Source organism: Rhizobium sp. R634, from assembly GCF_002211305.1.
GTDB lineage: Bacteria > Pseudomonadota > Alphaproteobacteria > Rhizobiales > Rhizobiaceae > Rhizobium.
In genome coordinates, this window is the sequence record NZ_LOKW01000004.1 from 1 (window position 1) to 57,671 (window position 57,671).

General features: G+C 61.7%; 49 protein-coding genes and 2 pseudogenes (1 of these 51 running past the window's edge). 28 read left to right on the top strand and 23 right to left on the bottom strand.

The window, feature by feature from the left end; all coding sequences use genetic code 11:
• The coding region (locus ATY77_RS33055) for a hypothetical protein (RefSeq protein ID WP_210199543.1) at positions 1-216 on the bottom strand (216 nt) is incomplete at its 3' end.
• A 118-nt stretch (positions 217-334) separates the two neighbouring features.
• Between ATY77_RS33055 and ATY77_RS07025 the strand changes: the two genes are divergently transcribed.
• From ATY77_RS07025 to ATY77_RS07055, 7 genes are all read left to right on the top strand, one after another.
• A complete protein-coding gene (locus ATY77_RS07025) occupies positions 335-1,876 on the top strand; it encodes a UbiA family prenyltransferase (protein WP_088686707.1) in 1,542 nt (513 codons plus the stop codon).
• Between the two features lie 9 nt (positions 1,877-1,885).
• Positions 1,886-2,317 carry a GtrA family protein gene (locus ATY77_RS07030; protein WP_088686708.1) on the top strand — a complete coding sequence of 144 codons (432 nt, stop codon included), beginning with the start codon at positions 1,886-1,888 and terminating at the stop codon, positions 2,315-2,317.
• Positions 2,318-2,324: 7 nt separating this feature from the next.
• Positions 2,325-3,647, top strand: coding sequence for an FAD-binding oxidoreductase (locus tag ATY77_RS07035; protein WP_088686709.1), 1,323 nt, complete (start codon positions 2,325-2,327; stop codon positions 3,645-3,647).
• Positions 3,644-4,393 carry an SDR family oxidoreductase gene (locus ATY77_RS07040; RefSeq protein WP_088686710.1) on the top strand — a complete coding sequence of 250 codons (750 nt, stop codon included), beginning with the start codon at positions 3,644-3,646 and terminating at the stop codon, positions 4,391-4,393. The genes ATY77_RS07035 and ATY77_RS07040 overlap by 4 nt, the downstream gene beginning before the upstream one ends.
• Before the next feature lie 134 nt (positions 4,394-4,527).
• Positions 4,528-6,021, top strand: a complete 1,494-nt coding sequence (locus ATY77_RS07045; RefSeq protein WP_245314302.1) for a hypothetical protein — start codon at positions 4,528-4,530, stop codon at positions 6,019-6,021.
• A complete protein-coding gene (locus ATY77_RS07050; protein WP_088686712.1) occupies positions 6,018-7,631 on the top strand; it encodes a hypothetical protein in 1,614 nt (537 codons plus the stop codon). The genes ATY77_RS07045 and ATY77_RS07050 overlap by 4 nt, the downstream gene beginning before the upstream one ends.
• A gap of 381 nt (positions 7,632-8,012) precedes the next feature.
• The gene (locus ATY77_RS07055) at positions 8,013-8,567 is read left to right on the top strand and encodes a DUF1003 domain-containing protein (protein WP_190237592.1); all 555 of its coding nucleotides are present in this window, start codon (positions 8,013-8,015) and stop codon (positions 8,565-8,567) included.
• Positions 8,568-8,579: 12 nt separating this feature from the next.
• On the opposite strand, the gene ATY77_RS07060 is transcribed toward ATY77_RS07055, so the two are convergent.
• Positions 8,580-9,608, bottom strand: coding sequence for a Gfo/Idh/MocA family oxidoreductase (locus ATY77_RS07060; RefSeq protein WP_088686713.1), 1,029 nt, complete (start codon positions 9,606-9,608; stop codon positions 8,580-8,582).
• Entirely contained in the window at positions 9,605-10,591 is a 987-nt protein-coding gene (locus tag ATY77_RS07065) for a zinc-binding dehydrogenase (protein WP_088686714.1), read from the bottom strand. Before ATY77_RS07065 ends, ATY77_RS07060 begins: the two co-directional genes overlap by 4 nt.
• Positions 10,592-10,606: 15 nt before the next feature.
• Between ATY77_RS07065 and ATY77_RS32770 the strand changes: the two genes are divergently transcribed.
• Genes ATY77_RS32770 through ATY77_RS07110 form a run of 10 tightly spaced genes read left to right on the top strand, consistent with a single transcriptional unit; the run spans position 10,607 to position 21,093 of the window.
• Positions 10,607-10,774, top strand: coding sequence for a hypothetical protein (locus tag ATY77_RS32770; RefSeq protein WP_190237593.1), 168 nt, complete (start codon positions 10,607-10,609; stop codon positions 10,772-10,774).
• Positions 10,771-11,874: an NAD-dependent epimerase/dehydratase family protein gene (locus ATY77_RS07070; RefSeq protein WP_088686715.1), complete on the top strand. Its 1,104-nt coding sequence runs from the start codon at positions 10,771-10,773 to the stop codon at positions 11,872-11,874. The genes ATY77_RS32770 and ATY77_RS07070 overlap by 4 nt, the downstream gene beginning before the upstream one ends.
• Positions 11,871-13,913, top strand: a complete 2,043-nt coding sequence (locus ATY77_RS07075; protein ID WP_088686716.1) for an NAD-dependent epimerase/dehydratase family protein — start codon at positions 11,871-11,873, stop codon at positions 13,911-13,913. The genes ATY77_RS07070 and ATY77_RS07075 overlap by 4 nt, the downstream gene beginning before the upstream one ends.
• Positions 13,910-15,022: a glycosyltransferase family 4 protein gene (locus ATY77_RS07080; RefSeq protein WP_088686717.1), complete on the top strand. Its 1,113-nt coding sequence runs from the start codon at positions 13,910-13,912 to the stop codon at positions 15,020-15,022. Before ATY77_RS07075 ends, ATY77_RS07080 begins: the two co-directional genes overlap by 4 nt.
• Before the next feature lie 2 nt (positions 15,023-15,024).
• Positions 15,025-16,155 carry a glycosyltransferase gene (locus ATY77_RS07085; RefSeq protein ID WP_088686718.1) on the top strand — a complete coding sequence of 377 codons (1,131 nt, stop codon included), beginning with the start codon at positions 15,025-15,027 and terminating at the stop codon, positions 16,153-16,155.
• Entirely contained in the window at positions 16,152-17,243 is a 1,092-nt protein-coding gene (locus ATY77_RS07090; RefSeq protein WP_088686719.1) for a glycosyltransferase, read from the top strand. Before ATY77_RS07085 ends, ATY77_RS07090 begins: the two co-directional genes overlap by 4 nt.
• Positions 17,240-18,340, top strand: a complete 1,101-nt coding sequence (locus tag ATY77_RS07095) for a glycosyltransferase (RefSeq protein ID WP_088686720.1) — start codon at positions 17,240-17,242, stop codon at positions 18,338-18,340. Before ATY77_RS07090 ends, ATY77_RS07095 begins: the two co-directional genes overlap by 4 nt.
• A 12-nt stretch (positions 18,341-18,352) precedes the next feature.
• Positions 18,353-19,399, top strand: a complete 1,047-nt coding sequence (locus ATY77_RS07100; protein ID WP_088686721.1) for a UDP-glucuronic acid decarboxylase family protein — start codon at positions 18,353-18,355, stop codon at positions 19,397-19,399.
• Between the two features lie 19 nt (positions 19,400-19,418).
• On the top strand, positions 19,419-20,153 hold the full coding sequence (locus ATY77_RS07105; protein ID WP_088686722.1) for a TIGR04290 family methyltransferase: 735 nt from the start codon (positions 19,419-19,421) through the stop codon (positions 20,151-20,153).
• A gap of 25 nt (positions 20,154-20,178) precedes the next feature.
• Positions 20,179-21,093 (top strand): cytochrome c, encoded by a 915-nt coding sequence (locus ATY77_RS07110; RefSeq protein WP_088686723.1) that lies wholly within the window; start codon positions 20,179-20,181, stop codon positions 21,091-21,093.
• Here ATY77_RS07110 and ATY77_RS07115 read toward each other — a convergent pair whose 3' ends face one another.
• The 7 genes from ATY77_RS07115 to ATY77_RS07145 are packed head-to-tail and all read right to left on the bottom strand — an operon-like array spanning position 21,094 to position 29,057.
• On the bottom strand, positions 21,094-21,516 hold the full coding sequence (locus ATY77_RS07115; protein ID WP_088678251.1) for a c-type cytochrome: 423 nt from the start codon (positions 21,514-21,516) through the stop codon (positions 21,094-21,096). It abuts the gene before it with no gap.
• Positions 21,491-22,387 carry a cytochrome c oxidase assembly protein gene (locus ATY77_RS07120; RefSeq protein ID WP_088686724.1) on the bottom strand — a complete coding sequence of 299 codons (897 nt, stop codon included), beginning with the start codon at positions 22,385-22,387 and terminating at the stop codon, positions 21,491-21,493. Before ATY77_RS07120 ends, ATY77_RS07115 begins: the two co-directional genes overlap by 26 nt.
• The gene (locus tag ATY77_RS07125; RefSeq protein ID WP_088686725.1) at positions 22,384-22,986 is read right to left on the bottom strand and encodes a cytochrome c oxidase subunit 3; all 603 of its coding nucleotides are present in this window, start codon (positions 22,984-22,986) and stop codon (positions 22,384-22,386) included. The genes ATY77_RS07120 and ATY77_RS07125 overlap by 4 nt, the downstream gene beginning before the upstream one ends.
• Positions 22,983-24,896: a cytochrome c oxidase subunit I gene (gene ctaD / locus ATY77_RS07130; protein WP_088686726.1), complete on the bottom strand. Its 1,914-nt coding sequence runs from the start codon at positions 24,894-24,896 to the stop codon at positions 22,983-22,985. The genes ATY77_RS07125 and ctaD overlap by 4 nt, the downstream gene beginning before the upstream one ends.
• Positions 24,893-25,891: a cytochrome c oxidase subunit II gene (gene coxB, locus ATY77_RS07135; RefSeq protein WP_088686727.1), complete on the bottom strand. Its 999-nt coding sequence runs from the start codon at positions 25,889-25,891 to the stop codon at positions 24,893-24,895. The genes ctaD and coxB overlap by 4 nt, the downstream gene beginning before the upstream one ends.
• Positions 25,888-26,640, bottom strand: a complete 753-nt coding sequence (locus tag ATY77_RS33125; protein ID WP_245314303.1) for a c-type cytochrome — start codon at positions 26,638-26,640, stop codon at positions 25,888-25,890. Before ATY77_RS33125 ends, coxB begins: the two co-directional genes overlap by 4 nt.
• Positions 26,641-26,654: 14 nt before the next feature.
• A complete protein-coding gene (locus ATY77_RS07145; RefSeq protein WP_088686729.1) occupies positions 26,655-29,057 on the bottom strand; it encodes an FdhF/YdeP family oxidoreductase in 2,403 nt (800 codons plus the stop codon).
• Positions 29,058-29,472: 415 nt separating this feature from the next.
• On the opposite strand from ATY77_RS07145, the pseudogene ATY77_RS07150 reads away from it, so the two are divergent.
• Positions 29,473-30,473: pseudogene (locus ATY77_RS07150) on the top strand (IS30 family transposase).
• A 184-nt stretch (positions 30,474-30,657) separates the two neighbouring features.
• Positions 30,658-32,084 (top strand): annotated as a pseudogene (locus ATY77_RS07155) (ISNCY family transposase).
• 468 nt (positions 32,085-32,552) lie between these two features.
• On the opposite strand, the gene ATY77_RS07160 reads toward ATY77_RS07155, so the two are convergent.
• On the bottom strand, positions 32,553-34,514 hold the full coding sequence (locus tag ATY77_RS07160) for an elongation factor G (protein WP_088686730.1): 1,962 nt from the start codon (positions 34,512-34,514) through the stop codon (positions 32,553-32,555).
• Positions 34,515-34,734: 220 nt separating this feature from the next.
• Between ATY77_RS07160 and ATY77_RS07165 the strand changes: the two genes are divergently transcribed.
• Positions 34,735-35,070 (top strand): WGR domain-containing protein, encoded by a 336-nt coding sequence (locus tag ATY77_RS07165; RefSeq protein ID WP_245314304.1) that lies wholly within the window; start codon positions 34,735-34,737, stop codon positions 35,068-35,070.
• Positions 35,071-35,438: 368 nt separating this feature from the next.
• Here the strand turns inward: ATY77_RS07165 and aqpZ are convergent, their stop codons facing one another.
• Positions 35,439-36,164, bottom strand: coding sequence for an aquaporin Z (gene aqpZ / locus ATY77_RS07175; RefSeq protein WP_088686732.1), 726 nt, complete (start codon positions 36,162-36,164; stop codon positions 35,439-35,441).
• Positions 36,165-36,273: 109 nt separating this feature from the next.
• A complete protein-coding gene (locus tag ATY77_RS07180; protein ID WP_088686733.1) occupies positions 36,274-36,966 on the bottom strand; it encodes a GntR family transcriptional regulator in 693 nt (230 codons plus the stop codon).
• Positions 36,967-37,109: 143 nt separating this feature from the next.
• Here ATY77_RS07180 and ATY77_RS07185 point away from each other — a divergent pair, with 143 nt between their 5' ends.
• The 6 genes from ATY77_RS07185 (at position 37,110) to ATY77_RS07210 (ending at position 42,939) form a co-directional block, all read left to right on the top strand.
• A complete protein-coding gene (locus ATY77_RS07185; protein WP_088686734.1) occupies positions 37,110-38,114 on the top strand; it encodes an ABC transporter substrate-binding protein in 1,005 nt (334 codons plus the stop codon).
• Between the two features lie 58 nt (positions 38,115-38,172).
• A complete protein-coding gene (locus ATY77_RS07190; RefSeq protein WP_088686735.1) occupies positions 38,173-38,991 on the top strand; it encodes an ABC transporter ATP-binding protein in 819 nt (272 codons plus the stop codon).
• A gap of 4 nt (positions 38,992-38,995) precedes the next feature.
• Positions 38,996-39,865 (top strand): ABC transporter permease, encoded by an 870-nt coding sequence (locus ATY77_RS07195; protein ID WP_088686736.1) that lies wholly within the window; start codon positions 38,996-38,998, stop codon positions 39,863-39,865.
• Positions 39,866-39,903: 38 nt separating this feature from the next.
• The gene (gene araD / locus ATY77_RS07200) at positions 39,904-41,640 is read left to right on the top strand and encodes an L-arabinonate dehydratase (RefSeq protein WP_088686737.1); all 1,737 of its coding nucleotides are present in this window, start codon (positions 39,904-39,906) and stop codon (positions 41,638-41,640) included.
• A gap of 13 nt (positions 41,641-41,653) precedes the next feature.
• Positions 41,654-42,379: a ribonuclease activity regulator RraA gene (locus ATY77_RS07205; protein WP_088686738.1), complete on the top strand. Its 726-nt coding sequence runs from the start codon at positions 41,654-41,656 to the stop codon at positions 42,377-42,379.
• Positions 42,380-42,453: 74 nt separating this feature from the next.
• Positions 42,454-42,939, top strand: coding sequence for a YidB family protein (locus ATY77_RS07210; RefSeq protein ID WP_088686739.1), 486 nt, complete (start codon positions 42,454-42,456; stop codon positions 42,937-42,939).
• 59 nt (positions 42,940-42,998) lie between these two features.
• On the opposite strand, the gene ATY77_RS07215 is transcribed toward ATY77_RS07210, so the two are convergent.
• The 9 genes from ATY77_RS07215 to ATY77_RS07255 all read right to left on the bottom strand — a co-directional run bounded on the left by ATY77_RS07215 (position 42,999) and on the right by ATY77_RS07255 (position 54,443).
• Positions 42,999-44,618, bottom strand: coding sequence for a GMC family oxidoreductase (locus tag ATY77_RS07215; RefSeq protein WP_088686740.1), 1,620 nt, complete (start codon positions 44,616-44,618; stop codon positions 42,999-43,001).
• A 2-nt stretch (positions 44,619-44,620) separates the two neighbouring features.
• Positions 44,621-46,150, bottom strand: coding sequence for an FGGY-family carbohydrate kinase (locus tag ATY77_RS07220; RefSeq protein WP_088686741.1), 1,530 nt, complete (start codon positions 46,148-46,150; stop codon positions 44,621-44,623).
• An 86-nt stretch (positions 46,151-46,236) separates the two neighbouring features.
• Positions 46,237-47,079, bottom strand: coding sequence for a class I fructose-bisphosphate aldolase (locus tag ATY77_RS07225; protein WP_088686742.1), 843 nt, complete (start codon positions 47,077-47,079; stop codon positions 46,237-46,239).
• Positions 47,052-48,800, bottom strand: coding sequence for a glycerol-3-phosphate dehydrogenase/oxidase (locus ATY77_RS07230; RefSeq protein WP_190237594.1), 1,749 nt, complete (start codon positions 48,798-48,800; stop codon positions 47,052-47,054). Before ATY77_RS07230 ends, ATY77_RS07225 begins: the two co-directional genes overlap by 28 nt.
• 11 nt (positions 48,801-48,811) lie before the next feature.
• A complete protein-coding gene (locus ATY77_RS07235; RefSeq protein ID WP_088686743.1) occupies positions 48,812-49,807 on the bottom strand; it encodes an aldo/keto reductase in 996 nt (331 codons plus the stop codon).
• Positions 49,804-50,811 (bottom strand): sugar-binding transcriptional regulator, encoded by a 1,008-nt coding sequence (locus ATY77_RS07240; RefSeq protein ID WP_064685329.1) that lies wholly within the window; start codon positions 50,809-50,811, stop codon positions 49,804-49,806. The genes ATY77_RS07235 and ATY77_RS07240 overlap by 4 nt, the downstream gene beginning before the upstream one ends.
• 1 nt (position 50,812) lies before the next feature.
• Entirely contained in the window at positions 50,813-51,802 is a 990-nt protein-coding gene (locus ATY77_RS07245) for an ABC transporter permease (protein WP_190237595.1), read from the bottom strand.
• A gap of 22 nt (positions 51,803-51,824) precedes the next feature.
• A complete protein-coding gene (locus ATY77_RS07250) occupies positions 51,825-53,351 on the bottom strand; it encodes a sugar ABC transporter ATP-binding protein (protein ID WP_088686744.1) in 1,527 nt (508 codons plus the stop codon).
• Between the two features lie 63 nt (positions 53,352-53,414).
• The gene (locus ATY77_RS07255; protein ID WP_088686745.1) at positions 53,415-54,443 is read right to left on the bottom strand and encodes a substrate-binding domain-containing protein; all 1,029 of its coding nucleotides are present in this window, start codon (positions 54,441-54,443) and stop codon (positions 53,415-53,417) included.
• Between the two features lie 403 nt (positions 54,444-54,846).
• Between ATY77_RS07255 and ATY77_RS07260 the strand changes: the two genes are divergently transcribed.
• Positions 54,847-55,851 carry a hypothetical protein gene (locus ATY77_RS07260; protein WP_088686746.1) on the top strand — a complete coding sequence of 335 codons (1,005 nt, stop codon included), beginning with the start codon at positions 54,847-54,849 and terminating at the stop codon, positions 55,849-55,851.
• A 61-nt stretch (positions 55,852-55,912) separates the two neighbouring features.
• Here the strand turns inward: ATY77_RS07260 and ATY77_RS07265 are convergent, their stop codons facing one another.
• On the bottom strand, positions 55,913-56,791 hold the full coding sequence (locus ATY77_RS07265; protein WP_088686747.1) for an AraC family transcriptional regulator: 879 nt from the start codon (positions 56,789-56,791) through the stop codon (positions 55,913-55,915).
• 250 nt (positions 56,792-57,041) lie between these two features.
• On the opposite strand from ATY77_RS07265, the gene ATY77_RS07270 reads away from it, so the two are divergent.
• Positions 57,042-57,671 carry the 5' portion of an arabinose isomerase gene (locus ATY77_RS07270; protein WP_088686748.1) on the top strand. Its footprint extends 798 nt past the window's final position, so only the first 630 of its 1,428 coding nucleotides appear in the window; it begins with the start codon at positions 57,042-57,044; its stop codon lies off the right edge, out of view.

Consider the following 57,671-nt stretch of genomic DNA (forward strand, 5'->3'; position numbering starts at 1 on the left):
CGCGCCCAGAAGCAAAGCTAAATTCATCACATTTCTTGTCCCTTTACCTGATTCTTTGAACCATCGAACCGTCACGTCTTCGGTTTTGTTCCGGCCGTTCGCGCTTCGTTCGAAAAGGCATGTTGCGGTCAGGTCTGATAGACGGGGCGGTCGGGCCGTTATCTCGCCGTGCCGCGATACCAGTTTTCCGGGAGACGCCGACATGATCTCCGACAAAAGCAATCCTTAGGAGCATCAATAACGAAAGCCGGAGCGCTCGCGTGTTGATGATGGAACTAACCGCTTTGGCGGTGGTTCGGCGAGCTCCTGAGGTCTCCAGCACAGGGGAATTCCTTTGAACGAGCTGCATCATGAGTTCCTGCTGCGAAGCGATTTTTCGCCGATACCCCAGCAGGACGAGCGGCTTAAGCCAACGCCTGCGTCGCTGTCGGCGGTCGGTTGCGAAAATCTTGAGACGGCTCCGCCGCCTTGCCCATTGGTGGTCGATCTGGACGGCACCCTGGTGCGGTCGGATCTTCTGATCGAAACCGCCTTTTCCGAGCTCAGCCACCGGCCTTACTCGGCTGTGGATCTCGTCAGCGCCCTGTGCGGCGGGAAAGCCCGTCTGAAGCACCGCCTTTCCCAGCCCGTGGACTTCGATCCAGCTATCCTTCCTTACGACGAGGAAGTGTTGAAGGTGATCCGCACAGCAAGGGAGGAGGGACGGCCAATCTATCTTGCGTCGGCGAGCCATGAGCGTCTTGTTTCCGCGGTCGCCGAACATCTCGGCCTCTTCACCGGTTGGTTTGCGACCAGCGAAACGTCGAACTGCGCTGCCGATGTCAAAGCGGAAAAACTTGTTGCGGCGTTCGGCGAAGGCGGGTTCGACTATATCGGCAATGATGCGGCGGACCTTCCTGTTTGGCGTCATGCCGCCAAATCCTATGCCATACGAACATCCCACGCAGTCGCGCAAAAGCTCACACGACAGTGCACCAACGTCCAATATCTCTCGCACGACAAAGCGACCTGGCGGACCTGGGCGCGGCTGCTGCGTGTGCATCAGTACGTCAAGAACGGCCTGGTCTTTGTCCCGCTTCTGATAAACCAGCTGTTCGACGTCCACAGCATAGTCAGCGCCGGCCTGGCGTTCCTCGCATTCTCACTCTGTGCTTCCGGCGTCTATGTCCTCAATGATCTGGTGGATCTCCAGGACGACCGCGGCCATCGCACAAAATGCCGCAGGCCTCTCGCTTGCGGGGAGATTCCGCTCTCGGACGCTATTGCCGTAATCCCAATCCTCCTTCTCCTGTCGCTTGCCGTCGCCGTCATGGTGACGCCAGGATTCGTGCTTGTGTTGGCGGGGTATTTCGCCTTGACCACCGCCTATTCATTCTTTTTCAAGCGCAAGATGATCCTCGACGTTGTGGCACTCGCGTCTCTTTACACGACGCGAGTGATCGGAGGGGCCGCCGCGCTCTCGGTCTGGCCATCGCCTTGGCTGCTGGCCTTCATGATGAGCTGGTTCCTCTCGCTTGCGCTGGTCAAGCGATACACAGAGCTTATCGGACGTCGCACCGCGCGCCTGCCGGACTCGAAGGGCCGGGACTACCGGAAGGCCGACATCGGCATGGTGGGTGCCTTGGCCGCGGGAGCGGGGATGAACGCGCTGACGCTGTTCGCCCTTTACGCCGCAAGCGATAACGCGCAGGACATCTATGCCCGGCCGGGAATGTTATGGCTCGCGGGGCCGATACTCGCCTGCTGGATCGCGCGCATTCTCATGCTCGCCCATCGCGGACAAATGCACGATGATCCGGTTGTCTTTGCCATCAAGGACAAAGTCAGTCTCGCCACGCTGGGTGCAGCCAGCATATTCGTCATGGCCGCGATGTGAGGTGGCCACATGGTTCGGCAGTTCCGACAGCAAAGCAGTTCTAGCAGCGTCGCGGCCCGCTATGTCGCCTTCGCAGTGCTCTCTACCATCGCCAATTTCGCAGTGCAGGCGATCGTTCTGCAAATAGCGCCCTGGTCGAGCCTGATGCCATCGATCCTCGCCGGCACCGCCGCCGGCTTCGCCTTGAAATATGTTCTCGACAAGAAATGGATCTTTTTCGACCGTTACACCTCGCATAATGAGGAACTGTCGAAGGTGGTGCTGTACGGCCTGTTCAGCGTGCTGACGACGCTCATATTCTGGGGGTTCGAAATTGCCTTCTGGACAATCTGGAAGACGGAACTTGCCAAATACACCGGTGGAGCGATCGGATTGGCGATCGGCTATATCTCCAAATACACTCTCGACCGGAAATTCGTCTTCAAACCAGGGGAGGCGTGACGGACCAATGGAGGGGTGGGGACGCTATCCGCGCCATGAGAGCGAGGTAATGGACTGCCGATCGCCGGAGGCGCTTGGCGGGATTGTGGCATCGCGCGCGGGGCTGATCGCTCGCGGCAACGGCCGCTCCTACGGTGATGCTGCGATCGGCGAGCATTCCACCTTGATGTGCGCTGGATTGAACCGGATGAAAAGGTTCGATGCCACCGATCGCGTCCTCACCGTGGAGGGCGGCATCATGCTATCCGACGTCCTGCGCTCGCTGGTGCCGAGGGGCTATTTCCCGCCGGTGGTTCCCGGCACGAAGTTCGTCACGATCGGCGGCATGGTCGCATCGGACGTTCACGGCAAGAACCATCATCGCGATGGCGGTTTCGGCGATCACGTCAGCGAACTCAAATTGGTGGGCGCCGGCGGCGAGATCCTCACCTGCAGCCGCACGCAGAATGCGGAGCTTTTCGAAGCGACGGTCGGCGGGATGGGTCTCACAGGAATCATCGCCGAGGTCAGCTTTCCTATGCGGCCGATCGAAACGGGCTGGATCGCGCAGAAGACGACAGTCGCGGAGAACCTCGACAAAGCATTGGAGGCGCTGCGGCAATCGGAGGACGCCACCTATTCGGTCGCCTGGATCGATTGCCTGTCGAAAGGCGCTTCCCTGGGACGTTCATTGATTTTTGCCGGCGAGCACGCGACGCCAGATCAGGTCGCCGCGATGCCAAAGGCCGATCTTTTCCCTTCGCCGAACAACGCGTCGCTTTCCCTGCCGTTCGACATGCCGGCTTGGCTACTGAACAAGGCGAGCGTGACCGCCTTCAACGAGCTCTATTTCCGGTCAGGTATCCGCAAGGCGGCCAAGCCCTCGTTGGTCCATTGGGATGAATACTTCTTTCCTCTCGACCGCATCCTTCAATGGAACAGACTTTACGGCAAACGAGGCTTTCTCCAGCATCAATGCGTGGTACCGGACGCCGAGGCGCTGCCGGTTCTCACCAGCATCCTCGACCGCTTCGCGCATTCGGGCAAAGGTTCATTTCTTGCCGTTCTTAAAAAGCTGCGAGGCAGTGCGGGCCTGCTCTCCTTTGCCGCGCCGGGCTATACGCTCGCACTCGACCTCCCGGCCACGCAAGAGGTGTTGGGGCTGCTGAGCGAAATCGACGAGCTGGTTGTCAAGGTAGGGGGACGTCTCTATCTGGCCAAGGATGCGCGCCAGTCCCGCCATACGTTCGAAGCCGGTTACCCCAGGCTGGATGCGTTCAAAGAGCTGCGGAGAGCAACTGAAGCCGATCGCCGTTTCAATTCCCGCTTGGCAAAAAGGCTCGGCATATGAAGGGCATCGGCAAGACACTGCTCATGATCGGCGCGACCTCGGATATTGGCCGGGCGACGGCAATTGCCTATGCCGAGGCAGGTTGGGCCATACATTTGGCGGGGCGGACGCGCGCAGCCGTTCAACGTGAAGCCGACGACATCGCTGCACGGACTGGAGCAGCTGTCACGGTTCACGAACTCGATATCCTCCAAACAGTTCGTTTCGACCCCTTCCTCAACGCTGTGTCGCCCTTGCCCGACACGGTGGTCTGCGTCGTCGGCGAACTCGGTGAGCAGTCTCGGGCTGAACAGGAGCTCGAATATGCCGCGATGGTCATGCGCACGAACTTCGAGGGTCCGGCTTTGCTTCTTGGTCTTCTGGCTGAGCGCTTCGCGGCGCGCGGATCGGGCACGATCGTGGGAACGAGCTCTGTCGCCGGCGATCGCGGACGCGCGTCGAACTATGTCTATGGCGCCGCCAAAGCCGGCTTGACCGCCTTTCTGTCCGGGCTGAGGAACAGGATGTCCCGGTCCGGCGTGCGCGTCGTGACCGTGAAGCCCGGCTTTGTTCGCACGCGGATGACCGACGGGATGAAGCTCCCTCCGTTTCTCACCGCGGAACCTCAGGAAGTGGCGCGAAAGATCTTTGCTGTTGCCGAGGGCGGTAGCAGCAGTGACGTCATCTACGTCAGAGGGATCTGGCGTCCGCTCATGACGGTCATCCGGTCAATCCCAGAGTCGATCTTCAAGAGGTTGCGGCTGTGACGGAACACTCAAATCGGGCGGCCTACGCAGCCACCGGAACTGGAGCTGGTGCCTATAGGCCACCTAGAACCTGGGCACGGCGACTGCTCTCTGCAGACGTCGCAATCATCGTCGTCGCCTTGGTCTGTGCAGCTATGCTCGCACTGCCGGGAAGAACCATCAACGCCGCCTTCATCAATGACGTGCTGATCTTCATCGATGGTGCGCATCGCATCGACTTTGGTCAGGTGCCGAACCGCGATTTCCACACGGCGCTCGGGCCCCTCGTCTTTTACATTCCAGCTGCTGGATACTTTCTGTCAGGGAATTTCGGGGCTGCCATCCCACTGGGGATGGCTATCGTGCTCGTCGCTTTCACCCCTGTGATGGTCCGTATCCTGGGGTCGCGCTTAAGCCCTCCATTGGCTGCAGCACTCGGCATATTCCTGGTTCTCATTCTCGCGGCTCCGATCAATCTCGGCAGTTCCATCTGGTATCCTTCCTTTGCGATGTTCTATAACCGCATCGGTTGGGTCGCTCTCGGACTGTTGCTGGTGATGTACCTGGCGCCGCAGTCCCCGAACAGGCACAACGATATCGCCGATGCTCTCGCAACCGCCTTCCTTCTGCTTGTCTCGTTTTACACCAAGGCTACCTACGGGCTTGCCGGGACCGGCCTGCTCTTGATCATTCTCTCGGATCGGCAGCAACGCCGCTGGGTCGTGACAGCCCTGCTGCTGACAGGGCTGGCAATGGTCGCTATCGAATTCTTCTGGCGCGGAACTGTCCAGCACATTGAGGATCTGCGGGCGGCGGCGCGCGTCAGCGGCGGTCATGATATCGGCAGCATCCTGAAGAATCTGCGCGAGAACCTGTCCGATCTCACCGTGTTCGCAGCCGTCGCTTCGCTCGCCATCTGGCAAAGCCGCAGCCCGCGAGATCTCATCTTCTGTGGGTTTTGCTTAGGCGCCGGTGTGGCGCTCATCAATCAGAACGCCCACAGCTGGGGCATCATCACGCTCTATTGCGGGGCAACGGTGCTGGCGCAGAAGGCGGCCTGGTTTCGACCGGGCGGCACGGCGTCGGCGGGACGTTTGGCTCGTCCTGCGGGCGCCCTGCCGCTGCTCGTCGTCTTGTTCCTGTTGCCCCCAATCGTGCACCACAGCGCGGCCCTGGCCCTGCATACGACGCTCGCGGCCGAGAAAGCGGGGCAGTCTCTCGGGCTGCCGCAATTCGACGATGTCCGGGAGGTCGATCCGCCGGGCGGCGAGCCCGATTTCATCAGGCGCTACCTCGACAGCATTGTCAGCGGCGGCGCGCTTCTTCAGTCTTTGCCGATTCCAGCCGAACGGATTTTCGTCCTCGATTTCGCAAACCCGTTCTCTGCCGGACTCGGCGTTCGCCCGCCCACCGGCGACACCGCGTGGCTCCACTGGAACCGCAATATCAATGAAAAGGCCTACATCCCGCCGGAGGTGCTCTTTGCCGACGTCAAGATCGTCATGGTGCCCAAAACCGGCATCAACAGCCTGCCGCTGCAGGAACTGTATGGCCCGTTCCTTTCGGCCAATTTCGATGTGATGCGGAAGACATCCGAATGGACGATCTATCAATGGCGCAAGGCCAAGGCGCAAAGTGAGGCACGGTGACGCAAGCATCGACGTCGATGCCGGAGAAAGATACATTGCGACCGGCCGTTCAGTTGAACTGGTGGCGTGCCACTGTCTGCAGCATTGGATTGCTCCTTGCCGGCCTCCTCGCTCTGCCCGGCGGGACGGTCACAACAAAATACGTCAACGACCTATTCGTTTTCCTGGATGGCGCACATCGTATCGCGGCCGGGCAGGTGCCGAATGTCGACTTCCACACATCTCTCGGGCCACTTACCTTCTATATCCCAGCTCTCGGCTACGCCCTGTCCGGTAGCATGGGCGCCGCAATGCCAGTGGGGATGTCGCTGCTCATCCTCTTCCTTTCGCTCGTTGCAGCAGAAGTGGTCGGCAGCCGGATGCATTGGGCGTTTGGGCTGCCGCTGGCAACCTTTCTGCTTCTGGTGGTCGCGGCGCCTGCCAACCCAGGGGAGCGGATCGGAGAGCTCAGCTTTGCCATGTTCTACAACCGGATCGGGTGGGCATCTCTCGGCCTGCTTTTGGTTATGTACCTGCGCCGCTTGCCGGGCGCCTCCAGCGGCAAATCGGCCGACGCCGCATGCGCCAGCTTCCTCGTTCTGGTGATGCTTTATACGAAGGTCACCTATGGTGTGGTGGGCCTTGCTTTCCTGGTGTTCATGCTTTTCGACCGTCGCCAGATCGGCTGGGTCACGCTCGCGTTTGGGCTCGTCGCTGCCAGCATCCTGGTGATCGAATTGGTCTGGGGCGGCGGGGTCAAGTACCTCCTCGACATTAGTCTTGCGGGGAAGAATAGCGGCGGCCTCCCGACGATGACGGCTCTCGGTCACGTGGTGCGAACTAATCTCGCCGACCTTCTTGCTTACCTGGCTGTCGCCATCATCCTTTTCATCCTGACGCCAAGCTATCGGCATCTGCTCTTCGTTGGCTTCAGCATCGCCACCGGAATCCTCCTGATCGAGCAGAACTTCCAATTCTTTGGGATCCTGACGCTCGGCGCAAGCGCCGCCGTGTTGTCGGAGAGTCTCTTTCGGACAGAGCTTCGCTGCCGGTATGCAAGAGCGCACATCGCCCTGCCGCTGCTGTCAGCGTTCCTGCTAATACCGGCCGCGGTCACCAATGCAGTGTCGCTCGCCATTCATGCCTATTATACGGCCGGCGAACGAGGCGAAGCCATTCGGCTGCCCGCCTTTTCCGAGATTCGGCTGGTGCAGATGTGGAGCGCCGGCCAATACGAATATTTTCGGGACTACAACCGCACACTTGCCGACGCGTCCGCGGCCCTTTCGCAATTGAATGCCGGGTCTGAGTGCGTCGCCGTTCTGGACTTCGTAAATCCGTTTTCCGCCGGCCTGGATCGCACGCCGCCGGCCGGCGACAGCGTCTGGTACCATTGGGGAAGGACGCTCGGGCCTGACTATCATCCAGCCGCGGAAGAGATGTTCGCCGACGTGGACCTGATCCTCGACCCGAAGTGGCCGATCGAGATCTGGACGGGAAACGGCATGCGGGACATCTATGCGCATTATATCGCCCGCCACTATGACCTGGTGCGGGAGACGGCCGATTGGCGCATCTACCGCAGGAACGCTTCTCGAACTGAAGCAGATCGTCTTCCACGTTCGAGATGACGAGCCGACCAAAAGCTGAAATTCGGCTTCATCGAGTGAGCGGCGGTTAAGGCTTCAATTGAAAAGGCACTACAGAGCGCGTCGGTTCGCCCATGATCCCTCGACGTTCATCTGCGCAAAGCACCGGACGGCTGCCACGGGTCAGAGATGCAAAGGCTCTAAAGGCGAAAAGCTCTTCGGCAGCCAGGTGCCGCCAACCGATCTTTGGCCGCAACTCCGTCGCGCGGAACCCGTTAACGCGGCCAAAGTTCGGTGACGGTTCAAGCCAATCGCACCAGGGTTTTCCGAATTTAAACCGGAACTGACCTCCGCGCTTGATCAAGACATAAACGCTCACCCGCTTCACGCATCAGGGCGGCTGGGAAGTCGCTCTGATGATGCATGGTCTCGGAGATGCGAAACGAACGGGGTACCAGCCCGACCACCCAGGCCGCCGAAGGCCTCACGCCAGCGTTAGCGAAGAACATCGACGCGATCATGCAGCGCCGCCGCGAGAACAAGCGAGCAGCGTCCCGGCAAGAGCGTGCTGCTGAATTGATCAGCCGCTTCGCGGGATCGATGCTTTTCGTTTACATTCACCTTGTTTTCTACAGCGTCTGGATTGCCATAAATCTCGCCTGGATCCCAGCGATCGTGCCTTGGGATCCGTCATTGGTTATCCTGGCGATGGAGGCATCAGTCGAAGCTATTTTCCTTTCGACGTTTGTCCTGATCAACCAAAACCGAATGGCAGCCGAGGACGACATCCGTGCAGATCTCGATCTCCAGGTGAGCTTGTTGAATGAACATGAAACGACCCGTCTGATCTCTATGGTCGAGGCAATCGCAAGAAAGCTCGAGGTTGCGACCGAAGCGGATGCCGAAGTTGATGAGTTGAAAAGGGACGTCGCGCCAGTTGCAGTGCTCGATCGAATTGAGGCGACCAGCAAGGAATAGGCTGCTGCCGCACTAACGTTTACCTGCACAATAGATGCCGTCGATCGCCGCCGCGACTGCGACGAATTCTTCGCAGGCGGCATCGAAGCGCTGGCCTTGCGCGAGCTTTCTTGCCCAGTCCACAGCGGCCCGCCCACCCCATTCATCCGGCGGCAGCGCAAGGATTTCACGGGACGTGCCAGACAGTCTGGCGGCGGTGAAATCGTAGAAGGACCCTTCGACATTTCTGAACGAGGCACCTCCCTCGGTTCCGTAGAAATCAGCGCCGATCACGGCGTCGCAGCCGGCCTGAAGCCGCCAGGAACATGTCAAGCGAATGACTTCACCACCGGAAAGCGTGAGCGTCGCGGCGGCGAAATCCTCGACCTGAGTGCCACTTGCAAGGCTGCCGCCGCCCGCCCTTAGCTCGCTCGTGACGGCGGCGACGGACGGAAAGCCGAGAGACCATAGAGCCAAATCGATAAGATGGACTCCGAGATCGATCAGGCAGCCACCGCCGGACTGGTTCTTGTCGTAGAACCAGGGTTTGTCGGGGCCGTAGGCATTATGGAAGGTCAGATCCGCTGCGAATACCTTGCCAAGAGCATTGGAGTGGATGAGGTTTCGGATCTGCTGCATGCCGCGCGTGTGGCGATAAGAAAGATCGACGCCAAGCAATCTGTCAGCCGCTCTTGCAGCGTCGACAACGGCCTGCACTTCGGATTCCGACCGGCCAAGCGGCTTTTGGCAGAAGACCGCGAGGCCGGCCCGGAGCGCGCGGATCGACTGCTCGGCGTGGCTTGCGCTTGGCGTCGCGATGACGATGCCGTCAAGCCCGTCGCCGAGCAGATCGTCCAGGTCGGTTGCAATCCTCGCGTCAGGAGCAAGCGCCTTGGCCTCCGCCGCCATCTCCGGCGAGGGATCGGCGACGGCGGCGGCTTGCGCCAGGCCGCTGTCGAGGATTGCCTTCATCCGGTGCCGGCCGATCCATCCCACGCCGAGAAAGCCCAGCCTCAACGGTTTGACGGCATTGGCCGCCGGCATCGAAATCAACTCGTTCATGAATATTGCACCAGCGCTTTGAGAAAGCCACCGGGGCGGTCGCGCGTCGCATCGAGCGCTTCGTCCAGTCTTTCCAGAGGATAGCGATGCGTGTAGAGGGGCCCGGGATCGATCCGTCCCTGACGCACCGCTTCGATGGCGTCGCGAATGCCCTTGATATAGATGGCGGGGTCGCGCTCATGGGCGTTGATGACATCGAGGCCGCGCCAGTTCCAAAGCTGCATGTTGACTTGCCGCGGGCCGTCCTGGTGATAGCCGGCAATAATCAGCCTTCCCCGTTCCTTCACGAGCTCGCCTGCCAGGTCCAGCGGCCATTGTTTACCCACCGCTTCGATGACGCAGTCGCAGAATTTGCTGTCGGTCAGTTCTTTGACGCTTTCGATGACGCGCCAGTGATCGTCCATGGCAATGGTCTCGGCCGCTCCCATCTGCCTCGCCACATCGAGCGAATAGGGTCGCCGCGAGATGGCGACAACCCGCGCTCCCTGAGCGGTAGCGAGCTGTGTCAGGAGCGCGCCGAGGAAGCCGATGCCGATGATGGCAACCGTCTGGCCGCTTTCGATATTGCTGCGGCGAAAAATGTTCATCGCGCATCCGAGCGGCTCACCGGGAAACGGTTTGTCGTCCAATTCCCTAGGCAGCACTGCGACCATCGAGGCATCGGCGATGTCGTGCGTGGCATAGGCATGATAGGAGAGAACCGCGACCCGCTCTCCCACCTGTAGGTCCGCAACCTCGCTGCCCAAGGCATCGACGATCCCCCAACCTTCATGCCCCAGCCCGCCTGGTTCGGTGGGAAACGTCATCCATTCCGGTCCGGCCCATGGGGTGAGGTTGGAGGCGCAGACGCCGCAGCCCTGCAGTCTTACTCTGACCTGGCCGGGACCCGGTTTCGGCTTCGGCCGCATTTCGACTGACAGACGCCCGGGGCCAGTCACGACTGCGGCCCGCATGAGTTGAGCCGTGGGTTTCGCAAAGTCCATGGGATGTCCTCCAATGTGGAGCCCCTCGAACTGCGCGCTTCCCAAAGAGTTCCGGTAGAAGTCAAAGAAGTCATTGATGATGAAGTCATAAAAGATGTCATTGATGAAGGAACTTTTCCATCGACGCTCGGTTCGGCCGCTGTCTCCGAAACAAATTCTTCAATGGAATGGGTCCAAGAATGATGATTTTGATTACCGGCGGATGCGGCTTCATCGGCCGCCATGTTGCTGAAGAACTTCTGCAAAATGGCTATGACGTACGCATCCTCGACGCCTTGATCGATCAGGTGCATGCGGATGCGGAAGTCAGCGTCCCCGAGGGCGCGGAGATCGTCCGCGGCGACGTGAGAGACAAGGATGCGGTGCGGGCGGCGCTCGTCGGTGTGGATGGCGTCATCCATCTTGCCGCCGAGGTTGGCGTCGGGCAATCGATGTACGAGATTGCCCGTTATGTCGGCAGCAACGACCTGGGAACGGCTGTTATGCTCGAAGCCATGATCGATCTGCCGGTCCGGAAAATCGTCGTCGCCTCTTCCATGAGCGTCTATGGAGAAGGGCTTTACCTCACACCCGAGGGCAGGCGGCTCGGCTATATCAGGCGTCGAATGCACCAGGTTAAAGGCGGCCAATGGGATCCGCTTGGCCCTGATGGCGAACTGCTGACGCCGGTTGCGACCGATGAGGAAAAGCCCGTCGATCTTGCTTCCATCTATGCCCTGACGAAATACGCCCAGGAGAAGCAGGTCCTTATTTTCGGCGAGGCCTATGAGCGGGATGCCGTCGCCCTGCGTCTCTTTAACGTCTTCGGTGCGGGCCAAGCTCTTTCCAATCCCTACACCGGCGTGCTTGCGAATTTCGCCTCGCGCCTCGCCAACGGGCAGCCGCCGATGATTTTCGAGGATGGAAAGCAGCGGCGCGATTTCGTCCATGTGCGCGACGTAGCAACGGCCTTCCGCCTGGCACTGGAAAAACCGGCGGCTTCCGGTCATGTGATCAATATCGGCAGCGGCCAGGCTTATTCGATCGCCGATGTTGCAACACTGCTGGCCGACGCCATGGGAACGCCGGAGATCGGTCCGGATATCATGAACCAGGCGCGCTCCGGAGATATCCGCAATTGTTTTGCCGATATTTCGAAGGCGCGCGAACTGCTCGGTTTCAAACCCAAATATCGTCTTGAGAATTCACTCGGTCCGTTCGCCGAGTGGGTACGGCAGACGGGTGCGGTCGATCGCGGCGCAGAGATGAAGCGGCAGCTCGAAGAGCGGGGATTGGTTTCATGAGCAAAACCGGTCCGCGATCATTGAAAAAGCAGGAAACGCGCCGCTTCGGCTTCGTCGAATGGTTCCGGCCGGGGGAGCACGAGCGCACAGAGGCCGTGCTGCCGGACATTATCGCGAGCGGTGCCAGCTATCTGCGCACGCACCTGTCCTGGGCCGAATATCTCGCGCCCGGCGGTGAGGAATGGTTCGACTGGCTGATCCCGCGCGTCGGCGGTGAGATCGATCTTCTGCCCTGCATCCACTACACGCCGCCCTCTCTCTCCCGGACGGGCAGGTCGTCGGGGCCGCCGGTCGATCCGAAATCCTACGCCGATTTCGTCGATCACATCCTGACGCGCTACGGCCGCTATTTCCGTCATGTCGAGCTGTGGAACGAACCGAACAACCTGCTCGACTGGGATTGGCGGCAGGACAGCGATTTTCTGCTGTTCTGCGAAATGATCGGCGGCGCTGCCTATTGGGCCAAGCAGAGAGGCTACAAGCCGGTGCTTGGCGGCCCTTGCCCATTCGATCCCTACTGGCTCAATCTGATGGGGGAACGTGGTGTGCTCGGCGTTATCGATGCCGTCGGCTTTCATGGTTTTCCCGGCACGTGGGACAGCGAGCAGGCGACCTGGGGCGGCTGGGACATGCATCTTGGCGAGATGCGCGAGATTATCGACCGCTACAATGCCGACGCGGAGATCTGGATTACCGAAGCAGGCTATTCCACCTGGCGCAACGATGAGATCGAGCAGGCGCGGCGCTTCATCAAGGCGCTGAACGTGCCGGCCGACCGGATGTATTGGTATTCATGGCGAGATGTGCCGCCGGATGTGCCGGTTCAGGAGGGCCTATGGTTCGATCCGCGGCACTATCATCTCGGCGCGGTCAGCCATGACAACAAGCCAAAGCTGCTTGGCCGCCTTCTCATGGAGGGCGGACTCGGGCGACTGGAAGAGGTCACGGCGCTCGCCACCCCGCAAATCGCTGCCGGTGCCGCACCCGTCGTCGTCACCGGAGGAAGCGGGTTCGTCGGCTCCAACCTCGCAGATAGCCTGTTGAACGACGGGGAAGACGTCATCATTCTGGACAATCTGGGACGATCGGGTGTGGACCAGAACCTATCATGGCTGATCGAGCGGCATGGGGCGCGGGTGCATCCCGTCCTTGCCGATGTTCGCGACCTGATGGGAATAGAAGCGGCTTTCAAGGATGCCAAAGCCGTCTTTCACTATGCCGCCCAGACGGCGGTGACCACCAGCCTCATCGACCCGCTCGATGATTTCGAAACGAATGCCCGTGGCACCATCAATGTGCTGGAATCGGTCCGCAAGGCCGGAAAGCGGGCGCCGGTCATCTTCGCGAGCACCAATAAGGTCTATGGCGCTCTGGACGATCTTATGATGATCGAGCTCGACGACCGTTATCTTCCGGAAGACCAACTCGTCCGCATGCAGGGGATTGCTGAGGATCGGCCTCTCGATTTCTGCACGCCCTACGGCTGCTCGAAAGGTGTCGCCGACCAATATATTCTCGATTATGCCAAGTCCTTCGGGATACCGGCTGCGGTCCTGCGCATGAGCTGCATCTATGGGCCTCGCCAGTTCGGCACGGAGGACCAGGGCTGGGTGGCGCATTTCCTGATCCGCGCTTTCGCCGGAGAGGCCATTTCCATCTACGGCGACGGGAAGCAGGTGCGTGACATCCTCCACGTGGACGATGCCGTCGCCGCCTATCGATCCCTGCTCGCGAATATCGATCGCGCGGCCGGTAATGCCTTCAATCTCGGCGGGGGTCCCCGCAACGCCGTCAGCGTGCTGTCGGTGCTGCGCGAGATCGGGGAACTGACGGGGCGGCCCGTCGAAACGAGCTTCGGCCCGTGGCGCGCCGGCGATCAATTCTACTTCGTCGCCAATACGCAAAAACTCGAACGCGAAACCGGCTGGGAGGCCCGTATCGGATGGCGCGAGGGCCTGCGGCATCTCGCCGAATGGCTGATCGCCAATCGTTTCGGCGGCCGGCAGATCCGCAGAGAAAAGCGGAAGGTATCGGCATGATCCGACAAGAACGACACAAAGGGCGTCGCCGCGTGGTGATGACCCTCGATGCCGTGGGCGGCGTCTGGCGCTATGCCATGGATCTGGCCGCGGTGCTGAAGCCGCACAACGTCGACATGATCTTCGCGGGGCTCGGGCCTGCCCCCAGCGCGGAAAAAGCGGCCGAGGCAGAGCGGATCGGCAAACTCGTCTGGCTGGATGCGCCACTGGACTGGATGGTTGAGGACGAGAAGGCAATTGCGGGCGTCCCGCGGCGGATTGCCGATCTTGCGCGCAGCGAAGAGGCCGATCTCCTGCATCTCAATCTTCCCTCGCAGGCAGCGAACTTTGAAACGGACCTGCCGCTCGTCGTGGCCTGCCATTCCTGTGTGGTCACATGGTTTGCCGCCGTTCGCGGCAGCCAGGTGCCGCGGGACTGGCAATGGCAATATCGGCTGAACCGGGCTGGCTTCGCGCGCGCGGACGCTGTGATTGCGCCGAGCCGCAGCCATGCCGAGGCGATGCAAGCGGCCTACGGGCGGATTGCCAATCTCCAGGTCGTTCTCAATGCGAGCGCGCTCGAGACGTCCGATGAACCGAAGCGAAACTTCGTTCTTGCCGCCGGCCGATGGTGGGATGAGGGGAAAAACGCCGCCGTGCTTGATAGCGCGGCACGCATGGCGCGCTGGCCGGTGGTAGCGGCCGGCGCGAGCAACGGCCCCAACGGGCAGTCCATGCAGTTTCGCCACGCCACCCATCGCGGCGAGCTTGCGCATCCGCAGATGGCAGCTGCCATCCGGCAGGCCGCCATCGTGGCTTCGCCTTCGATTTATGAGCCCTTCGGCCTTGCCGCGCTCGAAGGAGCGAGAGCGGGCGCGGCGCTGGTGCTGGCGGATATCCCAACCTATCGCGAGCTATGGGAGGACGCCGCCCTGTTTGCCGACCCGCATCATCCGCAGGCCTTCGCCGACGCGTTCAACACGCTTGCATATGATCCGCAGCGGCGCGTCGCGCTCGGGCTCAAGGCGCGCGAGCAATCTGCGCGCTTCAGTCTCGATGCTCAAGCGGAGGCTGTGTGCGGGATTTACTCCGCCATGTTTGACCGCCCCTTTTCAGCAGCAGCGGAGTGATCATGAAGTTCATCTTTTACACCCATTCGCTCGTTTCGGATTGGAACCATGGCAATGCGCATTTCCTTCGCGGCGTCATGCGGGACCTCCAGCGGCGCGGTCACGAAACTCTGGCACTGGAGCCGGCAGGCGCGTGGAGCCGCACCAACCTCATCGAAGACCAGGGCTCTGGCGCAATCGAGCGGTTTCACGAAGCTTTTCCGCAGCACCGCTCGGAGAGCTACGACCAGGCCTTCGATCACGAATCAGCCCTTGCTGACGCCGACGTTGTCATCGTGCATGAGTGGACGGAACCAGGCCTGGTCGAACGCATCGGCCGCATCCGGCGCAATGGCGCCCCCTTCACATTGCTGTTCCACGACACGCATCATCGGGCGGTCTCGGCAGAAGGCGACATCGCATCGCTCATGCTGAATGACTACGATGGCGTGCTGGCCTTCGGCGAAGCATTGCGCGAGCGCTATCTTCGCGCAGGCTGGGGAAAGTCCGTGTTCACCTGGCATGAAGCAGCGGACGATGCACTGTTCCGGCCGTTGCCGGATATAGAAAAATCAGGAGACCTCATCTGGATCGGCAACTGGGGCGATGACGAACGATCGGCCGAGATCAGCGAGTTCCTGGTCCGTCCTGCCGGAAATCTCGGCCTGAAAACCACGGTGCGCGGCGTTCGCTATCCCGATCATGCGCTGGATGAACTTCGCAATGCTGGCATAGCCTATGGTGGCTGGATCGCCAATGCGGATGTTCCTTCTGCCTTCGCCCGCAATAAGGTCACCGTGCATATTCCGCGGCGGCCGTATGTCGAACATCTGCCGGGTATTCCGACCATCCGGGTTTTCGAGGCGCTCGCTTGCGGCATTCCGCTGATTTCGGCGCCTTGGAAGGATGCCGAACATCTCTTCGCGCCTGGCCGCGACTACCTGCTCGCCGGCAATTGCGAGGCGATGGAGAAGAGCCTGCGTGACGTCCTCTTCGATGCCGATCTCGCGGCGGGCCTGGCTGCATCCGGCCTAGCAACCATAAAGGCGCGGCACACTTGCCGGCACCGTGTCGATGAGCTTCTGACAATCCTGGCGAGCTGCGGCATGAGCAAAGTCGCCGGGAGCCCACAGCCACGGGAGGCCGCGGAATGAAGATCGCGTTTTACGGCTCCAGTCTCGTCTCCGCCTACTGGAATGGTGCTGCCACCTATTATCGCGGCCTGCTGCGGGCGCTGGCGGAGAAAGGCTACGATATCACCTTCTACGAGCCCGATGTCTATGACCGGCAGAAGAACCGCGACATGGACCCGCCCGACTGGTGTAAGGTCGTCGTCTACGAAGGAACGGTCGAAGCATTGAGGGCCGTCACCGCGGAAGCAACCAAGGCCGACATCGTCGTCAAGGCGAGCGGCGTCGGTTTCGAGGACGATCTTCTACTGAAGGAAGTGCTTCGCAACGCGCAGAAGGGAGCTCTGAAAATCCTTTGGGACGTCGATGCGCCGGCAACCCTTGCCGAGCTCAAGGCAGATCCAGATCATCCCTTGCGCCGGGCTCTCCCCGAAATCGATCTTGTGCTGACTTATGGCGGCGGCGACCCTGTGGTCAGTGCCTACCGCGCTGTCGGGGCGGCGGAATGCATTCCTGTCTACAATGCGCTCGATCCGCAAACACATCATCCCGTTCCGGTAGAAGGGCGCTTTACCGCCGATCTCGGCTTCCTCGGCAATCGCTTGCCGGACAGGGAGGCACGGGTCGAGCACTTTTTCCTGGAGCCTGCCTCTCGTCTGCCGAACCGGAGATTTCTGCTGGGCGGTTCCGGCTGGCATGACAAGCCGATGTCGTCCAATGTCAACTACATCGGCCACGTGTCGACGCGCGACCACAACGCCTTCAACGTCACTCCCATGGCAGTTCTCAACATATCGCGCGCCAGCATGGCCGAGAACGGCTTCTCGCCTGCGACGCGCGTATTCGAGGCGGCCGGCGCCGGCGCTTGCCTCATCACCGACTACTGGGAAGGCATCGACTTCTTCCTCAAGCCCAACGAGGAGATTCTCGTTGCGAGAGATGGAGACGATGTCGTTGCCTTGATCGCCGGGCTGTCGCGCCGCAGGGCACAGGAGATCGGAGAGCGGGCGCGCCGGCGCGTGCTGGCCGATCACACCTATGCCAATCGTGCCGAGAAAGTGGACGCCGTCTTTCGTGCCCGCCTCGGCGCGCGGATGGAGGCGGCCGAATGACGAGACAGCTCGACATCGTCTTCCTCGGTCTTTCGCTTTCGTCATCCTGGGGAAATGGCCACGCTACGACCTATCGTGCCCTCATCAAAGGCCTGCATCAGGACGGTCACCGGGTTCTTTTCCTGGAGCGGGACGTGCCCTGGTATGCCGCTCACAGAGACCTCGCTTGGCCGGATTTTTGCGAGCTCGCCTATTATTCCGAACTTGATGAGATGATCGCGTTGTACGGGGAAAGGCTGCGCAAGGCCGATGCCGTTATCGCAGGCTCCTATGTGCCGGAGGGTGTGGCGCTGGTCGACAGGCTCGAGGCGCTGGAACTGAACCGTCTCTGCTTCTACGACATCGACACGCCGGTGACGCTCGCAAAACTCGACCGTGGTGATGAGGAATACCTGGCGCGACGCCAAATACCCGTGTTTGACGCCTATTTCTCCTTCTCGGGAGGAGAGGTGCTGACGCGCCTGGAGCAGAACTATGGCGCTCAAAGGGCCGTTGCACTCTACTGCTCCGTCGATCAGGAACGCTACGCCAATACCGGGGAACCCGCGACCTGGGATCTCGGCTATCTCGGCACTTACAGCCCCGATCGCCAGCCGACGCTGGAGCGTCTCCTCCTGGAGCCGGCGCGCCGCCTGCCGGAAATGCGTTTCGTCGTCGCCGGGCCGCAATATCCCGCCGAGATCGACTGGCCATCCAATGTGGAGCGCATCGAGCACTTGCCACCGGCCGATCATGCAAGTTTCTACAGCCGTCAGCGCTTCACCCTGAATGTCACCCGAAGCGATATGATCTCGGCCGGCTGGTCGCCAAGCGTGCGCCTGTTTGAGGCAGCCGCCTGCGGGACGCCTGTTATCAGCGACTGCTGGCGGGGCCTCCACGAGTTGCTGCCGGATAGCGAAGCTCTCATCATTGCACGTGGAGCGGACGATGTCGTGGCGGCGCTGACGGCGCTTTCCGGACGCGAGCGTATAGCAATCGCCGCAGCCGCCAAAGGCCGGGTGCTGGCCGGCCATACGGGTGCTGCCCGCGCCGGTGAACTCGTTCGAGCCCTTTCCAACCTGCCTGCAAGTCCAGCTTATGAGCGTATCTCAGCCTGAAGGAGAGTATCGATGCTTCAAGTCAATCGTCGCAGAAAAGGCAAGACTGTTCTGGTAGCAGGGGGAGCCGGCTTTGTCGGTTCGCACCTCTGTGATGCGCTCCTCGGCAGGGGCGATACCGTCATTTGCGTGGACAGCTATATCACCGGATCGCGAGACAATGTGCGGCCGTTGATGAACCATCCAGGCTTCCGGCTTATCGAACAGGATGTCTGCGACTTCCTCGAAATCGACGAGCCGCTGGACCAGATTTACAATCTTGCCTGTGCCGCATCTCCACCGCAATATCAGGCCGACCCCGTCCATACGATGATGACCTGCGTCGCCGGCACCGGAAACCTGCTTGCACTCGCCGAACGGCATGGAGCCTCCTTCCTCCAGGCTTCGACGAGCGAGGTCTATGGCGATCCGGCCGAACATCCCCAGCGCGAGGACTACCGCGGCAATGTCAGCTGCACGGGGCCGCGCGCCTGTTATGATGAGGGAAAGCGCGCCGCGGAGGCCCTGTGCTTCGATATGTTGCGCGGCGGTCGTGTCGATGCCCGGGTTGCCCGCATTTTCAACACTTATGGGCCGCGCATGCAGGCCAATGACGGCCGGATCGTCTCGAATCTTGTCGTTCAGGCGCTGTCGGGAAAGCCTCTCACCATTTACGGAAGCGGGATGCAGACGCGTTCCTTCTGCTATGTGAGCGACCTGGTCGGGGGTCTGATGGCGCTGATGAATGTTCAGCCCAATCCCGGCGTGCCGGTCAATCTCGGCAATCCCGGAGAATTCACCATCAATGAACTCGCTCAGATAATCCGTTCGATGGTTCCGGCTCGTACCGCGCTCGTCTACAGGCCTCTGCCAAAAGACGATCCGCAGCGTCGCCGGCCTGATATTTCGCGTGCGACCGAGCTTCTCGACTGGCAACCGACGGTACCGCTTGCCGAAGGGCTGGCACAGACGATCGGCTGGTTCGCCGCCAACCTCACCGAGCGTCCGCGCAAGCGCACGGCAGCGTCCCGTCGCCCTCGGAGCGCGGCTGCTGCTCAAGCTGTACCCGCTGGAAGCTGAGCGAAAATAAGTGGAGGCGATGATGACCCTGGCTTTGAAACGCCGCGTTGCGGAACTGGCTCCGTGGTTCCAGAATATCCGGCTCGGCGAAGTGGAAACCGCCCCCGATCACTTTCTCGGCGATTATCCCGCCTTCAAATGGGAAGGCTTCAAGCATGTGGTGCCGGAAGATCTCGATGGGCGCAGCGTTCTCGACATCGGCTGCAATGCCGGCTTCTATTCGCTTGAGATGAAGCGCCGCAATGCCGGGCGGGTGCTCGGCATCGATTCCGACGCGCGCTATCTCGAGCAGGCCCGGTTGGCCGCCGGCCACTTCGGTCTCGATGTCGAATTCAGGCAGATGTCGGTTTATGAAGTGCCGAAGCTGGGGGAAACATTCGATCTGGTGCTCTTCATGGGCGTGCTTTACCACTTGCGCCATCCTTTGCTGGCGCTCGATCTCCTCTACGAGCATGTGGTCGGCGATCTCATGCTGTTCCAGTGCCTCCAGCGCGGCGACGAGCGGATTGCCGCACTGGAGGAGAATTACGATTTTTCCGAGTGGAGCGTCTTCGATCAGCCGGATTTTCCGAAATTGTTCTTCGTCGAACAGCGCTACGCCGCCGATCCGACAAACTGGTTCATTCCGAACAAGGGCGCTATGGAGGCGATGCTGCGTAGCGCGGGGTTCGCGATAGAGGCCAATCCAGAACGCGAAGTCTATCTATGTCGCCGAAGCCGGCGGCCTTATATGGTTGAACCACCGCCCGTTTGAGCGGCAATAACATTGCGGGTCCAGAATGCTGAAAGGTGCCCGGCTGTTTTCGATCGCGATCGCTGCGATCCTCTTCGTCCTTTTGTTGACCTGGCTGTTGACCAGGCCGCATTCGCCCTTCTCTGCCGGCGATGTCACGCTGACGCCCGGAGACGCCGGGCGCGGCAGATTGGTGTTCGCTGCAGCCGGGTGCGCCTCGTGTCATGCTTCTCCCGGTCAGGAAGACCGTCTTAGGCTGGGAGGCGATCTTGCGCTGGCCTCGCCCTATGGAACCTTCAGAGTCCCCAATATCTCGCCCGATCCGAAAGCGGGCATAGGATCGTGGTCGGTCGCCGATCTCGCCAATGCCTTGATCGCCGGCGTCTCCCCGTCAGGAGAGCATTACTATCCGGTATTTCCATATGCCAGCTATACCGGTATGACGCTCGACGACGTCAGGGATCTCTACGCTTTCCTGCATACGCTTTCGCCCGTGCCGGACCGTCCCCAACCACATGATATTTCCGTCCTGTTCCGAATCCGGCGGTTTGTCGGTTTCTGGAAGCTGTTGTTTTTTCACGAAGGGCGATCCGGGGGGGTGTTGAATGGCGATCCGGTGCACGATCGGGGCGCTTATCTCGTGGAGACACTCGGGCATTGCGCCGAATGTCACTCCTCCCGCAACGTCTTGGGCGCGATCAAGCCGAAGACTCGATTTGCGGGCGGCGTGAGCACGGAAGGCGTCGGCTTTATTCCGAACATCACGCCGGTCGAAATCGGTTCATGGTCGCAGCAGGATATCGTGGAAATGCTCCGGAGCGGCAAGACGCCCAACCACGGCTATGTCGGCTGGTCAATGGCCGATGTCGTCGAGAATACGGCCGAACTCCCTGCCGCCGACCAGATGGCCATCGCCCAATATCTGAAGTCGCTGCCACCGCGCGCGACCCCTCATCCTTAGCTAACGGGCATAAAGGTACGCGGCGAGATCACGGGCTTCCTGTTCAGATATTCCGGTGGCAGGCATCGCAGTCTTGGGTGAATAGGACTGCGGGGTGACGATCCAATCAACCAGATTATCGGCGGAATTGTTGAGCACGCCCGCGACATAGACCCGCTGCCGCAGACCGGAGAGATCACCGCCGACCTTGCCGTCGGCCCCCGCGATGCCCGGAATGGTGTGACAGCCAGCGCAGCCATAGCGACGGAAGATCATCGGGGCCCTGGCGGGATCGCCCTTGGTCAGAGCGATAGCTGCAGCTCGCCTTTCGGATTGCTGACGATAGATATCGGTCAGGCCAAAGGCCGCGGTCACGCCTACCATGCAGGCCGCAATCACCAGGGCAGAGCGAAGAGAATTACGGGGCGACGATACGCGTTCCATCCGTGCCTCCTTTTCCTGAAGCCCTGATCCACAGTGCGGTCAGCGTGAGTGCCGCTGCGGCGTAGATGATTCCTGCAGGAACCCACATGACCAGACCTGCCATCTGCTGGTCTTCGAGCGGCGACAACCCCCAGGTCCCGGAGGCCTGCGTCTGCACGCCATAGAGCACTTTTGGCGCAAGCGCGATGAGGGCGCCAAGGATGCTCATATGCAGCATGGTCAGAAAGACATGCCAAGCGGCCACCCCCCGGTTGCTCCTCCAGATGACGGACCACCAGAACAGGATGGCGCTCGCGAAAAAGGAAAGATGCTGCAGGCGGTGGAGGGGCGCGCTGTCAATCGTGGCATCGAAGAGAATCGGCGCGTGCCATGCCCAGATCGCCGCGCCATGCAGCAAGGTCGCAACGGTGCCGTTGCTGAGACATTTCCACGTGCTGCGCACGGCGTGCGAGGCAAGCGCCCGTCCCGCCTGGCGCCTGATCATCCTCGGAAGCCCCCAGAGCAGCATCGCCGAGGGCCGCGCCAACACGATGAGCGGCGCCGACACCGCCATGACCAATTCATGTTCGATCATGTGGAAGGTGAAAAGCTGCTCACCCAGCCAGTGCAGGGGGGAGACGAGCGCCCCGGCGAGAACGAGCCAGCCGGACCAGAAGGTCGCGAGCCGCTGCACGAAGGCACGGCGGCTTTGGGATGATCGTGGCCGGAAGCGAAGGCTGCCGCATGCATATAAGGCCGCGCTGAGGCCGAGCGGCACAATGATCCAGGGGTCGATGGTCCATGGCAACGCGACGTTATGGACATGGCCCTCATGCGCCGACGCCGGTGCCGTCATAGTTACCCAAAAGGCGATCGTGGGTCCTGTTCTCATAGCCGCGGCACCCAATAGATACATCCGTAGAGAGGAAGCCAGGTGAGAACGACAAAGTTCCAGTAGAGCGCATTGTCTTCGACGTCGCCGTAGCGGCGCGCATTGTCTGTGTGCTTGGAAAACATGAGGCACGCAAGGACGATCGTATCGATGAGATCAGTAACGATGTGGGTAGTGTGCAGACCAAGGATCGTCCAGACGATCGATCCGTAGGCGTCGTCGTCCCAGCTTATATGGAGGGCAGGAAATTCGAAGACGCGGGGGATAAGCGGTATCGCGCCCATGAAGACCATGGCGATCAACCCCAGGCGCACCTTGCGGAGCTCCTTACGTTGCGCCCATCGCGACACCAGCATATTCGGCACGATGCTGACGAGAAGCGACAGGGTCAGGATCGTACCGGGGAGAAGGTCCGGAGGGGGGGCTTCAATCGGCCAGCGCGGCGCCAGGCTCATCAGGTAGAAATAGACGGCGATCGTCAGGGCAAATCCCATGCCTTCGATCAGCATGAAGGCGCCGGTGCCCCAGAAGGTCAGGCTCGCGCTGCCCATGCCATGCAGGGGAAGCTTCGACAGGTCGAGCGCGATACGTTCTTTCATGACTCGTCCTCCGGTGTTTGCTTCGGCCAGAACCATCCCGTCAGGGTAATGGCTACCGGGATCGCGCCCCAGATCACCGCCCAAGGGCTGAAGATCGAGCCGATCAACATGATGCTGGTGGCGATGGCGGCCAGGAACGGCCAAATGGAATTGGCCGGCATGGATTCCCGCGCCTCGGGCTCGGCTGCCGCGACGCTGCTGACGATCACTTCGCGACGGTCGAGCCGAAGTCCTGTGGCCACCGGCAACGTTTCCCCATCCGCCCACAGTGGCTCGGCTGACTGGACGACGGGGATGTGGCGGAAGTTGTAGGGGGGAGGGGGCGAAGACGTGGCCCATTCCAGCGTCGATGCGTTCCAGGGGTTCGGCCCTGCAGGCGATCCGAATTTGAAGCTGCGCACGGCGTCGATGAAAAAGATGAGGAAGCCGGCGGCAAGTATGACGGCGCTGAGGCTGACGAAAAGGTTCAAACCCGCCCAGGGCAATTCCGGCGGATAGGTATAGATGCGTCGCGGCATGCCCTGGAGGCCGAGGATGTGCATCGGGAAGAAGGTCAGGTGAAAGCCGGTGAAGATGAGGCCGAAGGCCCATCGGCCGAGCCTTTCGCTCATCATGCGGCCGGTCATCTTCGGGAACCAGTAGTAGATCGCGCCGATGAGCGGGAAGACGGAACCGCCGATCAGCACATAGTGGAAATGGGCGACGACGAAATAGGTGTCGTGAACCTGCGTGTCGAGCGGCACGGAGGCCACCATCACGCCGGTCACTCCGCCGATGACGAAGGTGATCAGGAAGCCGATGATGAAAAGCAGCGGCGTCTTGAAGACGGGACGCCCGTCCCACAGCGTCGCCAGCCAGCAGAAGATCTGGGTTCCGGCGGGAATTGCGATCGCCATGCTGGAGGCGGTGAAGAAGCTGCTTCCCAGACGCGGCAGACCGGCGACGAACATGTGATGCACCCAGAGGCCGAAAGCCAGGACGCCGGTTGCGATCATCGCCAGGACCAGCGGCAGGTATCCGAAGACGGGACGCCGGGTGAAGGTGGAGATCATGGCGGACACCATGCCCACTGCCGGCAGGAAGATGATGTAGACCTCGGGATGGCCGAAGAACCAGAACAGGTGCTGCCAGAGAAGGGCGTCGCCACCCTCCCAAGGGTTGTAGAACTGCGTGCCGACCAGCCGGTCGAGAATGAGCGAGGAGCTTGCGAGCATGATCGCCGGCATGGCCAGGATGACCAGGAAGGCCGTTACCAGCATCGACCAGACGAAGAGCGGGATGCGATTGAGCGACATGCCTGGCGCCCTGAGCTTGAAGACGGTTACGACGATCTCGACGGCGACGGCGAGGGCCGACACTTCGGTGAAAGTGATCATCTGCGCCCAGATGTCGGCCCGCTTTCCCGCGCCATATTGCGGGCCGGCCAGGGGTACGTAAGCGAACCAGCCGACATTAGGGGCGGTGTCGAGAGCGAGAGAGATCCAGAGGAGCAGGCCTCCGGCAAGAAAGATCCAATAGGAAAAGGCATTCAGCCTCGGAAAGGCGATGTTGCGGGTTCCGACCATCAGCGGCACGAGATAGACCGCCATCGCCTCCATGACCGGCACGGCAAAAAGGAACATCATGTTGCTCCCATGCACGGTGAAGATCTGATTGTAACGGTCGGCGCTGATGAAGCGCGCCTCCGGAAATGCGAGCTGCAGGCGCATTGCCAGGGCAAGCACGCCGCCGAGGAGCAGGAAGATGAAGGCCGTCACGATATATCGCCGGCCGATGATCTTGTGATCGACGGTGGACAATGCCGCCAGCAGCCCTGATGGCGTTGCCCAAGTGCGCCTGAGAAAGGCTTCGGCGCCTTCATCGCCGGCTGCCAGATCAGCGGGGGACGGGATCTTGTCTTGGCTTCTCATCGGAGCTCGCTCATATAGGCGCTCAATTGCCGCAGCTCCTCACCGGTGAGGGGGACCAGTGGCATGTTGTTTCCCGGCTTCAGCGTCTGCGGATCGGCGATCCAGGCGGCGACCGATCCCCGCGTATTCTCCAACAGCCCCGCCCCAATCATGCTGCGGCTGCCAACATGGGTGAGATCGGGACCCGAGGTTCCAGACGCGCCGGTGCCCCGGATGGTGTGGCAGGCGGCGCAGGGCTTGTTTATGAAGACCAGCTTGCCTGCCACGGCATCGCTACCGGTCGGCTCGTAAGCCGCGCTTCTCTGCGCTTCCAGCCAGCGGTCATAATCCTCGGGCTCTTCGGCGATCACCAACAACGCCATGTGGCTGTGCTGCAGCCCGCAGAATTCGGCGCATTGACCGCGATAGATGCCCGGTTTGCTGGCATGAAGCGTCAGTTCGTTCTCGCGGCCGGGAACCAGGTCCTGCTTTCCCGTCAGATTCGGCACCCAGAATGAGTGGATCACGTCCGTTGCTTCCAGACGCAGCCGGATGTCGGTTCCCACGGGAATATGCAGTTCGTTGGCTGTCAGAAAAGTCTTGGCCGGGTCGGCATCGAGGTAGGTGAATTGCCACCACCATTGCTGGCCACGGACGAGGATCGTCGCAGTATCGGCTTCGCGCCAATCGATGCTGCGCGTGGTGTAAAAGCTCGCGACAGTCAGAAGAGTTATGACGATAAAGGTCGCCACGATTGCAGCGCCTACGGTCCTGCCCATCGAGCGCTCGGTCTGAGGCCTGCAGGGCGCATGGTTCGTCCTTCGAACCAGTGCCCACACCATGACAGCCATTACCAGGAGGAAGACGACACCGCAGACGGCGACGAACAGAAAGATCAACCCTCTGAGCTCCACGGCAGAAGGTCCCTCGGCATTCAGTGCCGATTGCGGATCGCCGGTGCAGCCCGAAAGTAACAGAAGATGTGGAACGAGGAGGGAGGCGCGAGCGATCTTCAAGGCCGGACACCTCGATCGGAACGGACGCCAGCCGGTCCTTCCTCGAAAAGGCCGGCAGCCGGCGCCCGGTTCTCCGCCGGCCTCGTATGCTTGTCGTCGTTCCGGCTCGGCGCGGTATAAGGCGGCGAATAAGCGCCGATCGTCCTGACATAGCCGGCGAGCTGCCAGATCTGGTCGCTCGTCATCTTGTTCACGAAGGATGGCATCCCATGAGGCCGCCCGTCGCGGATGGATGCCACGACCGAAACCATTTCAGAACCATAGAGCCACCAGCCGTCGAGAAACGAGGGGCCGGTTGCGCCCCGCCCATCTCCATGGCAGCTGGCGCAGCCGAACCAGGAATAAAGGCGTTTGCCTTGGCTGAGATCATAGGCGGTGGTCTCATAGGGTTTCCCGATCGCGAAATAAACGTCAGGAGGTGTGCCGCCAATCTTGCTGGGCATCAGCCGGAACTGGTCGAGCGCCGACGTTACAGGAGGTTCGGCACGATATTGCCTGGGGTGCCTTGCCCAGCCAATGATGGTGCCGATAGCGAGCATGCAGACAAGCGCCGCCGAGAAAAACCATATTCCAGGCTTGCCCTCGGTACGCCTGTCAGGCGGCGGCGGTAGCTGAACGAAGCCTCTTGTCACCGCGGTATCGGCTCGACCCGGACGTCGCCGGTTTGCCCAACCCACGGCTGCCGCGGCCGCGGCCACGCCGAAAAGCGTTGCCGCCACAATCCAGGTGCCGTGTTTGCTTGCGCTCATCGCCGCGGCCCGATTCAGGACGGCGGCGATTGAGCGGAGAGGCTGAGACGCACCGGCAACAGCTTATAGGACGGGGTCTTGGCCTTCGCATCATGATGCGCCAGCGGAAACAGCGGGTTGGCCTCCGGATAATAGGCAGCGCAGCAGCCAGCCGGGATATCGTGCCGGACGATCTTGAAACCCATGACGCGGCGCATCTTTGCGGCATCGATGGCCGTTGTGAGATCAACGAAGTTGCCTTCCTTGAAGCCTAGCCTGAAAATGTCCTCCTCGTTCATGAAGACCACCTTTCTGGTCCCCTTCACGCCGCGGTAGCGGTCGCCGTAGGCATAGATCGTCGTATTGAACTGATCGTTCGAGCGCAGGGTGGTAAGGTTGAGAACTTCCCCGGCGCCGGGGCCGATATCGAGGTCGGGAAAGAGCCGCCTCGGGGTGATGAAGTTGGCTTTTTGGTTCGCAGTCGTCCATTTTCGCTCCCGCGCCGGTACCGGTCGCGGGATGCCGCCCGGCTGGAACATGCGTTTGTTGAAATCCCTGAATGTCTCGGGATAGGTCGCTTCGATCGCGTCGCGGATTTTCGAATAGTCGCCCACCCATTCGTCCCAAGGCACCCGGCCTTTCGTCAACGTCGCCTTGGCGATGCCGGCGATGATTGCGGGTTCCGACAGCAGCTCGTCGCTGGCCGGTTTGGCCCTTCCGCGCGAGCCGTGAAAATGCGCCACTGAGCTTTCGATGGAGACGGCTTGCGGGCCGCTTGCCTGATCATCGATCTCAAGCCGGCCGAGGCAGGGCAGGAGGTAGGCGATCTCGCCGTGGACGACATGGCTGCGATTGAGCTTGGTTGCAATCTGGACGCTGAGGCGCAGTTTGCGCCAGGCCTCCTCCATCGCCTCCGTTTCCGGAACGGCACGCAAGAAGTTACCGCCGAGTCCGACAAATGCCGTTGCCTCGCCTTGCATGATGGCTTTGCAGGTATCGACCGTGGAGCGCCCCTCCCATTTCGGAGGCTCGAATTGATAAAGTTCAGCCAGTTTGTCCAGTGGCACGAGGCCAGGCTTCTCGGTTATCCCGACCGTGCGCTGGCCCTGAACATTCGAATGTCCTCGCACCGCGCAGATGTTTGCGCCCGGCTTACCGACATTGCCGCGCAGCAGCGCGAGATTGGCGACCATTTGGACGTTCTGAACGCCCATCACATGCTGTGTAAGGCCCATGCCGTAGATCATCAGCACGGCTTCTGAGTGAGCGTATACGCGAGCAGCCTGGATCATCTGTTCACGAGCCAGGCCGGAAACACGCTCCAGCTCGGCCCAATCGTGCCGTCGGGCAGCCTCGGCAAACTCTTGGAAGCCCGAGGTGTGCGTGTTGATAAAATCATGGTCGAGCACGTGCTTCTTATCGGCTGCGGCAATGGAAGCAGCAAACGCGACCGCCGCGGCATTCTCCGGTTTGTCAGGGGCTGCGTCGGAGCCTGAGACCTTGCTGGCGCCCATGGCCTTCAAAGCATCATCGGCTTCGATCAGAGCCTTGCAGACCCCGAACAGCGCTGCGATATCGCCGCCGTTCCTCACCTGGAAATATTCCGAGGAAATCGGTGTCGATCGGCCGGTCAGCATCTGGCTTGGCATTTGCGGGTTGATGAAACGCTCAAGCCCGGCTTCGCGCAACGGATTGAAAGTCACGATTTTCACGCCTCTGTCGGCCGCATCCTGCAAATCATGAAGCATTCTCGGCGAAGAGGTGGCGACGTTTTGCGCGAGGTAGAAGATGCAGTCGCAATTCTGGAAGTCCGAAAGGATCGCGGTGCCCACGGTCGCACCGATGCTTTCCGGGAGCCCGACGGAGGAGCTTTCGTGACACATGTTGGAGGAGTCGGGCAGGTTGTTGCTGCCATAGATGCGCGCGAAAAGCTGATACATATAGGACGTCTCCAGGGAGGCGCGACCTGAGGTATAGAAATCCACCTGCTGCGGAGGAACGCCCCGAAGCGCTCTGCCGATTTCGTCAAAGGCCTCATCCCAGCTCACCGGCTCGTATTTGTCCGTCTCGCTGTTCCAGCGCATAGGATGCGTAAGCCGGCCCTGCTCCTCGAGATCGTGATCGCTCCATTGCTCCAGCTCCTGCAATGTGTGCGCGGCGAAGAAAGCGCGGTCCGCTCGGCGCGTGGTGATCTCCCAAGCGGTCGCCTTGGCGCCTTCCTCGCAGAATTCCATCGCATGCGGTTTGGCAGGCTTTGCCCACGCGCAGCTGACGCACATGTAGCCGTCCGGCTTGTTGTGATGGGCAAGCAGCGACGAGCCTGACCTCGGTACGTGCTCGCGCAGAAGGATCTGTCCGACAGCTCTCGCCGCTCCCCACCCGCCCGCAACACCTTTGCCTTTGTCGCGGCTTGCATGGCCTCTCGATCTCGCTGACATCCTTACCTCCCAAATCTCGGCAGATTTTCCCGAGCCCGAACTCTGGCAGGAGCCAATCTGTTCCAGCGTCACCACGGTACCGCCTTTTATGCATACGCCTACCCGACGCCGGGCGAGTTTCGAGGCGCGACAGGTCTTCCAAGGGACGCTACTGGATCACAGTTGACGACGTTGAGGCCGAGATGACTTGCAGTTGCGTCGACAAGGAGTCGGGTGGACTGCCAGAAGTCATTTTCTGCCCGGCAGCGGAAGTGTTACCGAAGAGATCGTCGCTCCGTTCGGCAGGAGGCGATGGACTGCTTCTTGCAAATGTTCCATAATATTGATTACGCCTCATTTTTGATGTAGCGGGTACATTCTATTTCCAAGCGCGACATGCCAGAAAAAACAATGGCTTCCCTTTGGAGATTTTGGAATGTCCCGATGCTATTTGCAACCGACCCTCGCCGATCGCCGTCGCCTGCACCAGCTTGTCGAACGCAAGGTGCCGGTCAATGAGATGGCGCGCCAGCTCGGCCGGCACCGCTCGACGATCTATCGCGAGATCAGGCGCAATACATTCCATGATCGCGAGCTTCCCGAATATAGCGGCTATTTCTCGACGGTTGCCAACGACATCGCCAAGGACCGGCGGCAGCGCCTGCGGAAGCTCAGACGGCATCCGCAATTGCGCGAACTGATCGTCGACAGATTGCAGGCCTCCTGGTCGCCCGAGCAGATCGCCGGCCGTCTATGGGCGGACGGCCTCAGCCTCGTTCGGGTTTGCGCCGAGACGATCTATCGCGTCGTCTATTCCAAGGAGGACTATGGGTTGGGCCTCTATCGCTACCCGCCCGAGGCACGCCGCAAACGCCGTCCCCGCGGCTCCAGGAAACCACGCGACAGCGTGTTTCCTGAGGCATGCAAGATATCGCAACGGCCTGATTTTATTGACGATCGATCGCAATTTGGCCATTGGGAGGGCGACCTGCTGATCTTCCGCCGTGATATGGGTCCCGCCAACCTCACCTCACTGGTCGAGCGCAAAAGCCGCTACACCGTCATGATCAAGAACCAGAGCCGGCACTCGCGACCGATCATGGACAAGATCATCAAAGCATTCTCTCCCTTGCCGGCATTCGCACGCCAGAGCTTCACCTTCGACCGCGGCACGGAGTTTGCCGGATTCAGGGCTTTGGAAGACGGTATCGGCGCACGCAGCTGGTTCTGCGATCCCAGCGCCCCGTGGCAGAAAGGCGCGGTGGAAAACACCAACAAACGTATCCGCCGCTTCATCCGGGCGAGACGGACCTGACGGCCGTCTCGCAGCAGGACCTGATCCAGCTCGCTCGTCAGCTCAACGATCAGCCTCGCAAGTGCCTCGGCTATCGAACGCCGGCCGAAGTCTTCCTCACACATTTGCAAGACGGGGCCTGATCCCCTACCCTTAAAAACGGCATGATGCGCTTGGGTTAGATTCTCCACGGCTATTTAGTAATGCGACAGTTGGGCCAGTTAGAGATGCGACAGTCTCGCCTCTCGACGCGCTGGTCAATGCCAACGTTGGGAGCAAGGATGACGACCTTCAGCCTGGTGGAGACCATGAGCGTTTGGAGTCGTGATGTCCTGTTTGATCGCCATGTCGCAGAAAGAATTGCATCGCCTCGAAGTTGTTCAGAAGATCCGTGATCGACGCCTGAGCGTCGTCCAGGCCGCCGAGCTGCTCGGCCTCAGTCGAAGCCAGGTGCACCGGCTTCTGCAAGCTTATGACCGGACCGGTGCGGCCGGCCTGGTTTCGAAGAAGCGATCACGGCCGAGCAATCGGCGCCACAGCGAGGAGTTTCGCAATGCGGCGCTGGATCTGATCCGCGAACGCTATCTGGATTTCGGTCCGACGCTGGCGCGCGAGAAACTGATCGAACTGCATCAGATTTCGGTCGCCAAGGAGACGTTACGCCAATGGGTGACCGAGGCCGGCATCTGGATCTCACGACGCGAACGCAAGAAGCGGGTTTTCCAGCCGCGCGGCCGGCGGGATTGTCTCGGCGAGCTCGTCCAGATCGACGGCTCGCACCACTGGTGGTTCGAGAACCGCGGTCCCAAATGCGCCCTGCTCGTCTACATCGATGATGCCACCGGCAAGCTCTTACATCTGCGGTTTGCGGGATCGGAGAACACCTTCGACTACCTGCATGCGACGAAGGCCTATCTGCAGCAATGGGGCAAACCTCTGGCATTCTACAGCGACAAGCACGGTGTCTTCCGCTCGGTCCATGCCTCGGAGAAAGACCGGACGAGCGGCCTGACGCATTTCGGCCGGGCTCTTTATGAACTCAACATCGACATCATCTGCGCCAATACCCGCAGGCCAAAGGTCGCGTGGAACGCGCCAACCAGACGCTGCAGGATCGCCTGGTCAAGGAACTGCGGCTGCGCGGCATCGACACGATCGAGGCGGCAAACCTCTATGCACCGGCGTTCATGGCGGATTTCAATGTCCGGTTCGGCAAGCCGCCGCGCAATCCGAAAGACATGCATCGGCCGCTGGCCGCACATGAGAACCTCGATGCCGCCATGTGCCGAAAGGAGGTCCGCACGCTGTCGCAGTCCCTGACGTTACGCTACGACAAGGTCTTGTTCATTCTCGATCCGACGGAGCAGGCCAAGGCGCTGGCGGGAAAGAAGGTCGTCGTCTGCGACTATCCGGACGGTCGCCTCGAGATCATGCACGAGAGTTTTGCCCTGCCCTACAGAACCTTCCACACGCTACGCTCCGTCCATCGACCGGAAGTCGTCGAGAACAAGCGTTTGGACGACATGCTATCGATCGTTGCTGAGCTGCAGGCTGGGCGTGAACTGCAGCGCAGCAGGAGCGGCCCTCGCCGCACCGGTCAGACGGATCATATGTTTGGGATACCGGATGGCAGCCAGGGCAACGGTTATCAAAAGCGTGGCCGCAAGCCCGGCCGGCGGACGGACTTCATGAACGATCCGGAAGTCATTGCGAAACGGCAGAAGGCGCTGGCGCGGATGGAGGCTGCCGAATGAAGGGTGTCGGCATCGTCTCAAAGCTAAAGCCGAAGGGTGCCTCTCACCCGCCCCCTCCCTACCCTTGCAACCCGGCCCAGCCGGTTCGGTCGGGGGCTGATCACCAGGGCCAGCGTCGCGCTTCTAACTGGCTGGCGGCGCCGCACCTCTAACCAGCGTTGACATTTTTGATGTAGCCGCAAAGTTGAAATGTCCTGCGAACTCATCGAGAGAAACGGACCAGCCGACGGCGGATTTCATTTGCTGGCAATCGGCAACACGGTTGATTTGCCAAACGACTGGGCCGCATACTAATGGCCGAATTCTACGTGATCGCCATCAGCGAACTGATCAACTACCCGAAGCACACCGTCCCCGGCAAGCAAGCCCCAACCGCAGGGCTATGCTATTGGAACTGCAAACGTTGCAGGCACGTAAGGGCGGGCGTGAGCCCGGCTCTGTGAACGAGCATGAAGTCATGCGAACGTTTCAGTGTGCGGTGCCCGATTTCTCCTTTGCCCTCACAATAGCGTCCGCTTCCTTGCCGTATAGTTCCTCGAAGTGGTCGAAGTTCTTGGAAAAATAACCAATGCCCTGCGTCGCCGAGCGCAGCGACCGCGCCAGATCTTCAAGTGCGCCGCCCGGAACGAGCGCCCGGAAGATGTCCCATCCCTTGGCGGCTTCATCACGGTCGAAGCCGAGAACCTGACCGTTGAGACCGGCGACGATCTGGACAAGGCTGCCTGAATAGACCGAAGGGATGTGGAACTCCGTACGGAAGATCGGCTGCATCAAAACGGTCGATCCTTCGGAAAACGCCTGTCGCACCCCCATTTTCGACGCAGTCCGGAAAGCGTGTTCCGAGCTGTCGACGGTATGGTGCTGACCGTCCAACAGCGTTACGCCGACATCGATGACTTCGAAGCCTAGCGGTCCTTTTTCCATCGCTTCGCGCGCGCCCGCTTCGACGGCCGGGAAGTAATTGCGCGGAACGGCGCCGCCCTTGACGGTTTCGCCAAAGGTGAAGCCCTGGCCACGCTCGTTGGGGTGAATGCTCAACTTCACATCCGCGAATTGCCCGGCACCGCCGGTCTGTTTGCGATGGCGGTAATGAACCTCCGATGGTTTGGCGATCGTCTCGCGGTAGGTTGGGCTGGGCGTTCGGTCGGTCACGGAGATGTGAAAGACATCGGCCAGCGTTCGGCAGAGATCACGCAGATGCACCGGCCCTTGGGCGCGGACGAGTTGAGCGCCCGTGCCTTCCTCCTGCAAGACCTTCAGACCGCGATCCGTCTCCGAAAGTTTCGCCAGCGTTTCGGAAAGTTTGTTTTCATCGCGCTCGCTGCCCGGAATGAGAATCCTTTCAAGCATCGGCGTAGGTGGTTCCGTCCACTCGGGCGGGGCGATCACCGCGCCGGAGGTTAACAGCGAAGGGACGGACAGGTGGTCGGACTTGACCGTCGCGAAGACATCCCCGGGTGCCGGCAGAACCGCCGAATTGGACCGCCCGTTTGCGAGATTTTGTACGGCGCCGAGGCTGGAGCCGCCCAGTGATGCGCCTTGCCGCAGTCCCTCGCCAAGTGCGCGCACGAGCACCGTCTTGCCGACATTCTGGCGATGATAGGCATGGAAGCTCACGGCCACCAGTTTGCCTTCATCGACAGTTCCCGTATGAGCGAGACGCTGCCGAAGAACCGCTACCGGCGGCGCCTCGTGGCGCAGCGCCTTCATCAGCCTCATCATGCCGTTGCCGTGACTTGCAGCACCGATCAGGACCGGGATAATTCTGTTTTCCCTGAGAACCCGTGATGAAATGGCATAGAGCGCGTCGCTGGATGGCTCGCGGTCCTCGATCAGTTCCTCGAGAAGCCAGTCATCGAATTCGGACAGATGTTCCAGGAGCTCGGTGCGCGCTTCGTGCTCGCGTTCGGCAGTGCTTTCGGGGATTGCGATCAGCGCCGAAGTCTGGCCTTCCCGATAGCGCCACGCCCGTTCCGAAATCAGATCGCAGCTGCCTACGATCCTGTCCCCCTCGCGGATCGGGATCTGGCGAAGCAAAAGGGTATGGTTGGCGTAGTCTTGAAGCGCGGCGATCACGTCCCTCAACCGCCCTCTCGGTTCGTCCATCCGGTTGACGAAGAGGATGCAAGGCGTCCCCGAAGCTTCGACGATCCTGAGATAGGGCGCGGCGAGCACCGCCTCCTCAGGTGCGGATGAAACGCACAGTATGCAGGCGTCGCTGGCAAGAAGCGCGTGCTGCGCATGCGCCAACGCTTCGTTCGGTCCTGGCGCATCCAGTGCACACCACGCCTCGTTTCCGAAGGTGAACTCTGTGAGGTTCAATCCATAAGGGGAGCTGGATTTTCTCGGCGTCCCCTCCAGGGAGCCGAGCTTTTCCACGACTGTCGATTTTCCGGTCTGCGAGGGTCCAAGCACGGTAAAGCAACGCATCGGCCTTCCTCCAACTGCCATAAACACAATTTTCAGCCATCATAGGATGCCCTGAACCGCTGCAAGGCGCCAGAGGTGTTCAGTTTCACAACGCCAAGCACCAGGCCGGAATTCGCCGATATCGATATAATAAACTTCTGTCTTTCCGATTACGCCGCATCATGTTCTGGTGAGCCCGACGGGTCATGACAACCGTCAGGCAGCAGAATGCATCACGCAGATGAATCAATCAGCCGGGATCGATTCAGGAAACTCGTTGGACGCCGGGAACAGTGCGGCCGATGATGCGAACATGGATGCCGACACCGAAATGACGCTGCTTTACAGGATTGATCACGCTCGGAATATGGCGCGTTTCTACAGCCTGTCCGTCGAGCCAAGCTTATTCGGAGGCACCGCGCTTGTTCGCCGCTGGGGCAGGATCGGCACGGATGGCCGGCAGAAGATCGAATTCTTCGATACGGCTGCAGAGGCTGCCGATGTTCAGTCTCGTTTTGCTGCGCAAAAGCTGCGCCGCGGATACGTCCGCGAGCTGTTGCGGATGAGCGGAGGGTAGACTTCCAGTGCGGTTGTGCGACGGGGGAGAGGTTACCTGGCGCCATTGCCGGCGCAAATCCGGGCCCCTGCGCTTCGACGTCCTTCGGGTCCAGCGTCGCGCTGCCGGCCTGGCGGTTGATGTCGGCCGAAACGATATGCAGGCACCGATCGAAGCCGTTGGGGCGAAGGAGAATGGCGCCGGCAATGGTGAGGGCTGAGATGAAGATCACAGCGGCCGGCAACAAGCTGTCTCGCATCATTACCTTTCCTTGAAATCCCGCTGGCCGTGTGCCCTGCAACCTAACTATGGATGCAGCGTCTCGCAACGCCGTCAGCAGATCCGCCGCGACCGACGCGGCAAGGGCCGGTCGCGGTATCCTTCCCGGTCTATTCCGCCGGTGCGGTTCCGATGACGACACCATCGGGTTCATGGCTGAGCCAGCGGTAAAGCGCGCCGCCGATCACCCCGCCGGCGATCGGCGCCAGCCAGAACAACCAGAGCTGCTGAACGGCCCAGCCGCCGGCAAAGACCGCCACACCGGTGCTGCGCGCCGGATTGACCGATGTATTGGTGACATCGATGCTGATCAGGTGGATGAGCGTCAGTCCGAGACCGATGGCAAGCGGCGCAAAGCCGGCAGGCGCCTTGCCGTGCGTTGACCCCATGATGATGAGCAGGAATACCGCCGTCAGCACCAGTTCTGCCAGGAAACATGCAAACAGGCCGTATTGGCCGGGTGAATGTTCGCCGTAGCCGTTCGAAGCGAAGCCGGCGGAGGGATCGAATCCGGCTTTGCCGCTGGCGATCAGGTAAAGCACGCCGCCGCCGATAACGGCGCCGACTACCTGAGCGACGATATAGGGGGCAATCTGGTTTGCTGGGAACCGTCCGCCGGCTGCGAGGCCGATCGTGACGGCCGGGTTCAGATGGCAGCCCGAGATATGGCCGATCGCGTAGGCCATGGTCACGACAGTCAACCCGAACGCCAACGCCACTCCGAGATAGCCGATTCCGACATTCGGCAGGCCTGCCGCGATCACGGCGCTGCCGCAGCCGCCAAACGTCAGCCAGAACGTGCCAATTGCTTCCGCTGTATATTTCCTCATCGTCATGGAAACCTCTCTCGATAGAGATCATGCGTCGCCACCCTGGCGGGCATTGAGGAACCCTAACGCCGGGAGATTGCGTGAGGCATACTTTTCGTCGGGCGTTCGGCAGGCCTTAACCGCGAATGTAATCCGGGTACTGCGCCTTGATCAGATCGATGATCGACAGTGTGCCGGACAGATGTTTTCTGAGCGCCGCCGTCGCCGCTTCAGGATTACCCGACGCGATGGCGTCGACGATGGATTCATGGTCGGCAAGGACTGTCTGCATCTTGCCCGGCATCGGGAGGTTGAGGCGCCGCAACCGGTCGAGATGCACGCTCTGGCGCCTGACATTGGCCCAAAGCTGCAATATGCCCGCCTTCTCGTAGAGCTTCCGGTGGAAATCGCGGTCAATGTCGTCGAAGATGTCATAAGTTTCCGGAGACTGAACCGCCTTCTGCCGCGCCAGAATCTCGCGCAGCTCCGCCGCCGTCTCGCCTGGCGCCTCTTCGGTCAACCGCCGCACCGCCTCAAGCTCGATCGATAGCCGCAGAAACTGCGCCTGCCTCGCATGGTCGGTGTCGATCTTGGCGACAACGGTCGCATATTGCGGATAAACTTCAACAAGTCCTTCTTCCTGAAGCCGCATCAAGGCATCGCGTACAGGGGTCTGGCTCACGCCGAATTCCAGCTGCAGCGAGGCGCGGGACAATACCGTCCCCGGCGCAAGTTCCACCGTCAGTATCCTCGCCCGCAATATCTCATGGATTTGCAGCGCCACCTGTCGTGACCGATCCAACTGGCTTTCCCGAACCATTCCGCTCATGTCCCTGCCCTTCTTCCGCCTCGTGCAAATCGACTAGATCACATTTTTTGGGTTGATGCACTGATGCATTAGTGCTTCAATGAAGAAATCCGCCTCGGGAGGGGCGGCAGAGGGCTCTCGCCCGCATCCTTTGGGAGGACCAGATGCAAATTCTAAAACATTGTCTTGCGGCCGCGGCCCTGACACTCGGCCTTGCTTCGGCCAGCCAGGCGGAGGAAAAGACCGCTATCTCGATTACCCGCCAGCCGGGCATCCTCTATCTCGCCAGCCACGTCATGGAGACGCAGAAGCTGATCGAAAAGCACGCGGCCGCCGAGGGTGTGGCTGATGTGACTGTCGAATGGCGGACCTTCAGCGGCGGCGGCGCTCAGACGGATGCCTTGCTGGCCGGCAATGTCGACGTCGTCAATACCGGCACCGGTAACCTGCTTCTGCTCTGGGACCGCACCAGAGGAAAAGTGAAGGGGATCATCACCAGCTCCGCGCAGCCGGTGATCATGGTCAGCAATGACCCGCGCATCAAGTCCCTCAAGGGCATTACCCCCTCCGACAAGATCGCCGTGCCGACGGTCGGCGTGTCGACCCAGGCCATCCTGCTGCAGATGGCGGCGGCGAAAATGTTCGGCGAGGACAAGGTCAAGTCATTCGATTCCAACACCGTTCAGCTGGGACATCCGGACGCGGTTGCTGCGATCGCCAACCCGAACCACGAAGTGAAGAACCATTTTTCGGCGCCGCCTTTCCAATATATCGAACTGAAGCAGCAAGGCGTGCACAGGGTGACCGATTCCAAGGAGATTCTCGGAGGTGCGCTGACACAGGCGACCTTCTTCACCACCACGGCATTCGCCGATGCCAACCCGAAGATCGTCAAGGCGCTGCGCGAAGCGACGGAAGAAGCAGTCGCTTTCATCAAGAAAGACCCCAAGGCCGCCCTGGAAGCCTACAAGACGGTATCGGGCGACAAGACCAGCCTCGATGATCTGCTCGCCATGCTGAAGGAACCGGGCATGGATGAATGGCGCACCGACCCGCAGGGTACGATGAAGTTTGCCGAGCACCTGCACAAGATCGGTACGCTCAAGACCATGCCGAAAGCCTGGACCGACTATTACCTGCCCGACTCCGCCTATCTCAACGGCAACTGACGGCACCTGGGAGCGGCGCTTAAAACCCGCCGCTCCCCCTCTTCAAGGAGTAATTCCAATGCTTCAGGCCATTGCCCGCACCGGCAACGAGACCGCCCCGGCGGCCGAGAGAGAGCCCCTTCTCAAGGTCGACAATGTGACGCTGCGCTATAAGACCCCGAACCTGTTGGTCACCGCCACCGAGGGCGTCAGTTTCTCCGTCAGCCAATCCGACAGGTTCGTGCTGCTCGGCCCGTCCGGCTGCGGCAAGTCAACGCTTCTGAAAGCTGTCGGCGGCTACATGGCGCCGTCGGCTGGCTCCATCCATATCAATGGGCGGCAGGTGAAGTGTCCGGGGCCTGACCGCATGATGGTCTTCCAGGAGTTCGACCAGCTCATGCCCTGGAAAACCGTGCTCGAGAACGTCATGTTTCCGCTGCTGGTCGCCCGCAAGCTGCCGAAAGGCGAAGCCGAAGCATTGGCGCGCGAGTATATCGACAAGGTGAAGCTGACGCGCGCCGTCGACAGTTATCCCCACACACTATCCGGCGGCATGAAGCAGCGCGTCGCCATTGCCCGCGGCATGGCGATGCAGCCGGATATCCTGCTGATGGACGAGCCTTTCGCAGCGCTCGATGCCCTCACCCGCCGGCAAATGCAGGACGAGCTGCTCCAGCTTTGGGAAGACACCAAGTTCACCGTCATCTTCGTCACCCATTCGATTGCCGAAGCGATCAAGATCTCGAACCGGATCCTGCTGTTGTCGCCGCACCCGGGCAGGGTCAAGGCGGAAGTGGTCGATGTCGACAAGGTCAGCCATGAGGACGGCAGCGCCGCGGCGCTCGAGCGTGACGTCCATAACCTGCTGTTCCCCTCGGAACCCGGCCACAAGGAATAGAACCATGTTGTCCGCAAACATCATTCTCGCGCCCGATGTCGAGGCCGCCAAGCCCTACGACAACGTCAAACCGGTCGAACAGAGGCTCAGTGCATTCGAAACGCTCTGGGGCGTCGGCGCATTGCGCAAGACATTGCTGATCCTCACGCTGGCAATCGTCTGGCAGGTCTACGCCTCCTATCTCGACAATCCCCTTCTGTTCCCGACGCTCAGCGACACGATCGTCACGCTGGTCGATCGCTTCGCCGATGGCACGCTGCCGGCCCGCATCTGGACGACGCTGCAGATCCTGTTCATGGGATATGCGCTCGGCACCGTGCTCGCCGCACTCCTGACCGTGCTCGCCATCAACACGCGCATCGGCACGGATTTTCTCGAAACGATGACGGCGATGTTCAACCCGCTGCCGGCGATATCGCTCCTGCCGCTGGCGCTGATCTGGTTCGGTCTCGGCGCCTCCAGCCTCGTCTTCGTGCTCGTGCATTCGGTTCTGTGGGCGGTGGCGCTGAATACCCATTCCGGTTTCCTCGGCGTCTCGCGCACCTTGCGCATGGTCGGCGCCAATTACGGCCTGACGGGGATTTCCTATGTGCTGCGGATCCTCGTGCCGGCCGCCTTCCCTTCCATTCTCACCGGCCTGAAGATTGGCTGGGCCTTCGCATGGCGCACGCTGATTGCCGCCGAGCTCGTCTTCGGCGTCTCCTCGGGCCAGGGAGGCCTTGGCTGGTTCATCTTCGAGAACCGCAACCTTCTCGATATTCCGGCAGTCTTCGCTGGCCTCTTGACCGTGATCATCATCGGCCTGATCGTCGAAAATCTGGTCTTCCAGACGATCGAGCGCCACACCATCCAGAAATGGGGAATGAAGGAATAGCCGCGAATGCAATTTTCCCATCCCGAGAAGGTATCCTCATGACACACAGAAAAACGCCGGACATGCTGCGAAGCGCGCGATGGTTCGCGCCTGATGACCTTCGCAGCTTCGGCCATCGCTCGCGCATGATGCAGCTCGGCTACGCCGAGGAAGATTTCCGCGGCAAGCCGATCATCGGCATCCTGAACACCTGGTCGGAGCTCAATACCTGCCACGCCCATTTCAAGGAACGCGTGCACGACGTGAAGCGAGGCGTCTCCCAGGCCGGCGGCTTCCCTGTCGAGCTGCCGTCGCTGTCGGTCGACGAAAGCTTCACCAAACCCACCTCCATGCTCTACCGCAACATGCTGGCGATGGAGACGGAGGAGATGATCCGCTCGCATCCGCTCGATGGCGTGGTGCTGATGGGAGGCTGCGACAAGAGCACGCCGGGCCTCGTCATGGGCGCGCTGTCGGTCGGAGTGCCGATGATCTACCTGCCCGCCGGGCCGATGCTGCGGGGCAATTACGCCGGCAAGATTCTCGGCTCCGGCTCGGACGCGTGGAAATATTGGGACGAGCGCCGCGCCGGCAACATCACCGATGCGGAATGGCTCGGCGTTCAGGGCGGCATCGCCCGCTCGGCCGGCACCTGCATGACGATGGGAACCGCCAGCACCATGACGGCGATCGCGGATGCGATGGGACTGACGCTGCCGGGGGCATCGTCCATTCCCGCCGTCGACGCCAATCATCAGCGGATGTCGGCCGCCTGCGGCCGGCGGATCGTGGAAATGGTCTGGGAAGACTTGAGGCCGGACCAGATCGTCACCGAAGCGGCGTGCCGCAACGCGGCGATCGTCGCCATGGCGACCGGCTGTTCCACCAACGCCGTCGTCCATCTGATCGCGATGGCCCGGCGCGCCGGAATCAACCTGACGCTCGACGATCTCGATCTGCTGGGACGGGTGACGCCGCTCATCGCCAACGTCCGCCCTTCCGGCAAAGACTATCTGATGGAGGACTTCTTCTATGCGGGCGGCCTCAGGGCGCTGATGAAACAGCTCGAAGACAGGCTGGACCTGACGGCGATGACGGTCACCGGAAAGACCATGGGCGAGAATTTGATCGGCGCGGTGGTCTATAATGACGACGTCATCCGGCCGCTTTCCAACCCGGTCTATCACGAGGGATCGCTCGCCGTCCTGCGCGGCAATCTCTGCCCCAACGGCTCCGTCATGAAGCCTGCGGCCTGCGACCCGAGATTTCATGTGCACCAGGGGCCGGCGCTCGTCTTCGACAGCTATCCCGACATGAAGAAGGCGATCGACGACGAAAATCTCGATGTCACGCCCGACCACGTCCTCGTGCTGCGCAATGCCGGGCCGCTGGGCGGACCGGGCTTTCCGGAATGGGGCATGCTGCCGATCCCGAAGGCGCTGATCAAGCAGGGGCATCGCGACATGCTGCGCATCTCGGACGCGCGCATGTCGGGCACCTCCTACGGCGCCTGCATCCTGCACGTGTCGCCCGAGAGCTATGTCGGCGGCCCGCTGGCGCTGCTCAGAACCGGCGACATCGTTCGCCTCGACCTGCCGAACCGCCGGCTCGACATGCTGGTGGACGAGGCCGAACTCCTCCGCCGCCGCGATGCATGGAAGGCTCCGGAGCCGCATTTCCAGCGCGGCTACGGCTGGATGTTCTCCCGCCATGTCACACAGGCCGACCAGGGTTGCGACTTCGATTTTCTTGAAACCGGCTTCGGCAAAAGCGCCGGCGAACCGGACATTTATTGAGGGAGAAATGAGCATGACCGACTATGTGCTGAGCGACGCGACCCGGGCGAAATTCAAGAAGATCTCCACCGCGTCGATCGCGACCGCCCTCTTCAAGCGCGGCCTTCGAAACCAGTTCATCCAGGGCGTCGTGCCCGTGGCGCCCAAGGCGGAGGTGATGGTGGGACAGGCATTCACGCTGCGCTACATACCCGCCCGCGAAGACCGCAATCCGATCACCGTCTTCCAGAATCCGAACCATCCGCAAAGAGTTGCGATGGAGACATGCCCTCCGGGGCAGGTGCTGGTGATGGATGCCCGCAAGGACGCGCGGGCCGCAACGGCCGGCTCGATCCTGATCACCCGGCTGGCGCTGCGCGGCGCGGCCGGCGTCGTCTCGGACGGCGGCTTTCGCGATGCCGCGGGGATCGGAGCGCTCGATATGCCGGCCTATTACGCCAAGCCGTCCGCTCCGACCAATCTCACTCTGCATGAAGCGCTCGATATCAACGTGCCGATCTCCTGCGGCGACGTGGCGGTGTTTCCAGGAGACGTACTGGTCGGCGATCGCGACGGCGTCATGGTCATCCCGGCGCATCTCGCCGACGAGATCGCCGATGAATGCACGAATATGGAAAACTATGAGGACTTTGTCCTTGAGCAGGTCAAGGCTGGGGAAACTATTATCGGCCTCTATCCTTGCACGAAGGACGAGCACCGGCAGAAATACCAGGCCTGGCGCAAGGAAAACGGCCGCTGAGCCCGCCGCTCTGGTCGATGGAACCATAATCTCTTCTGCAGGTTTCCTTTGGTCAAAAACTGGAGGAGATCACCATGAACCGCAATCTTACCGCCTTGCTCGGCATCCTCGCGGTCGCAGGATACCAGAATCGTGACAAGATCAATGAAATTCTGAAGAACCTGACCCAGGGAGGCCAGCGCTCCCCGGGCCAAGTGGCCCCCGGAACCGCGCAGGGTGGCCTTGGCGATATCCTCGGCAACCTGACGAGAGGCGGTGGCCTCGGCGATCTCATTCGCGGCGGGTCCGCCGGCGGCATTCTCAGCGGCGGCCTGGGCGGACTTGTGGATCAGTTGACGAAAAACGGCCGCGGCGATGTGGCGGATTCCTGGGTCAAACCCGGGCCGAACCAGCCGATCGAAAGTCCCGATCTTGCCGATGCATTGGGCGATGAAGTTCTGTCGGAACTGACTGAGAAGACCGGTCTCAGTCGGGAAGAGATCGTCTCGCGCTTGTCTCGTGAGCTTCCGCGCGCCGTCGACGATCTGACGCCCGATGGCAGGGTGCCGGACAGCATCTGATCGAAGCCAGATGGCGGCGCCCGCGGGCCGATGCCGTAGGCGCCGCCATCAAACTGGTTCTAATCGCCGTTCAGGATCGCTTCCGCCGCCTTCTCCGCAATCATGATCACCGGCGAGTTCGTATTGCCGGAAACGATCGTCGGCATGATCGAGGCGTCGACGACCCGGAGCTTCCCCACGCCGTGCACGCGCAGTTGCGTGTCCACCACCGCCATCGGATCGCTGCCCATCTTGCAGGTGCCGACAGGGTGGAAGATCGTCGTGGCGATGTCGCCGGCGCGGCGGATCAAGTCCTCGTCGCTCTCATATTCCCGGCCCGGCAGCATTTCCTGCGGGTTGAAGCGGGAGATGGCCCTCGCCCGCATCAGGCTGCGGGCGTGGCGGATGGATTTTGCCGCGAGCAGCCGGTCGCCGGCCGTCGAAAGATAGTTCGGTCGGATTTCCGGCGGTTGGCTGGCGTCGTCTGTCGTGATGTGCACCGTGCCACGGCTTTCCGGCCGGAGATTGCAGACGGAAACCGTGACTGCCGGATAGCGGTGCAACGGCTCGCCGAGGCGGTCCGTGCTGAGCGGCTGCACGTGATATTCGAGGTCCACCGTCGCAACCGCCGGATCGCTTTTGGCGAAGATGCCGAGCTGGCTCGGCGCCATCGAAAGCGGACCGGACCGGTTGACGGCATATTGCAGGCCCATGCCGGCGCGGCTGAAGAGGCTGTGATAAAGCTGGTTCAGGGTGCGCGCGCCTTCGATCTTGAAGACCGTGCGGATCTGCAGGTGATCCTGAAGGTTTTCGCCGACGCCCTGAAGGGCGTGACGAACCGGAAGATCGAGCGCTGAGAGAATCTCCGGCCGGCCGATGCCGGACAGTTCCAGGATTTTCGGCGAGTTGATGGCCCCTGCCGACAGCACCACCTCGCGGGACGCGCGGGCGATGCGGAGCCGGCCGCCGAGGCGGAAGCACACCCCGGCGACGGCCTTGCCGTCGAACTCCAGCCGTTCGGTCTCGGCACCCGTCAGGACGCGAAGGTTTCTGCGCTTCATCGCCGGCCGCAGGAAGGCTTTCGTCGTGTTCCAGCGCAGGCCGCCCTTCTGGTTGACCTCGAAATAGCCGGAGCCTTCATTGTCGCCATCGTTGAAATCGTCGGTCTTCGGGATGCCGAGTTCTTCCGCTGCATCGCGGAAGGCGTCGAGAATCGGCCAGGAGAGACGCTGGCGCTCGACGCGCCATTCGCCGCCGGCGCCGTGCATGGCGGATTTGCCGCGGTAATTGTCTTCCGACTTCAGGAAATAGGGCAGCACGTCGTCCCAGCCCCAACCGGCGTTGCCGGCCTGCCGCCAGCCGTCATAATCGGCCGCCTGCCCGCGCATGTAGATCATGCCGTTGATCGACGAACAGCCGCCGAGAAGTTTCCCGCGCGGGTAGTTCAACGCGCGGCCATTGAGCCCGGCCTCGGCGGCCGTCTTCATCATCCAGTCGGTGCGTGGATTGCCCATGCAGTAGAGATAGCCGATCGGCACATGGACCCAGTGATAGCGGTCCGTGCCTCCGGCCTCGAGCAGCAGCACCCGGGCTTTCGGATCGGCCGAGAGCCTGTTTGCCAGAACACAGCCGGCGGAGCCGGCGCCGACGATGATGAAATCGTAGCTTCCCTCGTCCATCGGCGTTTCATTACCACCCATGGTCACGCCGCAGCTCCCGTTGCCGTAGGTTCGGCTGCCGAAAGCCGCCGCCAGAGCGGCGCCATGGCTTCCGCTATGTCATTGTAAAGCGCGTAGCGCCGGCCGTAATGCGCGGCGAGCGCCGCATTCGGCCGATAGTGCCGGTCGATGCGCACCATGGCATCCGCGCCTTCCGTGAAATCGGCAAACAGGCCAACGCCGGTTCCTGCCGCAATCGCCGCACCGAGGGCCCCGGTCTCCCTGGAGATGGCGACAGAAACCGGCACGCCGAGCACATCGGCAAAGATCTGCGGCCAGAGGCGGCTGCGTGATCCGCCGCCCGACAGCACCGCCTGGTCGAAGACGGCCCCGGCTGTGCGGAGCGTCTCGACATGGTGGCGGTGGCCGAAAGCGACGCCTTCGAGAAGGGCGCGGATCATGTGTCCCTTGGTGTGCCAGCCGGCAATGCCGTAAAAGCCGGCCCGCGCATGGCCGTCCTGCTGGGCGCCGTAGAGATAGGGATGATAGAGCGGGTCGTCGGCAGCCGGCTGAATTTCCGCCGCCAGCGCGCAGCAGGCGTCGAAGGGCGAGACGCCCTCCGCATGCTCGCCATCGAAAAATTCCCGCACCAGCCATTCGAGATTGGCGGCCGACGTGGCGCTGTTTTCCATCGCCATGCAGCGGGTGCGGTCGAAAGTCGAGGACATGAAGACAGGCCTGCCGAGATCGGGCCGGTCGATGATGACCTGGTTGATGCTCCAGGTACCGGCGATGATCGAGGCGCTGCCGGTGCGCGAGACGCCCGAGCCGAGTGCAGAGGCGACAACGTCGAACAGCCCGCCGACAACCGGCGTACCGGCGGCAAGGCCGGTTTCCGCCGCGACCTCTTCCGTCACCTTGCCGGCAATGTCGGCGCTTTCGATCAGCCGCGGCAGCAGGTCCATGCAGTCGCCGAGGCCGTAAGCTTCCATCAGCGTGCGGTCATAACGGCGTGCGGCGAGATCGAGCAGCCCTGCCCCTGACATATCCGACATTTCGCTGACACGCTCGCCGGTCAGCCGGTTGACGACGAAATCCTTGGAGCAGAACACCGTGCCGATGCGCTGGAAAACCTCCGGCCGATACCGTTTCAGCCAGGCGAGCAGGGTTGGCGTCTGCGAGGGCCAGGGCCGTTGGCGGGCGATCGGATAGGTGCGATCGCCGACAGCCTCGGCCACCCATTCCTCGACGAGCCCGGTCGCCCGCGTGTCGAGCGACTGGATGCCGAGGAAGGGTTCGCCATTTCGATCCAGCGCATAAAGCCCGTTGCCGTGGCCGGCGCAGCCGATTGCGGCGATATCGGCCGCAGCAATGCCTGCCCGCTCGAGGCAGGTGCGGATAACGCGTTTGGCGTTGGCCCAAAGCTCGCCGAGATCGCGCTCGACATGGCCGGGACATGGCATCCGGCTATGCCCCTCCTCTCCCGCATAGGCCACTTCCCGGCCGGCGCGATCGAAGATCACCGCCTTGATGACGGTGTTGCCGGCGTCGAGCCCCAACAGATATTCTCCCATCGCGAACCCCTCCCAAGGTTCTGTCATTGCCTACGCAATTCCAAAGATAAACCGCTTCACGCTTTTCCGGGAATTGCTCCAGCGCCTCAGCCTTGGCGATAGATCGCAATGGCTTCTTCGCCGCTCGCATCCTGGTGGATGATCGCCATCAGCCCGCGCACGACGGCGCTCGGATTGGCATGCTGGTAGATGTTGCGACCATAGACCATGCCCATCGCCCCCTGCCGCATCAAGGAAGCGGATTTGGCGAAGACGGCGCCGAGATCCTCCTTGCCGCCGCCGCGCACCAGCACCGGGCATCGCGCCGCCTCGACCACCCGGTGGAAATCCTCCGCATTCGTCGTCGGATCGGCCTTGACGATATCGGCGCCCATCTCGCGGGCGAGCCGCGTCAGGGTGACGATCTTGTCGGCATCGCCGTCCACCATGTAGCCGCCGCGCTCGGTGACCGGCTGCATGACGAGCGGTTCGATCATCAGCGGCATGCCGTATTTCTCGCAGTCCGCCCGGACGCGCGAAATGTTCTGCACGCACTGGCGGAAGAGATCGGGCTCATCCGGCAGCATGAACAGGTTGACGACCACGCAGGCGGCATCCATCTGCAAGGCGCCGACCAGCGGCTCCGCTTCGTTCTGCAGCACTGCCCACATGTCGCGGTGGCGGATGCGGTTATAGGGATTGCCCAGGTCGATGCGCATGACGAGCGCCGGCTTGTCCTTGCCGGGCAGATCCTGCAGCAGGTCGGCCTGGCCGTAATTCATCTGGATCGCATCCGGTCCCGCATCGACCAGCGCCTTGACGACGGCCGGCATGTTCTCCAGCCCGTCGAGAAAGGACGGTTCGTTGCAGACGCCGTGATCGATCGCCACATCCAGGCAGCGGCCGTTGCCGAACAGCCGGTTCATCCGGACCTTGCGGTTGTCTCGCATAATTCACTCCTTCGTTCGTTCCTTGCGGAAAGGGTTGCCTCCGCCACACCGTGGCGCTCGCGCATGATGGTGAGAAAGCGGATGCGCTCTTCGGCGGCGCGCTCAGCCGGCCAGCCTCTCTCGGCGGCCAGCAGGCCGAGCACGGCGTCAGCCATGTCGAGCGACAGCTCGCCGGAGATCGCTAAGGTCGTGCGGCGCAGCAGCAGATCGTCCAGATGCTCGACGGCTTCGGCGCCGATCAAATAGTTGACTTCGCGGAGGCTGTAGCCGGGATGCGGCAAAGGATGGTCGGGGCCTGCCGCGATGAAGCCGGCGACATCCTCCGCATCGGTGCCGTAACGTTCGAAGAGGATCGAAGCGCGATCGACGGAAATCCCCGCCGACGCCGCAAGGTCACGCACCCAGCCGCCGCCGTCTTTCGGGAAGGCACGCCCGCCGCCAAATGCCCTTTCCGCCGTATCGACGCGCCGAGGCCGACCGAACCGTTCCAGCACCATGTCGGCCGCCAGCACACCGAAGGAGCGGAACGTCGTCCACTTGCCGCCGATCATGCAGAGCACCGGCGGGCCTCCATCATGGCTTTCGATCACGGTGCAGAAATGGTCGCGCGGGATGCGTCCGGTAAAACTGTCCTTGCTGGCCGGCAGCGGACGCACGCCGGCAAACTGGAAGACGATCTCTTCCGGCCGGATGCGAATGCCGGGCAGCACGAAGGCAAGCGATTGCAGGATATAGTCGCGCTCGTCGCTTTCGCAGCGCACGGTGCCGGGGTCGTCGACGCGAATGTCCGTCGAGCCGACCAGCACCTTGCCGAGATAGGGAAAGAGGATGCAGATGCGCCCATCCTCGTTCTCGTAATAGATCATGTGCCCGCCGAGCATGTCGCGGAGCGCGGGATTGTCGATGATGAGATGTGACCCCTTGGTGCCGCCCATCAGCGGGGCGGGCCGCGCGGCTTCGGGAAAGAGCGATCCATTCACGATGTCGATCCAGCCGCCGGTCGCGTTGACGACCAGCCTCGGCTGGATGCGAAGCGTCTCCCCGGCGATGCCGTCGCGCAGCAGAAAGTCTCCCGCCCCGGCCTGCTCGATCATCGCATAGTTCAAGGCCCGGGCATTCGGCCCAGCGGACAGGCCGTCGCGCAGCAGTTCGATGCCGATCCGCTCCGGATGGCTCACCCAGGCGTCGTAATAGGTCGCGGAGCTGCGGGTCCCGGGATTGAGCGCCGGCCATTTTGAGAGCGTCGCCCGGCGTCCGCGGAACTGGTGGCGGGGCATCAGCGCGCGCTTGCGCGTCAGGAAATCGTAGATGGCGAGCCCGGTCTTGATGGCCACGGCGCCGCGGCGGCTCGGACGGCGGGTGAGACCGAGGAAGCGCACGATGCCGTTGGCAAGGCCGGAGAAGATGTCGAAAACCGGAACCGTCGTCGGCAAGGGCGCGACATAATGGGGCGCGTTGCGCAGCAGCCGGTCGCGCTCGACGAGCGATTCCTGCACGAGGCTGAATTCGCCATTCTCCAGATAGCGCAAGCCCCCATGGACCATGCGCGAGAGAGCGGCACTTGCGCCGGAGCAATAGTCGCCCTGCTCGACGAGCAGGACGTTCACGCCTTGCAGCGCCAGCTCGCGAAAGACACTGAGCCCGTTGATGCCGCCGCCGAGGACGCAAACGTCCACCTTCGGGCTTTGGCGAAGCCCGTCCATTGTTTCCACACGGTTCATGATGGCGTCCGTTATCCGTCCATGGTGGCGAGCTGCGCCGATATGGCGGTGTCGATGGCCACGAGATCGGCGGTTGAAAGGCGAAGCGTTCCCGCCCGCGCATTGTCGAGCGCCTGCGCCGGGTTTCTCGCGCCGCAAAGCGCGAAGGTTACGCCCGGCTGCGCCAGCGTCCAGGCGATCACCGTCTGCGCGATGCTGGCGCCGTGGCGCTCCGCCACGGGCCGGATCGCCTCGGCAAAATCCTTGGCCTTGCGGCGGTTGGCGACGGAAAAGCGCGGATTGTCCTTGCGCTGGTCGTCGCCGGAAAAAACGCGCTCGGGCCCGATGGCGCCGGAAAGCAGGCCGAGCGCCAGTGAGGAATAGCTGAGCGTCGATACGCCGTTGGCGATGGTGAGCGGCAGCAGGTCCGCCTCGATCTGACAATCGATCATGCTGAACCGCTCCTGGATCGCGTCGAGCGAGCCGGTCTCGATATATTGCTCGAGTTCCGACCGGTTGACGTTGCTGGCGCCGATCGCGCGGATCTTCCCGGCCTGTTTCAGCTCTTCCAGCGCCGCGACTGTCTCCTCGATCGGCGTCGTCGGGTCCTGCCAATGGGTGATGTAGAGGTCGATATGGTCCGTGCCGAGGCGGCGCAGGCTTTCCTCCACCTCGTGAACGATCGAGTCCCGCCCGAGATGGCGGTGCACCGGCTTGCCGTCCTGCTCGAAGAAGTGGTTGCCCTTTTGGGTATGCCACACCAGCCCGCATTTGGTGGCGATCACCGCCTTGTCGCGGCGTCCGGCAAGCGCCTTGCCGACGATCTCTTCGGACCGGCCTAGGCCGTAGGCCGGCGCCGTGTCGATGAGCGTGACGCCGGCGTCGAGCGAGGCCTGGATGGCGGCGATGGATTCCGTCTCGTCCGTGCCACCCCACATCCAGCCGCCGATCGCCCAGGTGCCGAGGCCGACGGCCGAGGCCTTGACGCCGGAGCGGCCGATTTCACGGGTCAACTGTTCGCCGCTCATGCGGAAAATCCTTCCTCGGATGCGAGTTCAAGAATGCGTGCGCCCGTCGCCTCGTCGGTGACGAGCGTATCGAGGTGGTTGCCGCGCAGGATGCTGAGGATCGGCCCGGCCTTGTTCGGGCCGCTGGCGACGCCGATCTTCGTCGGGATCGAGGCGAATTCCGGCAGCGTCAGCGAAACCAGCGACCGGTTGAGGCTGTAGTCGCAAACGCGGCCGTGATCGTCGAGCAAATGGGCGAGCAGTTCGCAGCTGGCGCCCGAACGCTCGATTGCCGCGCGATCGGTGCTGGAGGAAGGGTGCAGGTCGTAATAGCTCGAATCGTCGGTCAGGATCGAGCCGATGCCGACCACTGCGACCTTCGCTTCCCGCGCCCGCCGGAAGACGTCGGCGACGGAGCGCATGTTGATCAGCATCGACCGCTGCTCGGCGTCATCGGCAAAGAGCGGCGCATGGATCTGGTAGGAGCGCCCGCCAAGCCGGTCGGCCATCAGCGTCGAGACGTGGTTGACGTCGGTATAGTGTTTGCCCTGCACGCAGCCGGTGGCTGGGATGACCTCGACATCGAAGCGGCGCGGCGCCTGGAGGCCGGCGACGACGGCGCTGACGCCCTTGCCGCCGGTGATGCAGATCGTATCGCCGTCGGCGATTTCTTCGAGTAGCAGGCGGGCCGCCGCCTCGCCGACCGCCTGCAGCGCCGTCTGCGGATTGTCGGAGACGGTCGGGACCACGACCGCGCGGCTGATGCCGCCGAGCGCCAAAAGCCGTTCCTCCATATCGACAAGCGGTTCGATCGGCGATTTGATCTTGATCTCGACCAGGCCGAGCTGACGGCCCCGCTTGATGAGGCGGTTGACGGTGGCGTGCGAGATCCCGAGCTGATCGGCGATCTGCGCCTGCGTCAGACCCTCCAGAAAATGCAGGACGAGCGCCTGGTGCATCTGGCGGGCGATGACGATTTCTTCGCGCGGGGCTGTCGTCCTGGGTTTCAGTTTGGCGATCGGCATGTCAGGCGGCCTTCCGCTTGTGCAGGAAATGGTCGATGGATACGGCGGCAAGCAGGATGCATCCTTTGATCATGTCCTGCCAATAGACGGAAACGTTTAGCAGGATCAGCGACGAGGTGACGAGGGAAAGAAGCGCGATGCCGAGAATGGCGCCGAGGATGGTTCCCGAGCCGCCGTTCAGCGAGGCTCCGCCGATCACCGCGGCTGCGATGATGTTCAGCTCCATGCCGACGCCGAACGTGGGCGTCGCCGCGCCGAAGCGGGACATGTAGATGACGCCGGCGACGCCGGCGAGCGTCGAGCACAGCACCGTCACCCAGAACTTCACTTGGTTCGTCTTGATGCCGGAATAGAGCGCCGCCTTCTCGTTGCTGCCCGTGTAGAACACCTTGCGGAAGGCGGTCGCCCGGCGCAGCAGGAAATCGAACAGCATGACGACGGCGACGAAGATCAGGATGACGTAGGGAACGCCGTAGAACGTGCCCTGCCCCACCGCCTTGAAGCCGGCCGGCAGCGTGAAGAGCGAAAGCGGCGTGCCCTTGGTGATGATGAGGCAGAGGCCGCGCACGATCACCATGCCCGCCAGCGACGTGATGAAATGGTTGAGGCCGACGACGGTCACGAAGAAGCCCATGATGGCGCCGATGGCGCTGCTGGCAAGAATGCCGGCAAGCGAGGCCGTCCACGGATCGAGCCCGGCAAGAAAGAGCGAGCCCGAAAGCACCATCGCGAAACAGACGACGGAGCCGACCGCAAGGTCGATGCCGCCGACGATGAGCAGGATCGTCATGCCGACGACGACGATACCCTCCACGGAGAAGCTCATCAGCATGGCGCGGAAATTGCCGAGCGTCAGGAAGTGCGGCGACGCGGAGCTCATGATTATGCCGAGCGCCAGGATGATCGCGATCAGCCCCGCCTCGCGCATCGTGGCGATGCGTTTGAAGGATGACGTCCTGGGCAGGCCTGCCGCCATCGTGTCGATTGCCATTTCCCTCTCTCCCATGTTCTCTTCACGCGGCATGATCTGCCGCCCTTGCGCTGCCCATTCCGGAAGCAAGGCGGATCACGGCCTCTTCCGACACCTCGTCGGCACCGAGTTCGCCGGCGATGCGTCCCTCGCGGACGACCAGCAGACGGTCGGAAAGGCCGAGAAGCTCCGGCATTTCCGACGAGATGACGATGATGCCGATGCCCGAGCTTGCGAGCTCGCGCAGCAGACGGTGGATCTCCGCTTTCGCGCCGACATCGATGCCGCGCGTGGGCTCGTCCATCAGAATGACCTTCGGCTTCACCGCGAGCTGCTTGGCGATCGCCACTTTCTGCTGATTGCCGCCGGAAAGCGATTTCACCGGCGCCTCGATGCCGCTCATGCGCACGGCCAACCGCCGGGCGAAATCGTCGGCCAGCGCGGCCTCCGCGCGGCCGTTCAGCAGGCCGACCGAATTGGTGAGCGCCTTCAGATCCAGCACCGATATGTTCTGCGCGATGGACATTTCGAGAAAGACGCCCGACCCCTTGCGGTCCTCGGACAGGTAGACGATCCCTGCTTTCACCGCATCGGAATAGGCGCGGATCGGCCTCATGTCGCCGTGCAGGCGGACGGTGCCTGCCGTGCGCGGCCGCAGCCCGCAGATGCCTTCGGCGATTTCCGTGCGGCCGGAGCCGATGAGGCCGCCGATGCCGAGGATCTCGCCCTTGCGCAGGCCGAAGCTGACGCCGTGAAAACGCACCCCGTCACTGATGCCGTCGACCTCGAGAATGGTCTCGCCTGATATTTCGCCGGCACCGAGCTTCTCGGGATAGAGCTGCGTAATCTCGCGGCCGACCATGCGGCGCACCACGTCATCCGGCATCACGTCGGCAATGCGGTCGGTGCAGACGTAGCGGCCGTCGCGAAACACGGTGACCCGGTCGCAGAGGCTGAAGATTTCGGCCATGCGGTGGCTGATATAGATGATCGAAATGCCGTTCGCCTTGAGGTCGCGGATGATCGAGAAGAGCTGTTGCGCCTCGGTCTCGGTCAGGGCAGCCGTCGGTTCGTCGAGGATCAGCACGCGGCAATCGAGCGTCAGCGCCTTGGCGATCTCGACCAGCTGCTGGCTTGATATCGGCAGGTCGGCAACCTTGCGGCGGACATCGATCGCGGCAAGCCGGTTCATCACCGACTGCGCATCGCGCTCCAGCCCGCGGTAGTTCATGAGCGGCGCCCGGCGGCGGTTTGTCGCCGCCATGAACATGTTTTCGGCAACCGTGGCATCCGGGCAGAGCGCCATTTCCTGGTGCACCAGGCCGATGCCGAGAGACTGGGCGGCGGCGGGAGAGGAAATGCGGACAGCCTTGCCGTCGACCCGGATTTCGCCTTCGGTCGGCTGCAGCACGCCGGCGATGATGTTCATCAGCGTCGACTTGCCGGCGCCGTTCTCGCCGCAAAGCGCATGGACTTCACCGCGTTCGAGGGTGAAGTCGACATCCGTCAACGCCTTCACCGCCCCGAAATGCTTGGTGACACCATGAATGGTGAGCACGGGCTCCGCCATCATCTTCCTCCCTCTCCATCTCGGCCATCCGCACCAGGCAGCGCGGATGGCCCTGTCGGGGTCTTATTCCTCGATGCCCTTGGTGCCGCGATGCTTCAGATACTTGTCCCAGTAGAAGTCGTCGGCATTTGCGGCGGTCACGATCGAGAGGCCGTTGTCGACGACCGGGATGCTCATCGGGTTGAAGCCCGAGCGCTTGGCGTCGTTCATCGGGTCGATCAGTTCCGGATGCTTGGCGAGCCACAGCAGCATGAAGCCCATGTAACCCTGCATGCCCTGATTGGGGTTGATCGAGCCGAAGACTTCGCCGGCCTTGATCATGTCGAGAATGTTGGCATTGACGTCGGCGCACATGACGAGAACCTTGCCGCCGGTTTCCTTGTTGGCCTGCGCGGCGCCGATTGCGGAATTCGCTTCCGGCATGAAGACCGCCCCAAGGTTCGGGTTCGCCTGGATGAGGCTGGAAAGCCCTTGATAGGCCTTGGTCGGATCCTGGTTGGACGCGGCGCGGCCGACGAGCTTCATGTCAGGCCACTTCTCCTCCATGCGAGCGATGAAGGCGGCGATGCGCTTGTCGTGGTTGTCCTGGCCGGGGTTTTCCAGAACGGCATATTCGCCCTTGCCGCCCATCTTCTCGGCGATCGCATCGGCGGCATAGGTGCCTTCGCGCGTATTGTCCGAGGTGATGAAGGAGACGCGCTTGGAGAGCGGCGAGTCGGCTGCAAAGGTAACGACCGCCGTGCCCTGGCCGATGGCGCGGTTGATCGGCTCGATGAACGGGTCGGAGTTCATCGGATGAACGAGAATGCCGGCCGGATTTTGCGCCAGCGCCTGGTCGAAAGTAGCGATCTGCTTGTTGACGTCATATTCCGGCGTGCCGGTATATTCGGTCTCGCAGCCGAGCTGCTGCCCCGCCTGCTTGAACATCTCGTAAACCGGGAACCAATATTCGACGCCCGAGACCATGACGTTCATGACGTATTTTTCGCCCGGCTTGCAGCGGAACGGGTTCTCCGTCGCAGCGGCGGCGGAGCCGGCAAAAAGGGTTGTTGCCAAGACCGCCATTGCGGTCGTCGTGAGAAAAGTGCGCAAAAGTCCTCCTCGAGGCCGAAGCCCCTCCCAAAAAGCCCGAGGGCGCCGAAACGACGCCGCTGATCGCGTTGAAGCCCGGATTTCCTCCTCGAAGTCCGGTATGTGCAGCTAATCGCAAAGCCGCATTTGTGTCAATAAAATTCACACGCTGAAATATATTTCACATCATTGCGTTCTGGCGCGACGACGGTTCGAACCTGTCACTGAAACAGCATCGGAGTTTTTCGGACTTCGCAGGCTGCCGGCCATGCCGCGCTATTCGACAAAGCGCTGGCGTTCGAAGTCAGTATTAAGGACTGCGGGAGCAGGATTGCAGACCGTCGGGCCTCGTGCCAAACAAACGCGAATCCGCTATTGCTCGTGGCGTCATGTCATGATTGCCCAATGTGCAGGAGACTGCTGCATGCCCTTTAGAACAAGCCTTCCCAGATCTCTTGCCTTCACCGCGATCCTCGCATCGCTCCTGGTTGCAGGCCCGGCGCTGGCTTTAGGGAAAACATCGCCGGTCCCAAGCTGGCTGGCCAGATATGTCGGCGAAGGCAAAGGCCAGATCGCCGCCGTCGTTCTGGAGCGTGCTCGGGCGCTTTACCAGCAGAAGATCGCGGAGGGAAAGGTCAGGAACTCCTGCTATTTCGCGATGGACGCCACACGGCCGAACGATCTCACCGACGGAACAGCAGGCGGCCGCTTCTACATGATCTGCGAGGCGGAAAAGTCGTTCCGGGTGATATCGGCGGGACATGGCGGCGGCCGCAACCTGAAGGGCGTCGTCAACTTCTCCAATGGCCGGGAGTGCGCCAGGAATTTCGGCAATGCGATGGATTCCAACCTGACGGCGGGCGGCGCCTATCTGACGAGTGAGATCAAGACCTCGTTCAAAGGCTATTACGGCGCTTCTGCCGATCAGGAGACGGTTCTGACCCGCTCATTCCTTCAGTTCGACGGTGTCGGCGAGACGGCGAACGCCAGGCAGCGCGCCATCGGCGGACATGCCGCGGCGCTCGTCTCCGGCATATGCATGCAGAAAAAGCCGGAAAGCCCCTATGCCAATCGTGAGGGCTATGTGCCGTTCGGAAAGCTTGTCACCTATGCGGGCGGCCGCAGCGACGGCTGCACCAGTTGGTCGCCCGAGGAAGCCCCGCAAGTGCTGTCGATGGTGAAGGATGATCCGACCACCCTCTACATCTATCCGGAAGCCCGCGACATCAGCGCGGTCGCGCGCGCGGTTACATCGGGCCAGCCGCCGGAAAAGGCCGGATCATATTGGAACGCTTCGTGCCTCGGCGAAATCGGCTCTCCGCAGTTCTGGCCGAAGGAAAAGCTGGAGCCGGTCATCGTCAAGTACAAACAGGATCATCCCGCCCCGCCGCCGCGGCCCGTGCCGCTTTGCGAGACACCTTCAAACTGAGAACGTGCCACCCAGCACGGCGGTGCTCCGCCTATTGCACCTCACTTTGTCTTTCGCCGACTCAATCGCCGCCGATCGATCGGCGCTTATATTCGGATGGACTGCAGCCGACGAGATCCTGAAACTGCGACGAGAGATGGAATGCGGAACTGAAGCCGAGAAGACCGGCGACTTCCTTGATGGGTTTGTCGGTGTTGGCGAAAATATCCTGCGCCCGGCGGATTCTGAGTGAAACGAGGTGCTGTTTCGGTGAGACACCGGTCTTTTCGCGAAAGACCCGCCGAAAATATGAATAGCTGACGCCGAGTTCTCCCGCCACATCCTCGACCGAAATCCGCTGCGTACACCGTTCCATCAGCAGCATGCGAGCCCGCTCCACCAGCCGGTCCGCGGGCGCCGCTGCCGTGAGTTCTCTCTGTTGTGAGAGCAGAGCCAGAAGCTGGAGTCCGAGTGTCGAAAGCAGCGGCTGGTTGGCAAGTCCGTCCTCTACTGCAAGGCTGTGGACTCTTTCAAACACAGCCGCAATCTCCGGCGTCGACGGCAGGACGGAGCGTGAAGGATCGATCAGTCCCGCAGTGCGGGCAAAGTCGAAGGCCGTGCTTCGGCATTCGATCCAGTTCTCCGTCCAGCCAAGCTCCGGATCGGGCGCAAAACGGTGCCAGACCCCGGGGAACAGCAGGACGATGGATCCAGCTTCGACCACCTGCGTCTTGCCGCGGCGCCCGAATTCGAAAAGGCCGCGCCCTTCGGCGATGAGAATGACCTGATAGGCCTGCAGGATCCGGCCTCTTTTCCAATCGAAATGATGATCATCGGGATGGCGGATCGGAGGATAGACGGAATGAGGCAGGATTTTCGTATGCCCCGTAGAGACCGCCGTGCATCCCCAGGCAGAACACAGCCGATTATCGGGCAAATAGAGGAAATAGTTCTTTGTCATCGACCATCGCCAAGGATCATTTTTTGTATGCTTCCGATCATTTTTGGGGAAAAGACCGTTATGTCAACTCGCATCCGTGATGCTACGGTTCACAGGAGGATGGAGCCGGCAGCGGCGTTGCCGCCGAGGCGCCAAACCGCAAGCCAGTTGCGGCCCTGGAGGAGAAAAAGTCAGTGTCATCGTTGCTGAGCGCGGCCGGCGTCTGCCTGCTGCCACACCCTGCGCATTGCTGTTTGACGGCGGAGCGCGCATGACGGATCGCAAGCTGAAGGTCGGCCTCTTCGGGATAGGCCTCGCGGCCTACTGGCCGCAATTCGAAGGGCTGGAGGAAAGGCTTGAGGGTTATGTCGGGCAGATGGCCGACAAGCTGGCCCGGCCGGATATCGAGGTCGTCAACCTCGGCCTGATCGACACGCCCGAAAAGGCCTTCGACGCCGGCCATCGTTTCCGCGAAGCCGATGTCGATATCATCTTTCTGCACGTGACGACCTATGCGCTCTCGTCCACGGTCCTTCCGGTCGTGCGGCGTGCGCGTGTTCCCGTCATCATCCTGAACCTGCAGCCGGAAGCATCGATCGACTATCGCAGCTTCAACGCGCTTGGAAACCGGACGAAGATGACCGGCGAATGGCTCGCCCACTGCGGCGCTTGTCCCGTGCCTGAGATCGCCAATGTGTTTCGCCGTTCGGGGGTCGCCTTCCACCAGATCACCGGCATGCTGCACGGCGACCCGATCGTCGACCGCGAAATCGCGGGCTGGATCGATGCGGCACGCGTCGCCCATGTGATGGCGCATAACAGGCTCGGCGTCATGGGCCGCTATTACAGCGGCATGCTCGATATCTATTCCGATCTGACCGCTCATGCGGCAGCCTTCGGC

Coding starts and splice junctions, on each gene's coding strand:
- ATY77_RS07040 (WP_088686710.1), top strand. CDS start 3,644: ATGAAGGGCATCGGCAAGACACTGCTCATGATCGGCGCGACCTCGGAT.
- ATY77_RS07245 (WP_190237595.1), bottom strand. CDS start 51,802: ATGGCAATCGACACGATGGCGGCAGGCCTGCCCAGGACGTCATCCTTC.
- ATY77_RS07235 (WP_088686743.1), bottom strand. CDS start 49,807: ATGAGCGGCGAACAGTTGACCCGTGAAATCGGCCGCTCCGGCGTCAAG.
- ATY77_RS07230 (WP_190237594.1), bottom strand. CDS start 48,800: ATGAACCGTGTGGAAACAATGGACGGGCTTCGCCAAAGCCCGAAGGTG.
- ATY77_RS07125 (WP_088686725.1), bottom strand. CDS start 22,986: ATGAAAGAACGTATCGCGCTCGACCTGTCGAAGCTTCCCCTGCATGGC.
- ATY77_RS07250 (WP_088686744.1), bottom strand. CDS start 53,351: ATGGCGGAGCCCGTGCTCACCATTCATGGTGTCACCAAGCATTTCGGG.
- ATY77_RS07165 (WP_245314304.1), top strand. CDS start 34,735: ATGAATCAATCAGCCGGGATCGATTCAGGAAACTCGTTGGACGCCGGG.
- ATY77_RS07090 (WP_088686719.1), top strand. CDS start 16,152: ATGAAGATCGCGTTTTACGGCTCCAGTCTCGTCTCCGCCTACTGGAAT.
- ATY77_RS07240 (WP_064685329.1), bottom strand. CDS start 50,811: ATGCCGATCGCCAAACTGAAACCCAGGACGACAGCCCCGCGCGAAGAA.
- ATY77_RS07210 (WP_088686739.1), top strand. CDS start 42,454: ATGAACCGCAATCTTACCGCCTTGCTCGGCATCCTCGCGGTCGCAGGA.
- ATY77_RS07195 (WP_088686736.1), top strand. CDS start 38,996: ATGTTGTCCGCAAACATCATTCTCGCGCCCGATGTCGAGGCCGCCAAG.
- araD (WP_088686737.1), top strand. CDS start 39,904: ATGACACACAGAAAAACGCCGGACATGCTGCGAAGCGCGCGATGGTTC.
- ATY77_RS07105 (WP_088686722.1), top strand. CDS start 19,419: ATGATGACCCTGGCTTTGAAACGCCGCGTTGCGGAACTGGCTCCGTGG.
- ATY77_RS07060 (WP_088686713.1), bottom strand. CDS start 9,608: ATGAACGAGTTGATTTCGATGCCGGCGGCCAATGCCGTCAAACCGTTG.
- ATY77_RS07215 (WP_088686740.1), bottom strand. CDS start 44,618: ATGGGTGGTAATGAAACGCCGATGGACGAGGGAAGCTACGATTTCATC.
- ctaD (WP_088686726.1), bottom strand. CDS start 24,896: ATGAGAAGCCAAGACAAGATCCCGTCCCCCGCTGATCTGGCAGCCGGC.
- ATY77_RS07075 (WP_088686716.1), top strand. CDS start 11,871: ATGAGCAAAACCGGTCCGCGATCATTGAAAAAGCAGGAAACGCGCCGC.
- ATY77_RS07225 (WP_088686742.1), bottom strand. CDS start 47,079: ATGCGAGACAACCGCAAGGTCCGGATGAACCGGCTGTTCGGCAACGGC.
- ATY77_RS07065 (WP_088686714.1), bottom strand. CDS start 10,591: ATGGACTTTGCGAAACCCACGGCTCAACTCATGCGGGCCGCAGTCGTG.
- ATY77_RS07045 (WP_245314302.1), top strand. CDS start 4,528: ATGCTCGCACTGCCGGGAAGAACCATCAACGCCGCCTTCATCAATGAC.
- ATY77_RS07185 (WP_088686734.1), top strand. CDS start 37,110: ATGCAAATTCTAAAACATTGTCTTGCGGCCGCGGCCCTGACACTCGGC.
- ATY77_RS07100 (WP_088686721.1), top strand. CDS start 18,353: ATGCTTCAAGTCAATCGTCGCAGAAAAGGCAAGACTGTTCTGGTAGCA.
- ATY77_RS07110 (WP_088686723.1), top strand. CDS start 20,179: ATGCTGAAAGGTGCCCGGCTGTTTTCGATCGCGATCGCTGCGATCCTC.
- ATY77_RS07055 (WP_190237592.1), top strand. CDS start 8,013: ATGGTCTCGGAGATGCGAAACGAACGGGGTACCAGCCCGACCACCCAG.
- ATY77_RS07180 (WP_088686733.1), bottom strand. CDS start 36,966: ATGAGCGGAATGGTTCGGGAAAGCCAGTTGGATCGGTCACGACAGGTG.
- ATY77_RS07035 (WP_088686709.1), top strand. CDS start 2,325: ATGGAGGGGTGGGGACGCTATCCGCGCCATGAGAGCGAGGTAATGGAC.
- aqpZ (WP_088686732.1), bottom strand. CDS start 36,164: ATGACGATGAGGAAATATACAGCGGAAGCAATTGGCACGTTCTGGCTG.
- ATY77_RS07115 (WP_088678251.1), bottom strand. CDS start 21,516: ATGGAACGCGTATCGTCGCCCCGTAATTCTCTTCGCTCTGCCCTGGTG.
- ATY77_RS07265 (WP_088686747.1), bottom strand. CDS start 56,791: ATGACAAAGAACTATTTCCTCTATTTGCCCGATAATCGGCTGTGTTCT.
- ATY77_RS07220 (WP_088686741.1), bottom strand. CDS start 46,150: ATGGGAGAATATCTGTTGGGGCTCGACGCCGGCAACACCGTCATCAAG.
- ATY77_RS07070 (WP_088686715.1), top strand. CDS start 10,771: ATGATGATTTTGATTACCGGCGGATGCGGCTTCATCGGCCGCCATGTT.
- ATY77_RS07260 (WP_088686746.1), top strand. CDS start 54,847: ATGCCCTTTAGAACAAGCCTTCCCAGATCTCTTGCCTTCACCGCGATC.
- ATY77_RS07085 (WP_088686718.1), top strand. CDS start 15,025: ATGAAGTTCATCTTTTACACCCATTCGCTCGTTTCGGATTGGAACCAT.
- ATY77_RS07095 (WP_088686720.1), top strand. CDS start 17,240: ATGACGAGACAGCTCGACATCGTCTTCCTCGGTCTTTCGCTTTCGTCA.
- ATY77_RS33125 (WP_245314303.1), bottom strand. CDS start 26,640: ATGAGCGCAAGCAAACACGGCACCTGGATTGTGGCGGCAACGCTTTTC.
- ATY77_RS07160 (WP_088686730.1), bottom strand. CDS start 34,514: ATGCGTTGCTTTACCGTGCTTGGACCCTCGCAGACCGGAAAATCGACA.
- ATY77_RS07190 (WP_088686735.1), top strand. CDS start 38,173: ATGCTTCAGGCCATTGCCCGCACCGGCAACGAGACCGCCCCGGCGGCC.
- ATY77_RS07080 (WP_088686717.1), top strand. CDS start 13,910: ATGATCCGACAAGAACGACACAAAGGGCGTCGCCGCGTGGTGATGACC.
- ATY77_RS07120 (WP_088686724.1), bottom strand. CDS start 22,387: ATGAGAACAGGACCCACGATCGCCTTTTGGGTAACTATGACGGCACCG.
- ATY77_RS07030 (WP_088686708.1), top strand. CDS start 1,886: ATGGTTCGGCAGTTCCGACAGCAAAGCAGTTCTAGCAGCGTCGCGGCC.
- ATY77_RS07145 (WP_088686729.1), bottom strand. CDS start 29,057: ATGTCAGCGAGATCGAGAGGCCATGCAAGCCGCGACAAAGGCAAAGGT.
- ATY77_RS07205 (WP_088686738.1), top strand. CDS start 41,654: ATGACCGACTATGTGCTGAGCGACGCGACCCGGGCGAAATTCAAGAAG.